Genomic DNA, 51,170 nt, shown 5'->3' with positions numbered 1-51,170 from the left:
GCCGTATGTTCCCCCTCACCCCAACCCTCTCCCTCAAGGGAGAGGGGGTCCTCCGTGCAGGCATTATTTTATGGGGATCCCCCAACCCGATGGGAGAGGGAATTGTTCACTGCGCGTATCAATTTGTGGAGCCTCATCAGTGCGCCTGGATAGATGAAAAGGCTCGGCATGTGATTTATTCCCGGTCTTTTTTTAACCTGGCAAGACTGACAAATAACCTGGCAGATGCAGGCAAACGCTTTTTTCACGCGCCTGTCAGGATAAGACTCACAACACAATAAACACAACAAGATGAGGTCTACGATGAGAAGCAATTCTTCATTTTCTGCCCGTAGAACGGCACTGGCTCTGGCCGTTGCGCTCTGCTGTGCCTGGCAATCTCCCGTTTTCGCTCACGGCAGTGAAGCGCATATGGTCCCAATGGACAAAACGCTGGCAGATTTTGGCGCAGAGGTACAATGGGATGATTACGCACAGATGTTCACCATTGCGAAAGACGGTGCGTTCGTAAAGGTTAAGCCAGGCGCTAACACCGCCATCGTTAACGGCAAACCCCTTGCGCTGTCGGTACCGGTGGTGATGAAAGACAATAAAGCCTTTATCTCGGACACCTTTATCAACGACGTCTTCCAGTCCGGCCTCGACCAGACATTCCAGGTTGAGAAACGCCCCCATCCGCTAAATGCGTTAACGGCGGATGAGATTAAGCAAGCCGTGGCGATCGTCAAAGCCTCAAAGGATTTTAAACCGAACACCCGCTTCACCCAGATTGCCCTGGCCGAGCCCGAGAAAGCCAAAGTGTGGGACTTTGTGCTGAACGGCACGGCGCTGGAGGCCCCGCGTCAGGCGAATATAACCATGCTGGATGGCAAACACGTCATCGAAAGTCGTGTGGATCTGAAGGATAAGAAAATCCTGCGCTGGGAGGCCGTGAAGGACGCGCACGGCATGGTGCTGCTGGATGATTTCACCACCGTGCAGCAAATTATCAACGAGAGCCCGGAATTTGCTGAGGTGCTGAAAAAACGCGGCATCAGCGATACGAAGAACGTGATCACGACCCCGCTGACCGTCGGCTATTTTGACGGCAAAGACGGCCTGAAGCAGGAAGACCGTCTGCTGAAGGTGGTGAGCTATCTGGATGTGGGCGACGGTAACTACTGGGCACACCCGATTGAGAATCTGGTGGCGGTGGTTGATCTCGAACAGAAGAAGATCCAGAAAATTGAAGAAGGCGCGGTTGTTCCGGTGCCCATGACTCCGCGTCCATATGATGGCCGTGACCGCATCGAAACACCGAAAAAACCGCTTGAGATCATCGAACCGGAAGGCAAGAACTACACCATTACCGGCGACATGGTGCACTGGCAGAACTGGGATTTCCACCTGAGCCTGGACTCCCGCGTTGGGCCGATGATCTCGACCGTCACGTACAACGACAACGGTAAGAAACGCCAGGTCATGTATCAGGGCTCCCTGGGCGGGATGATCGTCCCTTACGGCGATCCGGATGTGGGCTGGTACTTTAAAGCCTATCTCGATTCGGGCGACTACGGCATGGGCACCCTGACCTCCCCGCTGGTGCGCGGCAAAGATGCGCCGTCCAACGCCGTGATGCTCAATGAAACCATCCCGGATTACACCGGTACGCCGATGGAGATCCCACGTGCCATCGCCATTTTCGAGCGCTACGCCGGGCCTGAATATAAGCACCAGGAGATGGGCAAACCAAACGTCAGCACCGAACGCCGCGAGCTGGTGGTGCGCTGGGTAAGCACCGTTGGCAACTACGATTACATCTTCGACTGGGTATTCCACGAAAACGGCACCATCGGCATTGATGCCGGAGCCACCGGGATTGAAGCCGTGAAAGGCGTGCAGGCCAAAACGATGCATGACGCCAGCGCCAAAGACGACACCCGATACGGCACCTTAATCGATCACAACATCGTCGGTACCACCCACCAGCACATCTATAACTTCCGTCTCGATATGGATGTGGATGGCATCAACAACAAACTGGTGGCGATGGATCCGCAGGTGAAACCGAACACGGCTGGCGGCCCGCGTACCAGTACCATGCAGGTCAATCAGTACGATATCGATACCGAACAGCAGGCGGCGCAGAAATTCGATCCGGGTACCATTCGCCTGCTGAGCAACACCCGCAAAGAGAACCGTATGGGGAACCCGGTCTCGTACCAGATCATCCCTTACGCGGGCGGCACGCACCCGGTAGCCACGGGCGCGAAGTTTGCACCGGACGAGTGGATCTACCATCGCCTGAGCTTTATGGATAAACAGCTGTGGGTGACGCGTTACCATCCTGACGAAATGTACCCGGAAGGGAAATTCCCGAACCGCTCCACGCACGATACGGGGCTGGGTCAGTACAGCAAAGACAATGAGTCACTCACTAATCAGGACGATGTGGTCTGGATGACCACCGGAACCACGCACGTTGCCCGCGCGGAAGAGTGGCCCATCATGCCAACGGAATGGGTGCATACATTGCTTAAGCCGTGGAACTTCTTTGACGAAACGCCAACGCTTGGCAGAAAAAAAGACGAACAGAAATAATCACCGACCGGGCGTAATGCCCGGTTTTTTATTCATTTATTTGCCGAATCTCTCAGCCTGATTATAGTTATTTAACCACTCATTCTAATGACATCTTTTCAAACATTTTCAGCCAGGACACGACGTTTAATCACCGTAACGTAGTACTTTCTCTGAGAGGTTTTAGATGAAATTGAATTTGATTGTCAGAAGTCTTGCTCTGGCTGGGCTTCTCGTTTCCGTCAGTCCCTCTTATTCCGCCGAAGCCCCAAAGGACGCGACCGCGGCGACGCAACAGGCGAATAATGCCCTTTTCAACCAACTCCCTTTCTCCGATAACACCGACTTCACCAATGCACATAAAGGGTTTATTGCCCCACTGCCGCAGGAGATTATCAAAGGGGAGCAAGGGAATGTTATCTGGGATCCGCAACAGTACGCCTTTATTAAAGAGGGTGATAAAGCACCGGATTCCGTTAATCCCAGTTTATGGCGTCAATCTCAGCTGATTAATATCAGTGGTCTGTTCGAAGTGACCGACGGGGTATATCAGATCCGCAACCTCGATCTGTCGAATATGACGATTATCGAAGGTAAAGAAGGAATTACCGTGGTCGATCCGCTGGTATCAGCAGAAACCGCAAAAGTCGGCATGGATCTGTATTACAAAAACCGGGGTAAAAAGCCGGTGGTCGCCATCATTTATACCCACAGCCATGTGGATCATTACGGCGGCGTTCGCGGCGTGGTGGATGAAGCTGACGTGAAATCCGGGAAAGTGAAAGTCTATGCCCCGTCCGGGTTTATGGAAGCCGCGGTGGCTGAAAATATCATGGCGGGCAACGTCATGAGCCGTCGCGCCAGTTACATGTATGGCAACCTGCTGAAACCCGATGCCAAAGGACAGGTGGGTGCAGGGCTGGGTACCACGACCTCTGCCGGTACCGTTACCCTGATCGCACCGACCAACATCATTGAGAAAGATGGCCAGAAAGAGGTTATCGACGGGCTGACCTATGATTTTATGCTGGCACCGGGCTCAGAAGCGCCTTCAGAGATGCTCTGGTATATCGAAGAGAAAAAGGTCATTGAATCTGCCGAGGATGTCACTCACACGCTGCATAATACCTATTCGCTGCGCGGCGCAAAAATCCGTGAGCCGCTGCCCTGGTCGAAGTATATCAATCAGGCAATTGTCCGCTGGGGTGACAAAGCAGAGATCATCATGGCACAGCACCACTGGCCAACCTGGGGCAACGATAATGTGGTCAAGCTGCTGAAGAGCCAGCGCGATCTTTACCGTTACATTAACGATCAGACGCTGCGCATGGCGAACGAAGGTCTGACGCGCGATGAAATTGCCGCGAATTTCACCCTCCCTGACTCGCTGGCCCATACCTGGGCTAACCGGGGCTACTATGGTTCAGTCAGTCACGACGTAAAAGCCACCTATGTCCTTTATCTGGGCTGGTTTGACGGCAACCCGGCAACGCTTGATGAGCTTCCTCCTGTTGATGCCGCGAAGAAATTCGTGGAGTACATGGGGGGCGCTGACGCCATTCTGAGTAAAGCTAAAACCGACTACGACCAGGGCAACTACCGCTGGGTGGCACAGGTGGTCAGTAAAGTGGTCTTTGCCGATCCGAACAACCAGGCCGCGCGTAACCTGGAAGCGGATGCGCTGGAGCAGCTCGGCTACCAGGCTGAATCCGGGCCGTGGCGTAACTTCTACCTCACCGGTGCGCAGGAGCTGCGTAACGGCGTCGTGAAAGGCCCAACGCCAAACACGGCAAGCCCTGATACCGTTCGGGCGATGACGCCGGAAATGTTCTTCGACTATCTGGCTGTGCATATTAATGGTCAAAAAGCCGGGGACGCAAAATCGGTATTTAATATCGATCTGGGCAGCGATGGCGGTAAATATAAGCTTGAGCTGGAAAACGGCGTGTTGAATCACACGGCCAATGCCGAAGCGAAAGACGCCGATGCGACGCTCACGCTGAACCGGGACACGCTTAACAAGATCATCCTCAAGGAGATCACGCTGAAACAGGCGCAGGACAGTGGCGATGTCAAAATCAGCGGTGACAGTGCCAAACTTGATGCCATGCTTGGCTACATGGATAAGTTTGATTTCTGGTTTAATATTGTGACGCCGTAACGTCGCGGATTTACGGGCGGTTTATCCGCCCGCTTTTATTTCTCTTTCTCCCTGGACGGGGTAAACATCATAAATGGAAAAAAGAAAAAACCTCCCCCCCGAACGAGCCACCTGGCCTACACGTCAGGCCATGGTGCATCACGGGCTGGCGATGAACCTGCCCTGGCTGGCCTTTGTAAACGTCAGCTTTGCCCTGATGATCCTGCTGCGCCACATCCTGCTGGAAAACAGCGCGGTGCTGTACCCCGGTTCACAACACCTGACCCGGATTGTCGATGCCTCAATGCTGGGCATTATTATACTGTCCGCTGCATTAATTCTGATGGCCTGGCGCCGTATCGCCGGGATAAGCGTAGTGCTGTTTGTCTGCAGTGCCTTCTGGTCGATGTGCAGTTACTGGTTCATTACCGCCCTGCACCTTCCCCACGTCTGGCCGCTGTGCGTGATTTTATTGCTCTCCGGTTTGACGGCGCTCTATTTTTACCCGGAGGGATTACTCTCGTTTGTGCTCCCGCTCTGGCTCACCTTGCCGGTCGCCAGCTGGGTGCTGAATGATGGCCTTAATCTTCGCTTTGTCACCATCTGGAGCGTATTCACGCTGATTATGCTTTGCGGGCGGTTTATCCTGTTAAGCTGGTTTGACGAGGCCTGGCGGCGGAATCAGCAAAACCAGCTGTTAATCTCCAGGCTCGATGCGCTGGCGCACCAGGATCCCCTCACCAAAACCGCCAATCGCCGGATGATGGAAGTGGTGCTGGAGAATGCCGTTGAGCAGAATAAAGCCTTCTCGCTGATCATGCTGGATATCGATTATTTCAAGCTTTATAACGATACCTATGGACATCAGGCCGGTGACGACTGTCTGACACGCGTGGCGCAGGTGCTAAAGCAGGCCGTGCGCACCCCGGACGATGTGGTGTCACGCTACGGCGGAGAAGAATTTGTGGTGATCCTGTTTAATTGCCCGGAGAACGTTGCACAGCAGGTTGCCCGCCGCATTCAGGACGGCCTACGCGCGGCGGCGATACCGCACGGTGCGTCCAAAGTGAGTGAGCATGTGACTGTCAGCATGGGGATTGCTGGAATTGCACCGGGCCTGGCGGGCCCGGAACTGATCGCCCGCGCCGATGCGGCGCTGTACCGCGCGAAAGAGGCCGGGCGGGATCGGTGGTCGTTGTAAAACTAGCCCGCCAGGGCCTGATGCCCTCACCCTGACCCTCTCCCACGGGAGAGGGAACAAACACTAAAAAGGCAACCTCCCGGTTGCCTTTTGCTTTTATTAATAGCGCACGCACACCGATTTGGTTTCACACCAGCCGTCCAGCCAGTCCGGGCCGAAGTCGCGTCCGGTGCCGGACTGCTTCATGCCGCCGAACGGCAGGTTGGCGTCAATCAGCGTATGGCTGTTCACCCAGACGGTGCCCGCCTGCAATCTGTCGGTATACTCCAGCGCCTTACTGATATTCTGCGTCCAGACGCTGGCGGTCAGGCCATATTCGGTATCGTTGGCAAGGGTTAGCGCCTCTTCGCCATCGGCTACGCGTACCAGGTTGACCACCGGGCCGAATACCTCTTCGCGGGTCAGCCGGAGTCCCGGATCCGGGTTGACCACCAGCGTCGGCGAGATGTAATACCCTTTGCCGTCCGGGCCACGGTTACCGGTGATCAGCTCCGCATTGCGCGATTTCGCTTCATCCAGGAAGGTTTGCACCTTGTCGCAGTGAGCGCGGGACACCAGCGGGTTGATAAACGCCTCCGGCGACATGCCCGGCCCCACGCTCAGGGATTTCACCGCCTGCTCAAACCCGCTGACCAGCGTGTCAAAAAGCGGCGCTTCTATATAGATACGCGAGCTCGCGGCGCAGACCTGGCCCTGATTAAGGAAGCTGCCGGTCATCAGCCCCTCAATCACCCACGCCGGGTCGGCGTCTTTCAGCACGATAGCCGGGTTTTTGCCGCCCAGCTCCAGCGTCACGCCGGTCAGCGTCTCCGCCGCCGCGCGGGCAATCTGTTTCCCCGTCGCCGTGGAGCCGGTGAAGCTCACTTTGGCAATATGCGGATGCGAGGTCAGCGCGGCACCGCACACCGCGCCGCTTCCGGTCACCACGTTAAACACACCGTCAGGGATACCGGCTTCGCTCGCCAGTTCCGCCACCCGCAGCATGGTCAACGGCGTGGTTTCTGACGGCTTAATGACGATAGAGCAACCCGCTGCCAGCGCAGGCATCACCTTCCACATGCCGATCATCAGCGGGAAGTTCCACGGCACAATCCCGGCCACCACGCCCACCGGCTCTTTACGCGTCCACGCCTGATAGCGTGCGCCTTGCGGCAAGGGAATGGAGAGATCGAGCGTTTTGCCGGTTATTTTGGTGGTCAGCCCGGCGGTATAGCGCATCCAGTTCAGGGTGCAACCCACTTCAAAGAGACGGGAAATATTGATGGATTTCCCCTGCTCCAGCGTTTCAAGCTGGGCCAGCTCCTCGCTGTGCTGCTCCACCAGGTCGGCAAAGCGCAGCAGGATGCGCTCACGCTCTGCCGGTAATTTCCCGGCCCAGGTGCGGGCGACAAAGGCTCGCCAGCCGGACATCACCGCGCGGTCGACATCATCGACGCTGGCATCTGCCGTAGAGGCGATAACCTCCCCGGTGGCCGGGTTATAAATATTCAACCGTTTTTCACTCTCCGACGCGGCCTGCCGCCCCTCAATCCACAGCCCGTGATGTCGGTCCAGAAACTGCTGTACGCCTGGCTGGATGGCGACCTGTGATTCAGACATAGGGTACTCCTTCGTTATTATTCGCAGGGTGTTACTGCAGTCTAAGAGGCCTTTCGCATTCCCGCTTTTGTCTGTGTGACATTCGCTTTGCCACCTGTGACAGGTGCCGCAATTCGTGATAATTCCGCCTTATAACGCTGTTACCGGTGAGTGTTCTTTCCTATAGTCAGCCTCATGACTCTGACAAAACGCAACACAAATGCAACAATGCGAATACATTGATGGCGCAGCGAGATAAACGATGGCATGTGTAAGCGAACAGGAACGGTATCAGCAGTGGCTGGCGCAAATTAACCATGTCTGCGGGCGCTTTAACGCGCGTCCTTTAGAGGGGGAATTCTTCGGCGAGCTGGAAACCAGCTACGCCCGAAGCCTGAAGTTAAGCACCGTCACCGCAGGCGGGGTTAATTTGTTCCGCTCCCGTCAGGAGATCGCTCAGAGCAATGATGCCTGGTTTTATACCGTGTTCCAGCTTGAAGGCAGCGCGCAGATTGAGCAGGACGATCGCCGCGCGGTGCTGAACGCCGGCGACATTACGCTTCTTGATGCCGCGCGTCCCTGCTCCATCAACTGGCAGCAAAAATCCCGTCAGATTTCCCTGCTGGTTCCCCGTCAGATTATTGAGCAACAGTGTCGTTTTCAGGAGGTAAGCTGCGCCCTCGCGCTCTCCCGCTCGTTGCCAACCGTACAGCTAAGCCATCGCCTGCTGCTGGAGAGTATGGGAAATGCCAACCTGAGTGACCGGGAGAGCGAAGCCGCGCTGGAAGCGATGATCTGCCTGCTCCGCCCGGCGTTTCAGCAGCGCGATGCGGTGCAGCCGCGTAAGGAGCGCCAGTTCAGGAACGTTCTGTCGCTGATTGATGACCACATTCAGTCGGAATCCCTGCGTCCGGAATGGATTGCCGCAGAGAGCGGCATGTCGGTGCGCAGCCTGTACCGCATGTTTGCCGATAAGGGGCTGGTGGTAGCGCAGTACATCAAAAATCGTCGGCTGGATCTGTGTGCGCAGGTGTTGCGCTCCGCCAGCGACGAGGAAAAGCTGGCGGGAATTGGCTATAGCTGGGGGTTTGCCGACCATAGCCATTTTTCAACGGCGTTTAAGCAGCGTTTTGGCGTCTCACCGGGCGAGTACCGCAAGCGCTTTCGCTGATTACTTCTTCAGCCATTTTCCGTTAATGCCCTTCACGTATTCTCCCGGCTGCGCGCGGGCCACCAGCTTTTGCCCGGCCATCTTCGCCACTTCATCAACCGGCAGGTTATTGCTGTCCGCCAGCTTCTGGTAGCTTTCCGTACGCGCCGCGTTGATGCGGCTCACCAGCGCCAGCGTTTCGGGGTCTTGTTTCACCGGGGCAAGATACCCACTCAGGGTTTCCCCGACCCGCCCCTGCGCCCGGGCCTCGTTTAAGGTCAGGGTTGCCGCCTGCACGTTCATGCCCAGCGCCAGTAACATCAGAGCTAATCGTTTCATGGCGTCCTCAGAACAGATCGCTGCGCGATTTCAGCAGGGTTTCAACGTCTTTATCGACTTTAATGTGGATCTCATGTTCGATTTTGACGTTCATATTGATGGTAATCGGCTCCTTCGGCGCAGCGACTTCAATGCGCGGCGTACAGCCGGTCAAGAGCGCGGCAACGGCGACGGTGAGTACACCAGCCCTCATTTTCATTGTTGTTCCTCACTTTCCTTGCCAGTCGAACTGCGGATACCAGGTAGCGCCGCGTGTTGCTCAAACCAGGTTTGTAGATTGTCTCCAAAGCGCAGGCTACGCCAGAGAGTAAAGACGTTCTCGTCATGGGTGTAGTTAAGATTCACGGAGCTGCTTTTGCCATCAACCCGACTGGTGCCTTTGAGGGTCGCCTGCATGGTTAATTCACCCAGATTATCTAAATTGAGTCTTGTCCACGACTGTGAAATTTCCATATAGCGGAGCCAGTTAATCGCTGCTCCTGCAACCATATTATCGTTGACGATGGCATCAGCGGTGTCTTTATCAATACGCAGCGTCATCGGCCCCGGATTGGTTAGCCAGCCATCTTTAATGATCCATTTTTCATTGTCCAGCCAGAACGGTAGCGCCCCGCTTACCGGGCCAGACAGGGCAAACTGCTTCGGATTAATGGCGCTGATCAGCTCGCTGGAGGAGATGTTGTCCACGCGCAGCAGCGCCGGGTCATGCTGCGGCATTCTGAGCTGCTGCATGGTGATTTTCCCGCCGAGGGTCTCCACCTTGACGTTGGTCAGCAGCAGCGGGTTTTCCTCGCTCCACGGATAGTCACCCTGCAGGTCTGCGGTAATGTTGCGCGCGGTCACCAGGTTTTCCACTTCGCCAATACGCAGCGTAACGGGGCCGCGCGTACCCAGCGACCAGGTGCCCTCGCTAAAACGGAACGGCAGCACAAAATCCACACCGTTGATCTGGTTGTCTGGCATCCAGGCGCTACCGGATTTCAGTACACCGTGGCCGCCAGCTTCAAAGCCCTGATCGGCAGCGGCAGAGAAGGCCACCTGCGCATAGAGCTCACCGTCGCGCAGCGTCATTTTCCAGTCTGGCGGGATCAGTGGCTGGAACACGGTAAGGGATTGTTTTGGCCACCAGGCCTGACCGCGAAGGCGTTCCCCGTCCCAGCGACCGTTAACCTGCACCGGGCCGATGGCCTCGGCATGCAGATCGCCTTTAAACTGGAATATCGTCGGGTCTGTTCCGTCAACGCTGAAGGTCAGCACCGACGGGGGCAACACGCTGCCGCCCGCAAAACGGGTCTCTCCGGCATTGAGCGACAGCGCACCGCTAAATGTCGGCGTGACAGGGTCACGAACCCAGCGTACCGGTTTATCCAGCACCAGACGCGGTTTACTGACTTCCATGGTGCCGTACTGCAGCTTGTCAAAGCCGGTTGAGAGCGCGGTCAGCTCGATGAGTTTGTCGCGCCATTCGCCTTTTCCGGCCACATCCCAGCGCGCGTTCATTGGCGTAAAGCCACCTTTGCCCCAGTAACGCCACTGCCAGAGGCCGTTATCGGGTAAAAAGTCGTTGGCCTGACCGTCCAGGTGGAGTTCAAAATCCCCCATCTCGTTCTCATGGGCGCGCAGAATCGCCTGCAGACGACCATCCACGCCCTTTTGCGTGAGCTTCACGCCCGCCAGCGGCCAGCGAATTTCGTCGATATCCAGCGAATCAATAATGCGCCCGCGCGAACGCAGCAGCGCGCCCGGCTCAAAGGCAAGCTGCGGATCGTTCAGGCTGCCGGTCAGTCTGGCCGGGAGTCTGGCGTAAAGCACCAGATCGTCCTGTTTGGCCTCGCCGCTCAGGTGAAGCGGCATGTCGCTGTTTTCCAGGCTGAGCCTGCCCGGCCCAAGATTCAGCACGGCGTTACCCTTCCCGGCATCGCCCTGAGTCAGAACATTGAGGCGTCCGGTAAAGGTGGCTTTTTCCAGCCCCTGCTGCCAGTTATCCACCCGGAGACCCACGCGGCCGCTCATCGGCATGCCGGACAGGTTCCAGTTCCAGCGCCCGTCGCTGATATTCAGCTGTTGTGCCGTGATCTGCCACGGTAAATCGAGCAGCGGATCGGGGTTGTCCCGCGCCATCACCAGCAGTTGCCCCTGATTCTCCTCCCAGTCCAGATCGGCATCGACCAGCGAGGTGAGCTGTGGCACGTTAAAAGTCGCGACCGCATGGCCTTTCACCGGCACGCCATCCGGCACCAGCGGCAGGGTAAACTCACCCACCAGTTTTACGGGCGGCACCTGGCCGGGGAGTTGTACATCAAGCTGACTGACCGAGAGAGTCTGGCCGCGTAGCTGCCCTTTGAAAGTGACCTGCTCACCGTTGTAGGTCACCGCCTGTACCGCAGGCGTCAGTGAGGCATGCAGTTCCCCTTCCCACTGTTGCCAGGGAGACAGGGTAAGACGGCGGATAGTGAGCCAGGTATTAGGCAGCACCGACTGCCACTGTGCCAGGGTTTTTGGCGCAACGGTTGAGGGGGCAGACTGGGGAATTTTACTGAGGCACACCGTGTTAAGTTCAAGCGCACCAATATCCAGATTCCAGCGGCTGGGGTGCGACAGCGTGGCGTTTTCAACCCTGGCAATCTCGCAATCCTCAACCAGATAGCGCAGATTGGGGATCACCAGCGCGTGACGGGTCAGTTTGGGGCTTTCCTCAAAGGCGATACGTGTACCGACAGGCAACCAGATACCGGCGAGGGTCGGTACCCACTGGGCGAGCGTCATCAGCAGCGTCAGCGGCAATAAAATCAACAGCAATAAGAGCGCAATCGCGGCTTTGTATTTACCCTTCATGGGCAGTTAATATCCTGATTTAGCGAGAGAATTAAGCCGACAGTGCCGATCATTGTCGCATGTTTAGCAAGTGAGTTGAAGTAAATGCCCGATATAAGGATAGATGCACTGCCCCGCTGGGGGAAATTTTTCATTTTGCGCAACCTGAAGAAGTCAAATGAGATTCAAGAGGTTACGCATCAGGCGAGACAAAATTTCAGAGTAAATGAACCCTGTTAGTAGCGGTTACGTGGCAGAGCCAGCAAATACAGGAGCGAGAAAATCAGCGAACCCCAGTAGACCGAGTCATACCGATAAGGATCAAAATCGATACGTAAAAATCCGTGCACAAACTCATAACCATTCGCAAAGATGTTTATTTGTACTGCGGCCATGCCGATCACGAACAACGTATAAACAATGAACAGAGGGTATTTACCAAGTCCATTCACCTTCAGCTTCCCCACATACAGCAACAGGAAAACGACTATTGATACAATGAAATAGCATAAGGCAGGCCAAATGGGTGGGGTTAATGACAACTCAAATTCTTGCGACATAATCAATTCCCTTCTGCTATCTGATACATCTGCCAACCTGTCACACTGCAACGGGTTATTGCTGTTTTAGAAGCCTGTTGCCATCCTTTATCCATAAGACCCGATCGTGTGCAGTGCCAAACTCCATGTATTTGTCCTTTGGTTGTCCCTGGCTACATTTACCCCAGTAACGTCCGGGAGTAAGAATATCATGGAGTTAGCAACCTCACATGTTCTAAAATAATTGATAGAACTTATTGATTTAAATAATATTTTAGAAATTGTAAGATTATTTTAATCATGCTAACGTGGATGTAAAATCACTGGAGAAAGTCTTATGAAACTCGCGGTATATAGCACAAAGCAGTACGACAAAAAGTATCTGCAACATGTTAACGAGGCTTACGGGTTCGATCTTGAATTTTTCGACTTTCTGCTGACCGAAAAAACCGCTAAAACGGCGCACGGCTGTGAAGGCGTCTGCATCTTCGTGAACGATGACGGTAGTCGTCCGGTACTGGAAGAGCTGAAAAAGCACGGCGTAAAGTATATCGCCCTGCGATGCGCTGGCTTCAATAACGTCGATCTTGATGCGGCGAAAGAGCTGGGGCTGAAGGTGGTTCGCGTTCCGGCCTACTCCCCGGAAGCGGTCGCGGAACATGCTGTGGGTATGATGATGTCCCTGAACCGTCGTATTCACCGCGCTTATCAGCGTACCCGCGATGCGAACTTCTCGCTGGAAGGACTGACCGGCTTTACCATGTACGGTAAAACCGCAGGCGTGATCGGTACCGGTAAAATCGGCGTGGCCGCCCTGCGCATTCTGAAAGGCTTTGGTATGCGCCTGCTGGCGTTTGACCCGTACCCAAGCGCCGCCGCGCTGGAGCTGGGCGTGGAATATGTCGATCTCCCGACCCTGTTCTCCCAGTCTGACGTGATCTCCCTGCACTGCCCGCTCACACCGGAAAACTACCACCTGTTAAATCAGACCGCGTTTGAGCAGATGAAAGACGGCGTGATGATCATCAACACCAGCCGCGGCGGGTTAATTGACTCTCAGGCGGCAATTGAAGCACTGAAAACCCAGAAAATTGGCGCGCTGGGGATGGACGTGTATGAGAACGAACGCGATCTGTTCTTTGAAGACAAGTCTAACGACGTCATTCAGGACGACGTGTTCCGTCGCCTGTCAGCCTGCCATAACGTGTTGTTTACCGGGCACCAGGCGTTCCTGACCGCTGAGGCGCTGATCAGCATTTCCGAAACCACGCTGGGGAATTTACAGCAGCTGGAAAACGGCGAAGCGTGTCCTAACGAGATAGTCTAAGCCTGGCATGCCGGGTGGCGGTTGCGCCCGGCACATACGCTACGCCCCGTCCGGGGCGTTATCGGTCTGCCAGGTCCGGTTCGGGAAACGCCACCAGAGCAGGACCGCCGCCAGGGCAATAACGCTCAGCACACTGAAGGCCGTCGCAAAAGAGTAGTGTCCGGCGATCGTCCCGGTTAAGGCAGGGCTCATCGATGCGCCAACCCCCTGCATCAGCATGACCACGCTCTGCCCGGCATTAACGTGCCCGCTCCCACGCAAAAGCACCACGATAAATGACGGCACCACCACGCCCAGGATCCCGGCGGCAAGACCATCAAGAATTTGTACCGGGATCATCATAAACGGTGCATCGGTAGACGCAGCCAGCGCCGCGCGTACCGGCATGATTAACAGCGCCAGCATAATTAAACGCCAGTAACCATCGCGTTCGATTCTCCTGGAGGCCAGGATAGCCACCGGGATCATCACCGCCTGCGAAATAATCACCGTCGCCGCAGCAAACACGCCGGGATTAACGCTGGCCGGTGCGGCAGCGACCCGCATGCTGAGCATCGGCAACAGGGCCGCATTCGCCAGATGGAACAGCAGCAGCGTCAGCCCGGTCACGAACAGGGCTCTGTTTTTCATCAGTACGGCGAAACCCGGCACCGGCTGATGTTCTGACGCGTTCAGGCCGCGCGCCGCCTCGTTGTCGATATCCTTGTTGCGTATCGCCAGCAGCGAACAGAGCGTTAACAGCGTTGTACAGGTCATCAGCAGGAAGATGCCCCCAATGCCCCAGTACCACGCAATGCACCCGGCGATCAGTGCCGTGAGGAAATTTCCACCGTGATTGAACGCCTCATTTTTGCCCATCTGCGCGCTAAACCCGCTCTGCCCCGTCAGCCCCAGAGTGATCCCGGTGATAAGCTGCCCCACGAACGCCGCGCAGATCCCGGTGACAATTTGCGAGAGCGCGACAACGCCACTCTGCTGGCTAAACCAGAGCAGCAGCGTACTCAGGGTGATCAGTAAACAGAGCAGCGCCAGAACGGAACGTTTGTTTTTGGTGGTGTCGGTGATGAACCCCGCCGGCAGCGTGGCCAGAAGTCCTGCCAGACCTCCGGCGGTCATCAGCAAGCCGATGTCATCCGGCGTCCAGTGCCGCTGCGTCAGGAAGATACCGAGAAAAGGACCGAGACCGTCACGGACGTCAGCGATAAAAAAACTCGTCAGGCACAACGCCCGCAGTGAACGAAGAGACATACTTCCTGCCTTTTGTCGGGATGGCTGGCTCGGTTAGCGGCGGCCTGAATCTCAAGTTCGCCCGGAAATCAAAACGTTGAGCCGAGTTTATCAGCCAGACGTCAGAGCGAAAACTACGCGATTTGATTATAGGCACGCCGGGTAACGCTGCGCTTACCCGGCCTACCGGATCAGCAGGCCCAGGCAAGCAGCATGTACCCTTAATAAATTACGTGGTTGGTTTTTAGATTTAAATCTGCAATCGCCGCCGGTTTGCCGAGTAAATATCCCTGGACTTCGTCACACTTATTTTTCTTCAGGAACGACAATTGTTCTACGGTTTCGACACCTTCTGCGGTGACCTCCATGGAATAGGCTTTACCCAGATCGATGATCTTCTCGACCACCGACTGGTTCTGTGTCGAATCCCCTAAAGAAAAAATAAAGCTTTTATCGAGCTTTAAGCCATCAAACTGGAACTTCCGCAGATAGCTCAGAGAGGCATAGCCGGTACCGAAATCATCAATCAGAATACGCACCCCCATTTTTTTCAGGGCCATCATGGTCTGCAACGTTTTCTCTGGATTAGAGAGCGTGACATTTTCAGTCACCTCTATTTCCAGCCGGGTAGGCTCAAGCCCGGTTTCATCAAGAATAGCTTTTATTCTTTCGGCGAGATCGCTTGCCTGGAATTCAATGGCTGAAATATTGACTGAAACCGAAAGCCCCGGCAGTTTTTCATGCGTCTCTGTACAGGCCTTACGAATGACCCAGTTGCTGAGGTTGATGATGAGCCCCGTTTCTTCAGCGAGTGGAATAAACTGATCGGGCATCATGTTTCCGCGTTCAGGATGCTGCCAGCGAACCAGGGCTTCTACGGCGTCGATGCGTGAATGTCTGAGGTTATAACGCGGCTGATAAACCAGATAGAGCTGGTCTTCCCGAATTGCGGTCTTCAGCGCTAATTCCAGCTTTCTGCGCTCGGTCAGCTTTTCCGACATATCCTGACGATAATAGACCCATCGGTTTCGACCGGATTGTTTAGCCTGATAAAGCGCAATATCAGCATAGCGTAAAAGGTCGTTTGCACTGGTACTGTCCTGGGGAGCCAGAGCAATGCCCATGCTGACGCCGATGGTCACATCATTGCCATCAATGGTGAACGGGCGGTTGAGTTCTTGCACGATGCGATAACACACCTCTTCTATGTGGTCCAGGTGCCGGGTGTTGTCGAGAAGCAGCATAAATTCGTCCCCGCCCTGTCGGGCGACAAAATCACCGCGACGAACACATTGTTTAAGCCGTAAGGCAACCTCGCCAAGCAGGGCATCGCCCGTTGAGTGGCCGAAAATATCATTCACGGGTTTAAACTTGTCCAAATCAAGGCAAATCATGGCAAAGGGAGAATTGTGGATATCCTCTTTAGCCAACTGTCCTGTGAGGAACTCCTTAATATGATACCGGTTGGGAAGGCCCGTTAATTCGTCATGGCGTGACAGGAATTCAACACGTTTGGTGGCTTCCACTTCCAGAGAAACATCCGATGCCGCCCCCCGTAAAACCACCGTGCCATCAGGCTGAGCAGAAAATTTTGCCAGAAGTGTGCAGTACGAAGTTGACCGTTGAGCGTTAGTGTACGGGCAGTTCTTAAATTCAAAGCGCCCCGATAACTCACGCCGCCTGACGCATGTATTTAATAAACCGTTTGTCGAAGGAAAAAGCGCATCCAGCTTGCGTCCCAGCCACTGACTCTCGTCATAGCCCGTGACAGTCGTAAAACGCCCTGATAGCCAGGTGATCGTTAACGATAAATCCGTTTCCCAGAACCAGTCACTGGTGGTTTCACTGACATCCCTGAAGCGTTTTTCACTGGTAATCAGATTTAACCGAGCCTGCTCAAGGAGAAAGATATTTTCGTCATGAATTTTTGCCTTATGCAAAATATGACGCATCAGGATCGCCGTCAGCGCGAGGGTCAGAAGAACAGACAGAATGAGCAAGGGTAAAAAATAAATGATCAATGCCTGGCCAGGGTTTTCTGTGTCCCAGATAATGTGGACTGGGCCATTCTGGGTACGTAACGTTAATGCTGTCAGACTGTCTGTCTCAGCAAGGGCGTCAGAAGAGACCGCGCGGACGTTTTCGATCCCTGCATCGTGCCCAATCGCAACCAGTTTCTTAGCCGTTAAGGTGTCGATAAACAACATGGTTGATGGCTTACCGGGCAACGACTGCACGCTGGTATCATCTCCCGTCGTTATCCATGCCGCAGAAACTATGGCGGGGACGGAATGGATAAGCGTGAGCATGGAGACCGGCAGTCCATTTTTACTGCCCGTCTCACTGAGTAAATGGTCTATGGTGGATTGATCTAACCAGCGTTCCAGCTCTTCGTGCTTCAGTTTCCCGTCAAGCACGCTGTAACGGGTGGTTCCCTCCGGGGACAGCACAAACACGCCTTCGTAGCCAAAGTTATCATACAGAGACTTGCCCAGATTCTGCTTATCCCATGCCCAGTTCAGGTCAGTTTTTTGATGAAGATGTTTGTAAGCATCTCCCCACTCAGCATTATCTTTCAAATGGCTGCGCATGTTTTCCTGGCGGGCGTCTAATGCTTGCCTTAACAAAAACTCGTCATGTTTATCGCTGATTTTATTAACATTGTTTTTAATGATCAGCAATGACACTATCGCTGCGATGAAAATACCTATCAACAAGGTAACAATATAGGTAAACGTTTTATTTATCAGTCCTTTAGAATGCTCGCTATCCGTAAAGCCAGGGGTCTTCTGAGGTATGGTCATTCTTCGCCTTCTTAACTGCTATTACGTCATTTTTGTGCTATCCACAGTTATCGGCAAAAAAACACAAATTTTTATAGCGAAGCCTCCTTAAGCAAAACATTGTTTATTTTTTTAACCCAGATCAAATTATTCCGCATTAACGCGCATAAAAAACCGGGCTGTCCGCCCGGTTCTGTTTTCAGCTAATAATGAATTACAGGTCTAAACCCATTATATTCTGTTAAGCAGAATATTAAGCATGCGGCGTAATGGTTCCGCTGCCCCCCATAATAGTTGATCCCCAACGGTCAATACCGAATAAACAGGTTCATTATTTAGCGCCATTTTTTTATAACGCCCTACGCCAACCTTAAGCGTGCCGCTAATATGTGCGGGAGTAAGCAGGCTGACGCTGGCCTCTTTATTATTAGGGACGTATTTTACCCAGGGATGAGCGTCGCTTACCATTTTAGCAAATTCAGCTTCATCCACTTCGCGTTTGAGTTTCATTGTAATGGCCGCACTATGGCACCTGATTACACCAACACGAATGCACAGACCATTAACCGGGATGGTGCCTTTTTTCAGGCCAAGGATTTTATTTGTTTCTGCTTCACCCTTCCACTCTTCGCGGCTATTGCCATCCCCCAGGTCGCTATCAATCCAGGGAATGATGCTCCCCATCAGCGGCGCGCCAAAATTCTCAACAGGCAAGTCACTGCTGTTAATCAGTTCGCTGACTTTATTGACCAGAGGAAGCACCGAGCCTGGGTTTTCCAGCTCATCGGGGGTTAAATTTCGGGTGACAAATGCACTTTGGGCGATCAACTCGCGGACATGCTTTGCACCCGCCCCCGAAGCTGATTGATAGGTCATCACGCTCATCCATTCAATGAGATCGGCCTTGATCAAACCGGCGAGCCCCATCAGGCTTAAGGTGATTGAACAGTTTCCGCCTACAAAAAGTTTACCTCCCTTTTTGATGGAATCATCGATATTTTCACGGTTCACAGGATCCAGGATGATACAGGCTCTTTCGTCCATTCGCAGCGCTGATGCGGCATCGATCCAGTAACCTTCCCAACCATGATCAATTAATGATTGATACATCGATTTTGTATATTCACCGCCCTGGCAGGTAATGATGATATCCATTTCCGCCAGCGCATCCAGTGAATACGCATCTTTAAGTACCGAACGGACACCATTAATGACAGGCCCAGGTGCCCCAACAGAAGACGTACTAAAAAAACTGGCTGCAATATCATTAAAATCATTTTCTTCGACCATACGTTGCAGCAATACTGACCCAACCATACCGCGCCAACCAACAATGCCAACCTGCTTCACGGGTTTACCTCAATGACGTTACAAAAGTGTTAAGAGAGGTAAAGTTTATAACCCGTTAAATCCCGCGCGTCATTCTTTATTTTACTCGTTTTTGCAATAATAAGAATGTTTAATAAGGGGTTAGCGAAACTGATGAATATTGTGTTTGTGTTCAAGTCAAAAAAAATAGATATCTTTAATTAGGCTGTTTAAAACGATTTTATGCCCCTCGGAAACATAAAGTCATAGTTATCAGCGAAGCCGATCCCCACACCGATGCGCCGTTTGCAACGCCACCTTTCCTCAACGCATAAAAAACCCGCCGGTTGGCGGGTCGGTTAGTCTTTAAAGATCAGAGATTTTTTTCTTCAACTCTTCAAGCCTGCTGTTATCTTCCTCAGTGAAAATTGTTGCATCATACAACATCTGATTATCAGTACCGTCCACTCTTACGAGTGTCACAGTCAAAACAGCGTCTTTTGGGGCATAAAGTACACCCCATTCAGAATTCTTAGGGGGGGCAATGGCCCATGTGGCTTCTTCATTTGGCTTAAGCCCCTCAGGAATATCATAGAAAAAATTACTTACCAGCCATGGTACTGAGTATCCCTCGCTTGCCATCACTCCGTGCAGGTACGCTCTGGAGATAACGGTATCAGTATTATTTTTAACAACCAGTCTAATTACGGGTTGTGGCTTACCGTCTTGCTCAGGCTCCATGGTAAATCTGGATGATAAAACCTGGATTTTCATCAACTCTTTTTTAGCCACGTCGGCGTCAGCTTTTTTCTGTTCCAGCGCTTTGATTTCCTGAGTCATCTTTTCTTTTAACTTCATCTCTCTCTCAGCAGTGACTTGCTGTGCGTAAGAGATTATTTCTTCACCCGTCTTACCAGACAGGCTTTCGCGCATCTTTTTGCTTATCTCTTCGTTATCATTATTTGAAGTGGAACGCATCAGGTCAGCCATATTGATGTTACTGAATGCCACAACCTTTAAGGCGCTATCGAATTCCTCCCGTTTATTTTCCGGAAGTGAATCTCTGACTTTGGCTATCGAGGATTTCATTGCAGCATCAGTTGAAGAATCAATTTTGGGTTTATCGCACCCGACGAGTAAGCAAGAAAGTAATAACACACCAACAATTTTCTTCATGTTCCTGTTCCATCAGTAAAAAATTAAGATTAATCCTACCAGAGTTTGACCACACGACAAAATCTACTTGTGCATGTTATTGGAAATTTGTTGCATACCAGACGAAATCCTCAGCTTTAGCTGCTTCGCCAGTGCGGAGCAAAATTAGAGGCGTTTTCGAGAAGAAAAATTGGACAAAAAAACCGGGCTTCCGCCCGGTCCTGTTTAAGCCAAAATTGACGCTACTCGCTCAGCCCGCGATTCTCCAGCATCGGCTCAATCTTCGGATCGTGCCCGCGCCAGTTTCGGTACAGTTCAGCTAAATCCGTGCTGTTCCCGCGCGACAGAATCGCCTCACGGAATTTTTGCCCATTCTCGCGGGTTAAACCGCCCTGCTCGACAAACCACTGATAGCCATCGTCCGCCAGCATTTGCGTCCACAGGTAGGCGTAATAACCTGCCGCATAGCCGCCGCCGAAAATATGCGCGAAGTAGCTGCTGCGATAACGTGGCGGTACGGCGGGCAGATCCAGCCCCTCTTTTTCCAACGCTGCTTTTTCAAATTCCTCTACGCTCGAAACGGCCTCACGAATGCCGTGCCAGTTCATGTCCAGCAGCGCGGCGCTGAGCGTTTCCGTCATGTCATAGCCTTTATTGAAATGCGTTGCGTTGAGCATGCTTTCGCGCAGCGCGTCCGGCATCGGTTCGCCGGTCTCGTAATGGCGGGCATAGTGGGTAAATACCTGCGGGTGGCTGGCCCAGTGCTCATTGATTTGCGACGGGAACTCAACAAAATCACGCGGGGTATTGGTCCCGGACAGCGTGGCGTAGCGCTGACTGGCAAACAGGCCGTGCAGCGTATGACCAAATTCGTGGAACAGGGTTATTACATCATCCCAGGAGAGCAGCGCGGCGCCTCCGTGGCTGGGTTTTTGATAGTTACACACGTTGTAGATAACCGGACGGGAGGCAAATTCATATGATTGCTCGACGAAATTCCCCATCCACGCTCCGCCCTGTTTCGAATCGCGGGCGAAGAAATCGCCGTAGAACAGCGCCATGCCTTCTCCGGTGTGGTCGAAAATTTCCCACACGCGGACGTCCGGGTGATACACCGGAATATCGAAGCGCTCGACGAAGCGGATGCCAAACAGCTGGCTGGCCGTCCAGAATACGCCATCATGCAGTACGTTATTGAGCGCAAAATACGGCTTAATTTGCGACTCATCCAGGGCATATTTCGCCTGACGCACACGCTCGGCATAAAAGGCCCAGTCCCAGGCCTGCACGGTGAAGCCGCCCTGCTCATCATCAATGACTTTCTGGATATCGGCTTGTTCCTGCACCGCACGGGTGCGCGCCGCAGGGACAATTCCACGCATAAAGGTCAGTGCGGCCTCCGGCGTTTTTGCCATCTGGTCGGCGATGCTCCAGCTCGCAAAGTCGTCAAAGCCCAAAAGCTGCGCCTGGCGCGCACGCAATGCCGTGAGACGAAGGATCAACTCGCGGGTATCATTTTCATCGCCTTTCTGCGTACGCAGCCAGCCTGCGTTGAACAGGTTTTCACGGGTCTGTCGATTGCGAAGCAGTGAAAGCGCAGGTTGTTGGGTGGTGTTCAGGAGGGGGATTAGCCAGCGATCCTTCAGCCCTTTATCGGCGGCGGCCTGAGCAGCCGTGGCGATCTCCTCTGCGCTTAACCCCTCAAGCTGGTGAACATAATCCACCACCAGCCCGCCCGCCTTATCTGCGGCCAGCAGTCGCTGGTTGAACTGGCTGATCAGTGAGGCGACTTGTGTGTTCAGGTCTTTCAGTTCAGCTTTTTCAGCGTCGTTCAGTCGCGCCCCGGCCAGCACGAAGCGCTGGTGCGTCACCTCGACCAATCTGCGGGACTCAGCATCCAGCGCCTCACGATCCTGCCAGACGCTCTCCACGCGGGAAAATAACGTGTCGTTGAGCCAGATATCATTGGCCAGCGCGGCCAGCTCGGTTGAGAGCTGTTCTTCCAGCTCCTGTAGGCGGGCATTGGTGTGCGCCGACGTCATGGCAAAGAAAATACTGCTGACGCGCGCGAGCATGGCACCGCTTTTCTCCAGCGCCAGTACCGTATTATCAAAATCGGGTGCTGCCTTTTGCGCGACGATGGCATCAATATCTGCCCGCTTCTGGCGTATGGCCTCATCAAATGCCGGGCGATAGTGGCTGTCGTTGATTTCATCAAAACGCGGGGCCTGATAAGGCAGCAGGCTAATGTCAAAAAAAGGGTTACGGGTTGACATCTTTTACTCCTGATAACGGTTAACTTTCCCAGAGTAGGCCAGGCCGCCATTGACCGCAATGCGGTCATACAAATGATGCCTTAACGCACCCTCTCAGGGCGTGCTATGTTAGTACAACACAAAAAGCGTTGAGGAACAGTGAGATGATTATTTTAGTTACCGGGGCAACGGCAGGTTTTGGTGAATGCATCACGCGTCGCTTCGTCGCCAACGGCCACAAGGTGATTGCCACCGGTCGCCGTCAGGAGCGTCTGCAGGAGCTGAAAGAAGAGTTGGGTGACAATATCCTGACCGCGCAGCTTGATGTACGCAACCGCGCCGCCATTGAAGAGATGATTGCCAACCTCCCCGCGCAGTGGCGTGCCATTGACGTGCTGGTCAACAACGCCGGTCTGGCGCTGGGTATGGAGCCCGCGCACAAAGCCAGCGTGGAAGACTGGGAAAACATGATCGACACCAACAACAAAGGGCTGGTGTATATGACCCGCGCCGTGCTGCCAGGCATGGTGGAGCGCAATCGCGGCCACATTATCAATATCGGCTCGACCGCCGGAAGCTGGCCGTATGCGGGCGGCAACGTCTATGGTGCGACAAAAGCGTTCGTGCGTCAGTTCAGCCTGAACCTGCGTACCGATCTGCACGGCACCGCCATTCGCGTCACGGATATCGAGCCGGGCCTGGTGGGCGGTACCGAGTTCTCCAACGTGCGTTTCAAAGGCGATGACGCGAAAGCAGATAAAACCTACGAAAAAGCCAACGCGCTGACGCCGGAAGATGTCACCGAAGCGGTCTGGTGGGTCGCGACGCTGCCAAACCACGTCAATATCAACACCGTAGAGATGATGCCTGTCAGCCAGAGCTTTGCCGGACTTAACGTTCATCGTGGCTGACTCTGCCCTTCCCGGCCTGCGGGCCGGGTCTGTATCAGGGTATAAAAGAATGGTAGTATGTTCAGGCTAACTCTCTGAGAAATGACAACTCATGGCCGCTGAATCGCAACTCAATCCCACCCAGCCCGTTAACCAGCAAATCTATCGCATATTACGTCGTGATATTGTGCATTGCCTGATCCCGCCTGGTACCCCGCTTTCAGAAAAAGAGGTATCCGTGCGTTTTGACGTTTCCCGTCAGCCCGTACGTGAGGCGTTTATCAAGCTTGCTGAAAACGGCCTGATTCAGATCCGCCCGCAGCGCGGCAGCTATGTGAATAAAATATCGCTTTCTCAGGTCCGTAACGGCTGTTTTGTCCGTCAGGCCATTGAGTGCGCGGTGGCCCGGCGTGCGGCCACGCTGATGAATGACAACCAGTGTTACTGGCTGGAGCAAAACCTGCATCAGCAGCGTATTGCCATCGACCGCAAACAGCTTAACGACTTCTTTCAGCTCGATGATGAGTTTCACCAGAAGCTGGCGCAAATTGCCGATTGTCAGCTGGCCTGGGATACCATTGAAAACATTAAAGCCACGATCGACCGTGTGCGTTATATGAGTCTTGACCACGTCTCGCCACCGGAAATGTTGCTTCGACAGCATTATGATATTTTCAGCGCGCTGGAAAAACGCGACCCTGACGGTGTGGAAAAAGCGATGACCGTCCATCTGCAGGAGATCAGCGAATCCGTGCAGCTTATTCGGCAGGAAAACAGCGAGTGGTTTAGCGAAGATTAAATTCGCCGCACCCTTTCGGCGCGGCGGAGAGATTAGCGTACAACCAGGACCGGAATAGTGGCGTAGCGCAGGATAGATTCCGCATTTGAACCCAGCAGATGCGTGGTGATAGTCGGGTTTTTTGAACCGATAACAATCACGTCATATTCCCCTTCTTTGCTCATCCTGATAATTTCATCGCGCACGTTGCCGAAACGCACCTCACAATCAATGTCCTCCGGGGAGAGATCGAAGAGACGCGTTAACTCCTTCATCTTTTTGCTGGATTCCGCGGTCATATACTCTTCAAACTTCCTGATATCTGCATTGAATCCGCGCAGTAACGAACGGCTGCTGTTGGGCAGAATGTTGACCAGGGTTATCGATGCACCTTCAGCCTTCGCCAGGTTGGCCGCGTGCCGCACCGCCTTATCGCTTAAATTCATTTCAAACACATCAACAGGCATCAAGATTTTCTTATACATAAGCCTGACTCCTTATTTCCAGGAAACGTTATTTACTGCATCCAGAGTGCCATCAGGAATATAAACCAGACTTAAACGCTCACTGGTTGAAATTATCAATTAAAGAAAATAACTGTCCGCTTTGTAAATTACCGTCGTGAACCGTCATCGCCCTGCCGAAATGAAGAAAAAAGTGTGAGTTTGATCAAAAACAAAAAAATGATGTCCAGAGAGGCGTATTTATAGTGCCCCGTGGACGGCACAACCTGAAATAGCGCCGTAACGGATGTGTTAGCGAGGAGAAAATACCATGATGACTTACGACCGTAACCGTAATGCAATTACCACCGGCAGCCGCGTAATGATTAACGGCACCGGGCATACCGGGGTAATTAAAGCGATCCACAGCGAGGGACTGGATGCCGCGCAGGTACGTCGCAGCAAAACGGTGGAAGTGGAAGGATGTGAAGGTAAGTTCGAACCGATTGAACTGATTCGCCTGGGTATGCACTAACCGGTGCGACATCATGCCGCCGCGAACGGCGGCATGACTGAATTACAGCTGTGCCGCGTACTGCGCAACTGTGGCTTTCGCGCCCTTTTGCAGAAGGGTCTGATACGCCGTCATGACCGCCTCCACAAAGCACGTGTCGTGCGGCAGTTCCTTACCGAAGATGGCTTCAATGCCCAGCAGGGCTTTCACCCGACTTTCCCCTTCCGCGCTCCCGTTGACCGCGGCCTGAATCACCGCCAGCTGAGGATCGCTCACGTCGATGGTGTTCCCCTGTTCATCCACCCCGCCGACATAGCGCATCCAGCCCGCCACACCCAGCGCCAGCAGTGGGAAAGGTTTCTGATGCACCAGGTGCCAGCGCACGGAATCGAGCATACGCTGCGGAAGTTTCTGGCTGCCGTCCATCGCGATTTGCCAGGTCCGGTGGCGCAGGGCCGGGTTGCTGTAGCGCGCTATCAGTAGATCGGCATAGTGGCCTAAATCAACCCCTTTTACTTTCAGCGTCGGCGCCTGCTCTTTCAGCATCAGCGCGTGGGCGGCACGACGGTAGTGTTCATCTTCCATACAGTCGTTAATGTGCTGATAACCCGCCAGATAGCCAAGGTAGGCCAGGAAAGAATGGCTGCCGTTGAGCATCCGCAGCTTCATCTCTTCAAACGGAATAACGTCGGCCACCAGCTCCGCCCCCGCCTTTTCCCACTGCGGACGTCCGGCGACAAAGTTATCTTCAATCACCCACTGACGGAACGGCTCGCAGGCCACGCCCGCCGGATCGCGTACGCCGGTCAGCTGTTCGATTTTATCCAGCGTTTCCGGCGTCACCGCAGGCACAATACGATCCACCATGGTTGACGGGAAGGTGACGTTGGCCTCAATCCACGCGGCCAGCTCCGCGTCGACCGCGCGGGCATAGGCACAGGTGACATTGCGCATAACGTGGCCGTTCTCCGGCATGTTGTCACAGGACATAACGCTAAAGGCAGGCAGCCCCGCCGCTTTGCGTCGCGCCAGCGCTTCAACCACCACACCCGGCGCAGATTTAGGCTGATGCGGGTTTTGCAGGTCGGCCGCAATCAATGGATGATCGAGCATCAGTTTGCCCGTGGCCGGTGAGTGGCAGTAGCCTTTTTCGGTGATGGTGAGCGACACAATCGACACCTGCGGCTCACACATCGCCGCCAGTACGGCCTCCAGCCCGTCAACCTTCGCGTGCAGCGCATTTTTGACCACACCGACGACCCGTGATGTCCATGCGTCCGCCGACATTTCGGCCACGGTATAGAGGTTATCCTGCGCGTTCAGATCGGCAATCTGCTGTTCGCCACCAATCAGGTTCACTTCTGTGTAACCCCAGTCGCTGCCGTGTTCAGCGGCCAGAATATCGGCGTACACCGCCTGGTGTGCACGGTGGAACGCGCCAAACCCTAAATGAACAATGCGTGCCTGGAGGCTGCCGCGATCGTACTGAGGCAGCGTCGCTTTCGCCTGTAATAATCGGTTTTCCATGGTTGAGACTCGTTTAATTAATGAAGCTGAGTTCTGCGACCGCACGTTGGCGCGCGGCCGCGCATGTTGACTACACCAGCCAGAATGGCAGTAACCCCCTGGTGCCTTGCCCACCACCATACGGGTTATGTTCAGCGGAACATTGATTTACATTAACTTTGCGCTAACTGGTGTGATATCAAAATTAAGTTGTGTGACATCTTTCAAAAAGATATATACCAACGTCACACAAGATTACGCGCCGGTTCTGCGCCTGAACGGCCAGCGGGCTCACGGCACAGCCTGTCGTAGGAATACCCCGTCAAATCTTCCACCACACGGCGTGCTTCGGCGGAAACCAGCTGGGGAGAACCGTTTGCTTTCAGGCGGTCCAGTTCATCCACGAAGATCTTGTGCGTACGCTTGTTCAGATGGAACGTTAATGCCTGCCACAACGCCAGGATGAGTAAGCCCGCAGTACCGATGAACATCAACATTGCGATGGTATGAATGGCCTCCTCCGGCTGTGTCTGGCTGCCCTTCACAAAGCCGCCATTCTGTAACAGCAGCCCCACAATAAAGGTGGCGATAGCCACGGTCGTTTTGCGGGAGAAGGTCATCACCGCCGCGAACAACCCCTCGCGACGCTGGCGGCTAACCATCTCGTCAATATCGGGGATGAACGGGAAAACGTTCCACGGCGTAAACTCCAGCACACAGCGACCGACCTGATATAACCCGGCCAGAACAACCAGCGTCGCGACGGTATTAAGTGCCGGAATTTGATACACAGCGAAAAAGCCGCCCAGGCAGAGCATCATCAGCGAGTAGGCAAACACATACAGCTTCGACGGCCCGAATTTAATGATCCCCACTCCCGCAATCAGCGTGACAGGCAGGCCGACGATACTCATCGACAGCAGTGTGCCGGCAAGCGACGAAGAGACATTCAGGCAGTAAACACAGAAGAAGACAAACACGGTGTTGTAGACATCTTTCCCGGTAAACGACAGCAGGTAGATGGCAAGGTGTTTTCTGAAGGCCCGGATTTTCAGCGTTGAACCATACTCTTTAAAGAGGCGACCAAAGGCAGCCAGCTTTTGCGTCAGCGTTCGGGGCGTCGTGCTTGTTTCAAGCTCGGCCAGCATCTCCGGGGTTAACTCGCGTTCCCAGGTCACCTTCCACGAGATAAAGACGCACACCATAAACAGGACGGCAAAAATAACGCCGTTAATCAGATAAGCATGGGCGCTGTTTTCCCCAAAATAGCCAATCAGCAGCCCCGGAATGAACGTCGCCAGGAAGGTACCGGACGCAGAAAGGAACATGCGACAGGTAGAAAGTTTGGTGCGCTGGTTAAAGTCTTTTGTCATTTCCGATGGCAGCGTTTCCCAGGGGATCAATACCATCGCGGCGATAATTTCAAACGCCAGATAGACCGCGAGATAAAAACCGTAGGTCATGCCATCAAGCCACAGTAACGCATAGACCAGCATTAACGGCGCGCCGATCAGCAAAAAGAAGCGTCGACGACCAAATTTTTTACCAAAATAATTTTTGTAAAAATGATCGGTGAAACTTCCCATAAACAGACTGACAATGGCATCGACAATACGCGCGATGGCGACAATGGAGGCTGCCTCAACCGGCGATAGCCCAACGAATGTCGTATAGAAAAATAACAGCCAGGCGCCGATCACGGTAAATGCACCGCCACCCATAATATCCGTTAGTCCGTAGCCGATACTAACCGGAATGGTAATTTTTTTAGCCGCACGAGACATATTTCATCCCCACTTGATGAAGCGAATTTAAAATTTGAAATAATTCTTAGCGTTGTCGTGGCAAATATTTTTAATCATCCGCGTGAGAATATCGTTATTATCAGGGACTTCTCCCCGCTCCACCCAACCGCCGATCATATTGCACAGAATGCGGCGAAAATAATCGTGGCGGGTATAGGAGACCAGGCTGCGGGAGTCGGTCAGCATGCCGACAAAATTCATTAACAGCCCCTGATCTGCCAGGCTGTTGAGCTGGTTTTCCATCCCGCGACGGGTGTCGTTAAACCACCAGCCGGAGCCGAATTGCATCGGTGATTTCACTCCCAGTTCTGCACTCTGAAAATTGGCGATCGTCGTCGCGACAATATCGTTGTAGCTGGGGTTGAGATTATACAGGATGGTTTTCGGCAGCGCGTCTGCAAGGGCCATGGCATCCAGCAGCTGATTAATATTCGCAGCAAGATTGACCTGATCCGTCAGTGAATCAAACCCGGTATTTATGCCCAGGGCACGGTACATGCGGGTATTATTATTGCGTATCGCACCGAAGTGTATCTGCATGGCCCAGTCATGCTGTCGGTAATAACGCGCCAGCATGATAAAAATAGCACTGTCAAGAATCGCGCTATCCCGCGCGTTGAGATGTTCACCCTGCCGTTTACGGACAAATATCGATTCCACGATACTGTCATCCGCAGCCTGATAATGGATCTCCACAGGGCCATGATCCGAAATACGGCACCCCATGTCGTGGAACCAGGCAATACGCTCACCGAGCGCAGCAGCGAAATCGCTAAAGGCGTGAATGGACCGCCCCGTCAGCTCCGCTAATCGATCGGTAAAGTCGGCGAACTGATGCGCATTCGGCGTAAAAACGTCATCCGGGCGGAACGTCGGTAATACCTTGACGTTGAATGTTGCGTCATCGCGCAATAACTGATGGTAACGCAGGTCGTCCAGCGGTGCATCTGTGGTACAAATGACCTCCACCTTTGAGCGTTTAATCAGTTCGCGGGGCGTAAAATCAGGCTGTTGTAATAAACGATTACAGCGCTCCATTATTTCACGCCAGTTATGGCTGCCCAGCGGTTCATCACAGGAAAAATAGTGATGCAGTTCTAAATGCGTCCAGTGATAGAGCGGATTGCCATAACTGGCGTCGACCGTTTCAGCCCACGCCGCAAATTTTTCTTCCGCGGTGGCGCTGCCCGTAATGTATTTTTCATCTATACCGTTGGCGCGCATAGCGCGCCATTTGTAGTGATCGCCTGCAAGCCAAAGCTCGGTAATATTCTCCAGCGGTTTATTTTCGAAAATATCTTTCGCAACCAGATGACAGTGATAGTCAATTATCGGCAATTCTTTCGCGACGTCGCGATATAACGCAACGCCCCTGGCGTTGCTAATCATAAAGTTATCATTAATGAAACTCATAGCAGCGCTCCATATTTGCGTGACTCACCAGCCTTATTGTCCAGTACCTGTGGTTCAGCCGCGTCTTGTGCCGCGCTCAAATCACGGTCGCGCACTTCCGGCATGAAAATGGCTGAAACCAGACCAATCACGGAATAGGCAATCAGCATCGCGACAATCGGCCACCAGGAGCCGGTCATGTTGCAGAAGATCCCCGCCAGCACCGGACCAAAGCCCACTGCCACCAGACCGCCCGCCTCTTTGGAGATGGCCATGCGGGTAAAGCGATTACGCGAGCCAAACATCTCCGCCATGGTGATGTTTTCCAGCGCGAACAGCCCCAGCACCGCGAAGTTATGAATGACAATAATCGAGAGCATAATGACGCCCGGCGCATAGCTTTTATCGACGATAATCGACAGCATCGGGTACGCCAGAATGATGGCGGAAACGTTGAGGAGGATATACGGCAGACGGCGACCGACTTTGTCCGACAGCCAGCCCAGCAGCGGGATAGAGATAAACCCGAGGATTGAACTTATCATCAGCGCATCGGTGGGGATCGCTTTATCAAACAGCAACGTCTGTACCAGATACCCGGCAAGGAACGTCTGGATCAGACCGGAGTTACCCGCCTGACCAAAACGCAGCCCGGTGGCCAGCCAGAAGGATTTGCTTTTCACCATCGCCCCAAGGGAGGTATCCGGCTTCGCCACCCGTACGGCAGCTTCAGCGTCGTTCACTTTTTCGAAGACCGGGCTCTCTTTCAGGTTCATACGCAGCCAGATGGCAAAGATCATCACGACGACGCTGGCCAGGAACGGCACGCGCCAGCCCCATGCCACCAGTTCTTCACGATCGAGAGCAAAGAACATCACCGCCCAGATCGCCGTGGCACTCAAGGTTCCGCAGTTGGTCCCCATCGCCACCAGCGAGGAGATGATCCCGCGTTTGCCCTTTGGCGCATACTCGGCCAGCATGGTTCCCGCACCGGAGATTTCTGCCCCGGCACCCAGCCCCTGAATAATGCGCAGCGTCACCAGCAGAACCGGCGCAAAAATGCCAATCTGGCCGTAGGTCGGCAACACGCCAATCAGGGTGGTACAGATCCCCATCATGGTGATGGTAATAAACAGCACCTTTTTACGACCGATCCGGTCGCCCATTCTGCCGAAGATAAAGGCGCCGACGATGCGCGCAATATAGCCTGCGCCGTAGGTCCCCATCGCCAGGATCAGCGCCATGGCCGCGGACTGTTCCGGGAAAAAGATCTCATGGAAGACCAGCGCGGCCCCCAGCGAGTAGAGCTGAAAATCCATAAACTCCAGCGCGGTTCCCAGCCAGCCGGATACGGCAGCTTTCACCAGATCTGAAGTCGTTCTTTGAGGTTGTGCTTGAGTCATAATGGCTATCTCTGCAAGGTAAGATGCGTACCACTCAGAGCCTGTCTGCGCAGGCTCTTAACCGCGTAAATTATTATTGGTCGAAGGTGAGCAAGACTTTGCAGCACTGCCGCTGGTCTTTCTCAAACAGTTCGATGGCGTCTGTCACGTGGTGGTAGTCAAAGGTGTGGGTAATCAGTTTTTCAGGATCGATCAGCCCCTTTTCCAGCCAGTCGATCACGACCGGGAATTTGTTGGCATTCAGGCGCGAGGAGAATATCGACAGCTCTTTGCCGGTGATCCCCTGCTGAACAATCTGGCTCGGATCGCTGGAAAAGCCCATCAGCACGATACGTGCCGCCGGGGAAGCCAGGGTTATCGCTTCCTGCAGAATCGACGGATGACAGGCGGCATCAATGATTAACGTCGGTTTGATGCCTTTTTCTTCCAGCGCCTTATGCAAATCAAGATTACCGTTGTTCAGGACCCAGTCCGCGCCGCTGCGTTGCGCCATCGCCAGCCGTTCATCAATGCGGTCGACGACAATCACCTGCCTGACGTTGTAGACACCTTTCAGCGCCTGCACGGTAACCAGCCCCATCGGGCCCGCGCCATACACCAGGGCGATATCCTGGTCCGTCGGTTTTGCCTGCCCGGTGACGTTGGCAGCAATGGTAAAGGGCTCGACCATCACGGCGTGTTTATCGGGAATGGCATCCGGGATGGGCCACGCATTTTTCGCCGGTACCACGGCGTATTCCGCAAAACCGCCGTCGCGATGCACGCCGAGCACGACCAGGGAGGTACACACGTTCGGTTTACCCACCGAGCACGGATAGCAGTGCCCGCAGCTGATCACCGGATCAACGGAAACCCGCTGCCCCAGGCGTCCGGGGTCAACGCCCTCGCCCGTGGCGTCAATCACACCAAAAAATTCGTGGCCGATAACGCGCGGATATTTCGCGAAGGGGTTATGTCCGCGGTAGATATGGCTGTCGGAGCCGCAGATCCCGGCAAGTTTAATGCTGACGCGCACTTCCCCTGCCCCCGGTTGCGGGAGTGGACGCTCTTCAATTACCAGCTGGTTGGGCTGTTGGATCACTACGCTTTTCATCGTTCGCTCCTCGTTTACCAGTTCCACAGCGTGCCGTCTTCAAGACGAGCCACAGGCAGGTAGGCCGGATCGTACGGGTATTTCGCGGCCAGCTTTTCGTCGAACTCAATACCCAGACCCGGCTTGTCGCCCGGGTGCATATAACCGTTGTCGAAGCGCCAGTTGTGTGGGAAGACTTCAAGCATCTGTTCGGAATAGCCCATATATTCCTGCACGCCGAAATTTGGCACCCACAGGTCGAAGTGCAGCGCGGCAGCATGGCAAATCGGCGACAGATCGGACGGGCCGTGTGACCCCGTCCGCACCTGGTAGAGCGAGGCAAAGTCTGCAATACGACGCATGCCGGTGATCCCGCCTGCATGGGTAATGGTGGCGCGAATGTAGTCGATAAGCTGCTCTTCAATCAGCTGTTTGCAATCCCAGATGCTGTTAAAGACTTCACCCACAGCAATCGGCGTGACGGTGTGCTGGCGGATCAGGCGGAAGCACGCCTGGTTTTCAGCAGGCGTAGGATCTTCCATCCAGAACATGCGGAATTCTTCGATGCTCTTACCGAAACGCGCCGCTTCAATCGGCGTCAGGCGGTGGTGCATGTCATGCAGCAGATGTTCGTTGAAGCCAAATTTACTGCGCACCGCGTCGAACAGCTTCGGCGTGAAGTCGAGGTATTTCTCGGTGGACCACAGCTGCTCTTCCGGCCAGTCCCCTTTGGTGGCAGGCTCATACGCCAGCCCTTTTCCTTTGGACATGCCGTAGGTGGTTTTCATTCCCGGCACGCCGCACTGGACGCGGATCGCCTTAAAGCCCATCTCTTTATGACGGGCGTAATCTTCCAGCACGTCGTCAATGGTATGCCCGGTGGTGTGGCAGTAGACCATTACCCCTTCACGGGAGGCGCCTCCCAGCAGCTGGTAAAGCGGCATATTGGCGGCTTTGGCTTTGATATCCCACAGCGCCATATCCACGGCAGAGATTGCCGACATGGTGACCGGGCCGCGACGCCAGTACGCGCCTTTATAGAAAAACTGCCAGATATCTTCGATGCGGTGCGCATCGCGGCCAATCAGTTGCGGGCAGAGGTGGTCTTTCAGGTAAGAGGCGACGGAGAGTTCGCGTCCGTTTAGTGTGGCATCGCCAAGACCGACGATGCCTTCATCGGTCGTAATTTTAAGGGTGACAAAGTTACGCCCCGGGCAGGTGACAAATACTTCAGCCCCGACAATCTTCATAATTCCGTTCCTTACATCGCATGTTGTGATGCAGGAAATTTACGCAACTGAGCTACTACCATACAAGTATAATGATCAAAATATCCGCGAGCGATCACAAAATCAGGGCGCTCAGGCGCGCCCCCAGCCCGCCACGATGATCAGCATGCCGCACAGGGCAATCAGGGCCCCGGCCCAATCGTAGGCGCTGAGTTTTACCCCATCGACCACGCGTAACCATAGCAGCGCGGTGCAGACATAAACCCCGCCGTAGGCGGCATAGACGCGACCACTGGCCGCCGGATGGAGCGTTAACAGCCAGACAAACAGCGCCAGCGCGATGCCCGCCGGGATCAGCAGTAACACGGTTGCCCCTTTCTTCAGCCAGAGCCAGGGAAGGAAGCAGCCGATAATTTCACAGAGCGCGGTGGCAAAAAATAACAGCGTTGTTTTGATCATATTTCATTTCAGGTGAGGATTTATTTAACCATCATACCTGATGATACGGTTTACTTTTCCATACCCGCGCCGCGGGTATGCCGTCATTTCTGTTTGGTGTAGAATCTGAACAGGGTAACGTGATTATCTGCACCGATTCAAAAAGGAAACGCTATGAGTACATTAAGCAAACGCCTTTGTCTGACCGCCGCACTGGCGCTGTCAACGCTCGCCTTCGCTGCTACGGCTACTGCCGAAACCAGCAAACTCATTATTGAGTCTGGCGATAGCGCGCAGAGCCGCCAGAATGCCGCAATGGACAAAGAACAATGGAATGACACCCGCAGCCTTCGTCAGAAGGTGAACAAGCGTGCTGAGAAAGAGTGGGACAAAGAAGATGTCGCCTTTGACGCACGTGATAAGTGTCAGCAAAGCGCGAACGTTAATGCCTACTGGGAGCCAAACACCCTGCGCTGCCTGGATCGTCGCACGGGTCGTACGGTAGCACCGTAATGCCGGGTCTTGAGGTTAAACTGCGTCCGCTGGAGCGCGAAGATTTGCGCTTCGTCCACCAGCTCGACAACAACGCCAGCGTGATGCGCTACTGGTTTGAAGAGCCGTACGAGGCGTTTGTCGAGCTGTCCGATCTGTACGATAAACACATCCACGATCAAAGCGAACGCCGCTTTGTGGTGGAGTGTGAAGGCGAAAAAGCCGGGCTGGTTGAGCTGGTGGAGATCAACCACGTGCATCGCCGGGCGGAATTCCAGATCATTATCTCCCCGGAACATCAGGGTAAAGGCCTGGCCTCACGGGCGGCGAAGCTGGCGATGGACTACGGATTCAACGTTCTGAATCTGTATAAGCTCTATCTCATCGTCGATAAAGAGAACGAAAAAGCGATCCATATCTACCGTAAGCTGGGCTTTATGGTGGAAGGCGAGCTAATCCACGAGTTCTTTATCAACGGGGAATACCGCAACACCATTCGCATGTGCATTTTCCAGCACCAGCATCTGGCCGGACACAAACCGTCTGGTGCCAGCCTGCTGAAACCTACCGCGCAGTAACCTGCGCGGCTTTACTCTCAGTAGTATTCAATGGTGTTTTTTATGCTGTACTTGCGCTCAACCGCGGGTTTCACGCTGTCGTCGGTGATGGTCAGGTCGCAGCTCACCGGGTTATTGTGCCGGTCGTAATCGCAGCTCTGCTTCACATTCCCCAGCGGTTTGTCATTCAGTAAACTCACGGCCGAGTAATCCATTCTTTTGCGCAGATCCTTCGAGGGTGTCGACTGTACGGATAAGTGCTGATCCCCGGAAACGGTGGTTTTACCGAGCGGGTAGCCGTCCGCGTCATAGCGATATTTCACTTCCATATCTTTACTGTGTGCCGCGACCACAAATCCATTGTCATCGGTATCCCACGTCACACCGGCTGACGGCAGCTCGGCCAGCTGGCATTTGCCCTGCAGTTTCACTTTTCGCTGCTGGGTTTCTGCATCGATGTAGTAGTTGGCATCCAGCACCAGCGCGACGCCGGTATTCGCTTCAAGATCGTGCAGCTCAAGCGTATCAAAGCACCCTTCTGTCGACATCGTCCCGGTCACCCGTTTGGAGACCTCGCCCTTGTCGTTAAACAGCGTCTGGGTAAAGTCTTTGACCGGGCCGCGCAGCGGGTCAAAATCAAACTCATTCGAAAAACTCGCCATCTCAGGCGTGAACGACAGCGGCGCGGAATTGTTGTCGCACCCCACCAGTGTCGCGGCCAGTAGCGTTATCGCTGCGTATTTCTTCACATCATTTACCGATTCAGGGAGATTATTCCCAATCATATTAGCAAATACAGTTGTTTACACGAACCCTGCTAAAATTAATCTACACACAGAGAAAAGGAGCTACAGATGAAACGGTTACCCTGGATTACCGCCCTGCTGTTAATGAGTGCCTCTACCGCCGCGCTGGCGGCACCGGATTCCTGCGAACGTGTAAAAAGCGACATTCAGCAGAAAATCATCAACAACGGCGTGCCGGAATCTGGCTTTACGCTGAACATCGTACCCAACGATCAGGCCGATCGTCCGGATGCGCAGGTTGTTGGGCATTGTGCCAATGATACCTTCAAAATTTTGTACACTCGCACAGGCAGCGGGGCTGCTGCTGGCGCGCAGGAGAGTCCGCAAGGCGAACCGCAGTGATTTTTAACCACTTTCCTTGCACCAATCCCCCTTGAATTGATGAGGATTAATATTTAATACCTCCAAATAAGTAACACTCACCCCATCATTAGCCCGGTTGTAATCACGGGCGAAAATAATAGTCAATTAAAATGATGGGGTGAGCCATGTCCGATGTCGAACATCACGGTGGAATTAGCCGCCGAACACTCGTTAAGTCCACCGCGATAGGTTCTCTGGCGCTTGCCGCCGGTGGTATCTCGTTGCCGTTTGGATTGAAAAGCGCCGCTGCTGCGGTGCAAAACGCCGTACAGCCTGCTGAAGATAAAGTGGTCTGGGGAGCCTGCTCGGTCAACTGCGGCAGCCGCTGCGCGCTGCGTCTGCATGTCCGTGACGACGAAGTTTATTGGGTGGAAACGGATAATACCGGGGAGGATATCTACGGCAATCATCAGGTGCGCGCCTGTCTTCGCGGACGCTCCATCCGCCGTCGCATTAATCACCCTGACCGCCTTAACTACCCGATGAAGCGCGTGGGCAAACGCGGTGAAGGTAAATTTGAGCGCATCTCCTGGGATGAAGCGCTGGATACCCTGACCCGCAGCCTGAAAAATGTTGTGGAAAAATACGGCAACGAAGCGGTGTACATTAACTACTCCTCCGGCATTGTCGGCGGCAATATCACCCGCTCTTCCCCTTACGCCTCGCTGGTGGCGCGCCTGATGAACTGTTACGGCGGCTTCCTGAGCCACTATGGCACCTACAGTACCGCGCAAATTTCCTGCGCGATGCCGTACACCTACGGCAGCAATGATGGCAACAGCACCTCCGACATTGAAAACACTAAACTGGTGGTAATGTTCGGCAATAATCCGGCGGAAACGCGTATGAGCGGCGGCGGGATCACCTACTACCTCGAACAGGCGCGTGAACGCTCAAATGCGCGGATGATCGTCATCGACCCGCGTTATACCGACACCGCTGCCGGACGTGAAGATGAATGGATCCCGATTCGCCCGGGTACCGATGCCGCGCTGGTAGCCGGACTTGCATGGGTATTAATCAACGAAAATCTGGTTGACCAGCCGTTCCTCGATAAATACTGCGTTGGCTATGACGAAAAAACGCTGCCGGAAGGCGCGCCTGCTAATGGGCACTACAAAGCGTATATTCTCGGCCAGGGCGACGATAATACGCCAAAAACCCCGGAGTGGGCCTCGCGCATTACAGGTATTCCTGCGGATCGCATCGTCAAGCTGGCGCGCGAGATTGGCTCGGCAAAACCCGCCTATATTTGCCAGGGCTGGGGACCGCAGCGCCAGGCTAACGGTGAACTGACGTCGCGCGCCATCGCCATGCTGCCGATCTTAACCGGCAACGTGGGTATCAACGGCGGTAACAGCGGCGCGCGCGAATCGACCTATACCATCACCATCGAACGGATGCCGCTGCCGGAAAACCCGGTAAAAACGCAGATCTCCTGCTTTAGCTGGACAGATGCCATCGCCCGCGGCCCGGAAATGACCGCCCTGCGCGACGGTGTGCGTGGCAAGGATAAGCTGGATGTGCCGATCAAGTTCATCTGGAACTATGCCGGTAATACCATCATCAACCAGCACTCCGACATCAACAAAACCCACGATATTCTGCAGGACGAAAGCAAGTGCGAAACCATCGTGGTGATCGACAACTTTATGACTTCTTCGGCGAAATACGCCGACATCCTGCTGCCGGACCTCATGACCGTCGAGCAGGAAGACATCATCCCGAACGATTATGCGGGCAATATGGGCTATCTGATTTTCCTGCAGCCCGTCACCGCGCCGAAGTTTGAGCGTAAGCCCATCTACTGGATCATGAGCGAAGTGGCGAAACGCCTCGGGCCGGACATCCATCAGAAATTCACCGAAGGCCGGACACAGTCGCAGTGGCTGCAGTATCTGTACGCCAAAATGCTGGCGAAAGATCCGCAGCTTCCGTCCTATGACGAACTGAAAAAAATGGGCATTTATAAGCGCAAAGATCCCAACGGACACTTCGTGGCGTATAAAAAATTCCGCGATGATCCGGATGCCCATCCGCTCAAAACCCCGTCAGGCAAGATTGAAATTTACTCCAGCAAGCTGGCAGAGATTGCCGCCACCTGGGAGCTGGAAAAAGATGAAACCATCAGCCCACTGCCGGTGTACGCCTCAACGTTTGACGGCTGGGATGCCCCGGAACGTAAAACATACCCGCTGCAGCTGTTTGGCTTCCACTTCAAGGCGCGCACCCACTCCAGCTACGGCAACGTGGATGTGCTTAAAGCCGCCTGTCGTCAGGAGGTATGGCTCAATCCGGTTGATGCGGCACAACGCGGTATTCAAAACGGCGATATGGTGCGCGTGTTTAACGACCGCGGCGAAGTGCGCATTGCCGCGAAAGTCACCCCGCGCATCATGCCCGGCGTCAGCGCGATGGGCCAGGGGGCCTGGCACGACGCCAACATGAACGGCGATCGGATCGACCACGGCTCATGCATCAACACGTTGACCACCCATCGCCCGTCACCGCTGGCGAAAGGCAACCCGCAGCACACCAATCTGGTGCAGATCGAGAAGGCGTAAGGAGTAACCGATGACAACCCAGTATGGATTTTTTATTGACTCCAGCCGTTGCACCGGGTGCAAAACCTGCGAGCTGGCCTGCAAGGATTACAAAGACCTGACCCCGGACGTCAGCTTCCGCCGGATCTACGAATACGCGGGCGGCGACTGGCAGGAGGATAACGGCGTCTGGCATCAGAACGTCTTTGCCTATTACCTGTCGATTGCCTGTAACCACTGTGAAGATCCGGCCTGCACCAAAGTGTGCCCGAGCGGGGCAATGCACAAGCGTGACGACGGGTTTGTGGTAGTGAATGAAGACGTCTGCATTGGCTGCCGCTACTGCCATATGGCCTGTCCTTACGGTGCGCCGCAGTACAACGCCGCCAAAGGCCACATGACCAAGTGCGACGGCTGCCACGACCGCGTCGCAGAGGGCAAAAAGCCGATTTGCGTGGAGTCCTGTCCGCTGCGCGCGCTGGACTTCGGCCCGATTGGCGAGCTGCGTAAAAAACACGGCCAGCTTGCAGCTGTCGCGCCACTGCCGTCCGCGCACTTCACCAAGCCAAGCATTGTGATTAAACCTAACGCCAACAGCCGCCCGACGGGAGATACCACCGGCTATCTGGCAAACCCGAAGGAGGTGTGAGATGGGAAGTGGATGGCATGAATGGCCGCTGGTGATCTTCACCGTTTTTGGGCAGTGCGTGGCCGGGGCTTTGCTCGTCAGCGGTCTGGCATGGATGAGGGAGAGTGACGAGGCGGTCAAAGCCCGCATCGTGCGCAGCATGTTCTTTTTATGGCTGGTCATGGGCGTTGGCTTTATCGCATCGGTGATGCACCTGGGCTCCCCGCTCAGGGCGTTTAACTCCCTGAACCGTGTTGGCGCGTCGGCGCTCAGCAACGAGATCGCGGCAGGCTCGGTCTTCTTTGCCGTCGGTGGCTTCTGGTGGCTGGTGTCGGTTATCGGTAAAATGCCGCCCGCGTTGGGTAAAGTATGGATGGTGGTGAGCCAGATCCTGGGGATTGTGTTTGTCTGGGCCATGACCCGCGTGTATCAGATCGATACGGTTCCGACCTGGTACACCGGCTACACCACGCTGGCCTTTTTCCTGACGATGGTGCTGGGCGGCCCGCTGTTTGCCACCCTGCTGCTTCGCGCCGCTGGCACCGCCTTCAGAGGCACGTTTGCCGCATCGGTGAGCGTACTGGCGCTGCTGCTGAGCGTGGCGGTGATTGTGCTGCAGAGTAACGAACTGGCGACGCTACACAGCTCCGTACAACAGGCCAGCGCCCTGCTGCCGGACTATGGCGCATGGCAAGTTGGCCGTATCATACTGGTCGCCGCCGGATTAGGCTGCTGGCTGTGCCCGCTCATCCGGCGCCAGGAGCCGAAAACCCTCGCGCTCTTTGCAGGCCTGGTGCTGGTTGTCGTGGGTGAACTGATCGGCCGCGGTCTGTTCTATGGTCTGCACATGACGGTAGGTATGGCAATTGCCGGTTAACACAGGCGCGCGGGTTCGCCCGCGCGAGCAAGGAAGGTTGTAATGAAAGATGTCTCACAGCGTGAAGCGTTCGCGTTCAGCGCCCGGGTACTGGGCGCATTGTTTTATTATTCACCCGACAGCGAGCACGTTGCGCCGCTGGTCAACGCCCTGACCGCTGGCGACTGGGTTACGGACTGGCCGCTGCCGCAGGCGGCGCTGCAGCCCATCGCCGACACCTTTACGGTATCTGCCGATGAGCCCGTCACCGACGCCTGGCAACGGCTGTTTATTGGCCCCTATGCGCTGCCCGCACCGCCGTGGGGTTCCGTATGGCTGGATCGTGAATCCGTGCTGTTTGGGGATTCAACCCTCGCCCTGCGTCAGTGGATGCGGGAAAACCAGATTGCCTTTGAGATGCAGCAGAACGAACCGGAAGATCATTTTGGTACGTTGCTGCTGCTGGCCGCGTGGCTCACTGAGAACGGACGCGAGACGGAACGCGACCAGCTTCTGGCGTGGCACCTGCTGCCGTGGAGCACCCGTTTTCTCTCCGTGTTTGTTGAAAACGCCGGGCACCCGTTCTATACCGCACTGGGAAAACTCGCGCAGCTGACGCTTGCGGACTGGCAATCTACCTTACTGATCCCGGTCGCAAAAAAACCGCTCTACCGTTAACCGCGCTGGCTTGCTCACGGATGCTGAGCAAGCCAGGCTCGCCAGCCACCGAATCGCGTAATCTCCTGTGCTCCCTCTAATCCAGCCTCCTCGCAGATAAACCCGGTCAGCCAGCGCCCGTCCTGGAGTTCGATTTTCCCCAGGCCCAGCGGTGCAGGGATCCCGGCCAGAAACGATCCCACTTCGCTGTGCGGAAGTGCCCAAACTTCGACGGCTATTGCGGAACCCTGTTCTCTTGCCCGCACCATGCCCGGTCGTTTGCCGTCTGCCAGGGCAAAGAGCCGATAATGCGGGGCACTGGTGGTGGCTTCTACATACGTCGCCCCGCGCTGGCGCAGTTGATGATTCAGCGCCAGCCCGTCCAGGTGCGCCCCGCACACCACCAGGTGCAGGCGATCATCGGTGGCGGTTGAAGCGGGTGCGTCCTCTTGTATCTCGCGCTCTCCGGGCAGAGGTAATTTTTGGTGACGTTGTAACGCATCGGCCAGACTGAGCAGGTACTGGTCGGTAAACGCGCGGCCAAACAGCGTTATGCCGGAAGGCAAGCCGTTGGCCATAAACCCTGCCGGGACCGCCACGGCAGCGTAATCAAGCAGGTTCATAAAGTTGGTGTAAAGCCCAAGCTCAGAGTTGCGTTTGACCGGTTCCTCCGCCAGCTCGGCCAGACTCACCGGGCGCGGATAAGTGGGGGTTAACACGCACTCAAGCCCCGCCAGTATGGCATCGCACTCGCTTTTATAGGCCTGAAGCTGGTACTGCGCTTCAAACGCCGCTACCGCACTCATGGCAGGCGCTTTTTGCAGCACATTGCGGATCACCGGCAGCACCGCGTCCGGCTGTTGCTCAATCAACGCGCCCGCCACGTGGTAGCGCTCGGCCACCCACGGGCCGTCATAGAGCAGTTTTGCTGCCGCCAGGAACGGCGAAAAGTCGATGGTCACCGGCACGCCGCCAAGGGCGATCAGCCTCTCCTTTGCGGTGTGATACAGCGCCTCGCTCTCTGCGCAGCCGAGAAACTCCAGCGAGTCCGGCACGCCAAAGCGAAAACCGGCTGCCGGTACGCCAAATGCCTGCGCTCCGTTCCAGGACGGGTTAGCACGGCTGTAGTCATCGTGCGCGTCTTTCGTCGCCGTCAGCGCCAGCAGTTGGCTGGCCTCCGCTGCCGTGCTGGTGAAGAACGTTACGCAGTCCAGCGTGCGGCAGGCGGGCACCACACCCGCTGTCGAGATCAGCCCTTTGGTCGCCTTCAGCCCGACCAGATTATTGAGAGAGGCCGGAACGCGCCCGCTCCCGGCGGTATCGGTGCCCAGGGCAAAGCTCGCCAGCCCCAGCGCCACAGCCAGCGACGAGCCCGCGCTTGAGCCACCGGACGGATACTCCGGATGCACACTGTTGCGACACGCACCAAATGGTGAGCGCGTGCCGTTTAAGCCGGTCGCGAACTGGTCGAGATTGGTTTTCCCCAGCGGGACCGCCCCCAGCGCAATCAGCTGCGACACTATCGTCGCATCCTGCTCTGCCCGGTACGCAAAGGCCGGACAGGCGGCGGTGGTCTCAATACCCGCCAGATCGATATTGTCTTTAATGGCAAACGGCACGCCATAGAGCGGCAACGATGCCGGATCCACGCCGTCCAGCGCGGCCAGATACGGCTCCAGCTCGTCGGGCGTGAGAAGATAAATAAAGGCGTTAAATTCCGGGTTCAGCGCCAGCGCGCGCTCGCGCAGGGCAAGGATAACCGCGCGAGGACGGATCTGACCGGAACGGTATGCCTGCGCCAGAACATCAAGGCGTAAATCAAAAAGGTGCTTCATGCTGTTTTCTCCAGGACCACCACACACTGACCCGCGCGCACCGATGAACCCGGCTGCACGCGCACCTGGCTGACCACCCCGTCCTGGGTTGCGACCAGCGGGATCTCCATCTTCATGGACTCCAGCACCACCAGCACATCGCCTTCGCGCACGGTGTTGCCGACTTCAACGTTTACCTGCCACAGGTTGCCCGACACCGGGCTGTCAATCCCGGCCTGTCCGGGTGCCAGCGGCGCGTCTTCGCCATCCGTTACCAGCACCTCGCTGCTGTCAAAATGGGCCTGACCGTTGGCGGCCCAGCGCTCACGCTCGGCGTCAAACGCGGCCTGCTGATGCGCGCGGAATGCCTCAATCTCCGGCGCCTCGTCGGCCAGGAATTGTTGATACTCCGCCAGCTTCAGCGTGGTGTGTTCGATGCGCAGCGGATAACGCCCCAGCGGGAAATCCCGGCGGATGGTGAGCAACTCTTCGGCAGAGACCGGATAAAAGCGGATCTGGTCGAAGAAGCGCAGTAGCCAGGGCTTGCCGTCAAAATCCTCCACGGCGTGATAGCGATTCCACATCTGTAGCGTGCGTCCGACAAACTGATACCCGCCCGGCCCCTCCATGCCGTAGACGCAAAGGTAGGCCCCGCCAATACCCACCGAGTTTTCCGCCGTCCAGGTGCGTGCCGGGTTGTATTTGGTGGTCACCAGACGATGACGAGGATCGAGCGGTGTCGCGACCGGCGCGCCCAGGTAGACATCTCCCAGCCCCATCACCAGATAGCGGGCGTCGAACACCGTTTTATAGACCTCATCGATATTCGCCAGATCGTTGATACGACGGATAAACTCCAGGTTGCTCGGACACCATGGCGCATCCCGGCGCACGGTGGTCATGTATTTGTCGATGGCCTTCTGGCACGCGGGATCGTCCCAGGAGAGCGGCAGCCAGACCACGCGCGACGGCACGTCCAGCGACGCCTGCCCGCATACGTCCTGCCACAGCCCGACCACCGTCTCCAGCAGCGCTTCCAGACTCAGCGTTTCCGGCTGATAGTGAATCTGCAGGGAGCGGATCCCCGGCGTGAGGTCGATAATCCCCGTCAGGGCGCGCGTTTCCAGCGCCTGCATCAGCGCGTGGGCGCGAAAACGCAACACCAGATCCAGTTCGGGGTCGCCTATCTCCAGCAGCAGATGGGTATCGCCGGATAACCTCGCCACCAGCCGTTTATCGTCCTCTCCCACCTCCAGCACCACCGGCGAGCTCAGCCCGACAGGTTGCCACGGCATGACCTGCGGCGTCAGGCTGGCGATTTGCGCCGCCTGCCCCTGCGCCAGCCGTCGGGCGGTGGAAACGTCCACCGGCATAAAGCGCACTTTATCGCCCGCTTTCAGCTGGCCAACCGCGTGTAAATCCGCCTCAATGACGGTGACCGGGCAGACAAATCCCCCCAGACTTGGGCCGTCGGGGCCGAGGATCACCGGCATATCGCCGGTGAAATCCACCGCGCCAATGGCGTACGGGTTGTCGTGGATGTTCGACGGGTGCAGCCCCGCTTCGCCGCCGCTGTCGCGTACCCATTCCGGTTTCGGGCCGATCAGACGCACGCCCGTGCGGCTGGAGTTAAAATGTACCTCCCACTCGGTGGCAAAAAAGGTCGCCATATAACCCGGCGTAAAATACTCCGGCGCACCATGCGGACCGTAAATCACCCGCAGCTCACGCACCCCATCCAGGCTGGTGCGCAGGGCCTGCGGCAGCTCCCCGTCCGCGACAGGTTCGGTCAATGGGGACAGATGCAGCACGTCACCTGTGCGCAGTGCCCGTCCGGCGTGACCGCCAAACTGCCCGAGGGTGAAGGTGCTTTTGCTGCCCAGATAATCCGGTACCTCAAACCCGCCGCGCAGGCAGAGATAGCTGCGCACGCCGTCACCCTGAATATCGCCCATACGCAGCGTGCTTCCCGCCCGGACGCGGAAAACGCGGTTGTTTGCCAGCGGCACGCCGTCCAGCGTCAGCGCGATGGCTGCGCCGGTCACCGCCAGCTGCGCGTCGCAGTTGAATTTCAGCGTCGGGCCGCTGAGGGTGATCTCCAGCGCGGCGGCCCCCTCCTCATTGCCCAGCAGACGGTTGCCGAGACGCAGCGCCAGGCTGTCCACCGGCCCGGAGGGCGGCACCCCGACGGCCCAGTAGCCCGTCCGCCCCGGATAATCCTGCACCGTGGTTTGCGTCCCGGCGCTGAGCACCTCAAGGGTGAAGGCCTGATAGTCCAGCGTCTCTAAACAGCGGGTCCACGGCTCGCCGAGGGCGAACGGCGGGAAGGTTAAAATCTGCTGCAAATAGCTGCGGTTGGTTTCCACGCCGTAGAGACGCGTCTCTCCCAGCGCGGTGTGCAGGACGCGGATCGCCGCCTCGCGCGTGGGCTGCCAGGCGATGATTTTGGCCAGCATCGGGTCAAAAAACGGCGGTACGTCGCAGCCGGACTCCACCCAGCTGTCGATGCGCAATGTGCGACGGTCGTTTTCCGGGAACACCACTTCGGTGAGTAGCCCTGGCGACGGCTGGAACTGACGGCCCGGATCTTCGGCGTAGACCCGCGCCTGAATGGCGTGTCCTTGTGGTTGCAGGCTGGCGCGCAGCTCCGCCAGCGGCGGCAGCGTTCCGGCCGCCAGGTCAATCATCCAGCGAACCAGGTCAACACCCCACACCTGCTCGGTGACGCCGTGCTCTACCTGCAGACGGGTGTTCACTTCAAGGAAGTAAAAGCGGGCCGTGTCGCTGTCGTAGACAAACTCCACGGTACCCGCGCTGCGGTAGTGGAGCGCCTGGCCGAGTTTTATCGCCGCCTCGCACAGCGCTGTCTCCATGCCGTCCGGCAGGTTAGGCGCGGGCGTCTCTTCCAGCACCTTCTGGTTACGCCGCTGTACCGAGCAGTCGCGCACGCCGAGGGCAATCACCTCGCCTTTGCCGTCACCAAACAGCTGGACTTCCAGGTGACGCGCCCGCTCAATGTATTTTTCGATAAACACGCCCGCGTCGCTAAAGTTATTCTTGCCCAGGCGCACCACGGCATCGAAGGCGTCGCGCAGCTCTTCCGCTTGATAACAGACCCGCATGCCGATCCCGCCGCCACCCGCGGTGCTTTTCAGCATTACCGGGTAGCCCACTTCCGCCGCAGCGTGAACGGCCTCATCGACGTTAGCCAGCAGTCCGGTGCCTTCGAGCATCGGCACGCCGTGCGTTTTCGCCAGCGCGCGGGCAGTATGTTTCAGGCCAAACAGGCGCAACTGTTCCGGCGTAGGGCCGACAAACGCAATGCCTGCGGCTTCGCAGGCTTCGGCAAATGCGGCGTTTTCCGACAGAAAACCGTAGCCCGGATGAATGGCCTGCGCACCGCTGGCTCTGGCGGCCGCGATGATCTTTTCGCTCACCAGATAGGTGTTCGCCGCCGGGCCCTCGCCCAGGCTCAGCGCCTCATCCGCTTCCCGGATATGCAGGCTGCTGAGATCGGCTTCGGAGTAGACCGCCACGCCGCGGATCTTCATGGCGCGCAGGGTGCGCAGAATGCGGCAGGCAATCGCCCCGCGGTTTGCAATCAGGAGTGTCGTCAACATAGGTCAGACTCAATCGTGGCGGGTCGTCCCGCCGAAAATCGGCTCACCCATGGTCGTCCATGGGGAAAAAGCGGTTACGGCAGAATGCGTCCGGCGCGGACTGCAAACAGGCGATAAATGGCCTGGCGCAGGCGCTGCCAGCGGGTGGATGTCAGTTCCATACCAGCACCTCTGCTGGCGTCGGGTTCCAGCCGTTGCACGGGTTGTTAAGCTGAGGACAGTTGGAGATCAGCACGATGACGTTGCACTCGGCGCGCAGCTCGACATATTTCCCCGGCGCGGAGATACCGTCCTCAAAGGTCAGCCCGCCCTGCGGAGTCACCGGCACGTTCATGAAGAAGTTAATGTTGGCGGCAATATCGCGCTTTTGCAGGCGGCCATCGTGCAGGCAGGCGCAGAGAAAGTTATCCCGGCAGCTGTGCATATGGCGTTTATCGAGAGCATAACGCACGGTGTTGCTCTCCTGCGCGCAGGCGCCGCCGAGGGTATCGTGACGCCCGCAGGTATCTGCCACGATGGTCAGCAGCGGGTTACCGAGGTTGGAGTACAGCACGCTGCCATGGGTGAGATAAGCGTTGTTCTGGCGGCGCAGCGTGCGCTGTGCGTCGTAGCGCTCACGCGGGTTGTCCGCATTGTAAAACAGCGTGTCCACCGCCTGGTTGCCCTCCAGGTCGAGCAGGCGTAGCGTCTGGCCTTTCTTCACTTCAAACAGATACGGTTCCCCCGCCGGAATAACGTGGCGGAAGCTGGCGTGCTGGGGATGTTTTTCGCTGGCAACGGTCATACACGGCTCCTTACAGGGCGAAACGTTGAGTGTTAGTGATGGCGCGTTCGTTTTCCGGGCGCGTCAGGAGGGCGTTAATCGCCCCCTCTTCATCCTCCGCCTGCCGCCAGCTCAGCTGTACCGGGCGCGGGGCGTACTCCCGGGAGGGATCCATCGGGTGCGGTAGCGCGGTCATGACAATCAGCGTGTCCATCGGCGCGAACAGCTCAACGTAGCTGCCCGGCTGCGAATGTCCGCTGTGGAAGCGGAACTGGCCGTTGTCCTCCACGGTGACCTTGCTGAAGAAATTAACCACCATCAGCAGATCTTCCAGGTTGAGATCCCACTTGCCCATCTCCACCAGCAGGTTGTCCGTACCGTTACGGTAGAAACCGTTGCGCAGCTCCTGATAACGCCCCTGACCGTATTTTTCCGCCACTTCGGCAGCATTCAGCACGCCGCCAAACGGGTCGTGCCAGCCGCAGGTGTCGGCGGTAATGCCCGCCAGTACGCGGCCCATGTCGGAGTAAAAGCAGTGTCCGGCGGTGAGGCGCGCGGTGTGCTGGCCTTTCAGCGTGTCGGGCAGGTTCAGCCGCTCGCTTTTTTCGTGCGGGTTGAGCATCAGCAGGCTGACGTTGGCACCGCCTTGCGTATCTGTCATGCGCAGGATCTGCCCGCGCTTCAGGACAAACGAGAGGTGTCCCCCGTCGGGAAGGTTCTCTTCACGTAAAATCGTCATGGTATTCACTGTTACCCCCTTAAGGCATAAACGTTGTCGGGCGTGGTTCCGCTCAGGGCGGAGAGCCGCGTCTCGTTGAGCGGAATGTCGTAGGTAATGCGCGCGCCGTAGGCATTCGGTGCCTGCGGGTCGAGGCGCACTTTGTCGAACACCAGTAGCCGGGTGCCGAGGTTGAAGCCTTCAGACAGATCGTGGGTGACCATAAAGACGGTCATGCGGGTTTCGCCCCACAGCTGCAGCAACAGGGCGTGCATGTCTTTTCTAATCCCCGGATCCAGCGCGCCAAACGGCTCATCGAGCAGCAGCACGCGCGGCTGCATGATGAATGCCTGAGCAATGGCCAGGCGCTGCTGCATGCCGCCAGAGAGCTGGGCGGGATATTTATCCAGCGCGTGCCCGAGGCCGACTTTTTCCAGCATCTCCGCCGACCGTTCACGCACGGCGCGCTTTTTGGCCCCAAACAGCCGCCCGAACAGCGGCGATTGCGGCAGTTCAAGACCGATGGCGACGTTATCCAGCACGCTGAGGTGCGGGAAAACGGAGTAGCGCTGAAACACCACGCCGCGGCTGCTGTCCGGCTCGGCGCGCAGCGGTTTGCCATCGAGGGTGATCACTCCCCGGCTGGGCGCTTCCTGACCAAGCAGCAGACGCAGGAAGGTAGATTTTCCGCAGCCGGACGCCCCCACCATTGAGCAGAACTCGCCCTCTTTCACCTGCAGGTTCAGGCGTTCCAGCACCACATGGTCGCCGTACTCCTGCCAGATATTGTTGATGGTGATAAAGCTCATGCCTTCCCTCCTTCCGCCCAGGGAAAACAGGTTTTATGCAACTGACGCAGGGCGAGATCCATCAGCCACGCCAGCAGGGTGATCCACAGGACGTACGGGATAATCACATCCATCGCCATGTAGCGCCGTACGAGGAAAATGCGGTATCCCAGCCCGGCGGTAGAGGAGATAGCCTCCGCCGAGATAAGAAACAGCCATGCCGACCCGAGCAGCAGGCGCAGCGAGGTCAGCAGCCTGGAGAGCAGCTGCGGAAGCACCACGCGCAGCACCAGCGTCCAGCTACTGGCCCCCAGCGTCTGGGCTTTGATGAGGATCTCCGGTGGGATTTCACAGGCGCGGTGCTCCAGATCGCGCGCCAGCATCGGGGTGATGCCGATGACAATCAGCATCACCTTCGACAGCTCATCCAGCCCGAAAACGATAAACAGCACCGGGAGTATTGCCAGCGGCGGGATCATCGACAGCACCGTCATCAGCGGCGAGAGCGATGCACGCCACAGCGGAAACACGCCCGAGGTAACGCCAATGCACAGGCCGATCAGTGAGGCGATCGCCAGCCCCGCCAGCAGACGCGCGAGGCTCACCAGGGTATCGACCCAGAACAGGTATTCACCGCTGCGTTTATCCGGGGTCAACGCCATCCGGGATAGCGCGTCCAGCATTTGCTGCAGGCCGGGCAGCAGCTTGTCCTGCGGGTTGGCCTCCAGCCTGACCGCCGAGCCAAAAAAGTAGGCGGCCAGCAGCAGGACAAAAGGCAGCATCACGAGCATCAGCCGCATGCCGGGTGTGGGATGGCGATTAATTTGTCGCATGGAGACTCCGTCCGTTATCACAGCGTGCCGGCAGCGGCCATTTTCACGAAGCTGTCGTCAAAGCGCAGTTTCACGTTGCTGGCATCGCCCACCGTGACATTGCCCGGGAAGCGCATACCGATAAAATCGGCGCTCTGCGCGCCCTCGCCCAGCAGCCCTTTGTCGAAGGAGAACGACGCCACGCGCTGCATGGTTTTCGCCAGATCCGGTGACGTGACAAACGCCATGTTGTCCTGCGGGGTATAGAACAGATGGGTGGTTTTGAGCTGCGCCTGATACCCGGCGAGATCGGTCCCGGAGGCAGCGGCCATCGCATTCAGCGCGCTGGCATCCTGCGCTTTCATCAGCCCCATCATCTCGTACCAGGCGCCGGTGAGCGCTTTGCCCAGCGCCGGGTTGTCTTTCAGGGTCTCGGTGTTGACCACCATCATGTCGATAAGCTCACCCGGTACCTGCGAGGAGCTGAACACTTCGGTGGTGTTTGGCGTGCCTTTGATGACGGAGAGTTGCGGGTTCCACGCCACCGCAGCCTGCACACTGGCGGTCCCGAACGCAGAGACGATATCTGCGTCCGAGGTATTCACCACGGTGACGTCTTTCTCTGCGAGCCCGGCTTTTTCCAGACCGCGCACCAGCAGATAGTGGGACACGGAGAGCTCAGGCAGGTAGACCTTCATCCCTTTCAGATCTTTCAGGTTTTTGCCCTTACCTTTCATCACTACTCCGTCGTTGCCTTCCGAGTAGCTACCGAGGATCAGCGCTGTGGTGTCTACCCCGCCTGCGGCCGGTATGGTCAGCGCATCCATATTGGTCATGGTGCAGCCGTCAAACTGCCCTGCGGTGTACTGGTTGATGGATTCGATATAGTCGTTGAGCTGCACGACATTGATTTTGATGCCGTATTTGCTGGCCCATTTATCGATGATTTTGCTACTGCTGATGGTGCCCCAGGGCATCCACCCGGCGTAGATGGTCCAGCAGACGTTGAACTCTTTTTTCACAGCGGCGAACGTGGGGAGACTGACCAGCATTGCCAGCGACAGTACAAGAGAGCGGAGTAATGGCGTTTTTTTCATGCTTGACCTCTGAGTGGCACAAAATTAGGGGGCAGCGCGACACCGTCTGGTGCTGCTGTCTCCCGGGCTTTTGTCCCGCCGTGTAACCTCTCAGAGGTCGCCAGCTCTTGGACCAGCCATTCACCGTGGTGAACCGGAACCCTAGCCAGCTATTGTTCAAATTGTGGTGTGCTGCCCTTTCACGGTTGATTAAGCAAGGGGTGTGCCAGGATGGTTTTGCTTTGTTTTTTAGTAGGTTGTGGATTGCTGCGGGTTGGGTTTCACTGTTTTGGTGAGCGGCTTTGGGGGATGTGCACTGCGGTGGGGCGTTCTGGGGAAATTTTAAATATAATGGTTACACATTTGGGGGCGATTTCTTCTCAAGAATTTTAAGTTTGGACAAGTATGCAACGTCTAAGATAGTAATGGAGTTTCCTCCTATATCGAATAGGCTGTCATTCATCACTTTAAGCGAGGTTCAAATCTCAAAAATTAAAACAATCATTTGAAATACGCTCTTATGAGAGTTAGTATTTATTTCACGGGACACTTCGAAATTGTTAGGGCTGTTAAGAGAAGTTAGCTTTCAATCCCTCAAAAACATTTCCCCACAATTCCATGCACAAGCATCTTTTTTGCTTATTATTTAGGGAGTGACATATGAGCGTTACAGTTTTTTCACTGGAATCTCAGATAGAAAAGATTTATGACAGAAGAACCAAGAAATACTTTGAGGAGGTATACAAGAGTTATGCCAATAATTGCTATCGCTCATCAACAGTAATGCTCTGGTCAGTGGTTGTATGTGATATAATATTTAAATTGCAAGAGT

The 51,170-nt window shown here is 55.6% G+C and carries 43 protein-coding genes and 1 riboswitch (1 of these 44 running past the window's edge); of the genes, 17 read left to right on the top strand and 26 right to left on the bottom strand.

The window, feature by feature from the left end; all coding sequences use genetic code 11:
• The 4 genes from AK59_RS1000000125240 to AK59_RS0111765 all read left to right on the top strand — a co-directional run.
• Window positions 1-281: hypothetical protein (locus AK59_RS1000000125240; protein WP_231501495.1), on the top strand; the 281-nt coding region annotated here is incomplete at its 5' end.
• A 22-nt stretch (window positions 282-303) separates the two neighbouring features.
• Complete coding sequence (tynA, locus tag AK59_RS0111775) at window positions 304-2,580, top strand: primary-amine oxidase (RefSeq protein WP_029882839.1); 2,277 nt, start codon at window positions 304-306, stop codon at window positions 2,578-2,580.
• A 166-nt stretch (window positions 2,581-2,746) separates the two neighbouring features.
• Entirely contained in the window at window positions 2,747-4,720 is a 1,974-nt protein-coding gene (locus tag AK59_RS0111770) for an alkyl/aryl-sulfatase (protein WP_029882838.1), read from the top strand.
• 73 nt (window positions 4,721-4,793) lie between these two features.
• A complete protein-coding gene (locus AK59_RS0111765; protein ID WP_029882837.1) occupies window positions 4,794-5,900 on the top strand; it encodes a GGDEF domain-containing protein in 1,107 nt (368 codons plus the stop codon).
• Between the two features lie 99 nt (window positions 5,901-5,999).
• On the opposite strand, the gene AK59_RS0111760 is transcribed toward AK59_RS0111765, so the two are convergent.
• Window positions 6,000-7,499: an aldehyde dehydrogenase family protein gene (locus AK59_RS0111760; protein WP_029882836.1), complete on the bottom strand. Its 1,500-nt coding sequence runs from the start codon at window positions 7,497-7,499 to the stop codon at window positions 6,000-6,002.
• Between the two features lie 241 nt (window positions 7,500-7,740).
• Between AK59_RS0111760 and feaR the strand changes: the two genes are divergently transcribed.
• Window positions 7,741-8,649, top strand: a complete 909-nt coding sequence (gene feaR / locus AK59_RS0111755; protein WP_029882835.1) for a transcriptional regulator FeaR — start codon at window positions 7,741-7,743, stop codon at window positions 8,647-8,649.
• Here the strand turns inward: feaR and AK59_RS0111750 are convergent, their stop codons facing one another.
• The 4 genes from AK59_RS0111750 to AK59_RS0111735 form a co-directional block, all read right to left on the bottom strand.
• Entirely contained in the window at window positions 8,650-8,967 is a 318-nt protein-coding gene (locus tag AK59_RS0111750) for a YdbL family protein (RefSeq protein ID WP_028028066.1), read from the bottom strand.
• Between the two features lie 7 nt (window positions 8,968-8,974).
• Complete coding sequence (locus AK59_RS0111745) at window positions 8,975-9,166, bottom strand: YnbE family lipoprotein (protein WP_020688201.1); 192 nt, start codon at window positions 9,164-9,166, stop codon at window positions 8,975-8,977.
• Window positions 9,163-11,802, bottom strand: a complete 2,640-nt coding sequence (locus tag AK59_RS0111740) for a YdbH family protein (protein ID WP_029882834.1) — start codon at window positions 11,800-11,802, stop codon at window positions 9,163-9,165. Before AK59_RS0111740 ends, AK59_RS0111745 begins: the two co-directional genes overlap by 4 nt.
• Before the next feature lie 215 nt (window positions 11,803-12,017).
• On the bottom strand, window positions 12,018-12,341 hold the full coding sequence (locus tag AK59_RS0111735; RefSeq protein ID WP_020688203.1) for a hypothetical protein: 324 nt from the start codon (window positions 12,339-12,341) through the stop codon (window positions 12,018-12,020).
• A gap of 316 nt (window positions 12,342-12,657) precedes the next feature.
• On the opposite strand from AK59_RS0111735, the gene AK59_RS0111730 reads away from it, so the two are divergent.
• On the top strand, window positions 12,658-13,647 hold the full coding sequence (locus AK59_RS0111730; RefSeq protein ID WP_013096773.1) for a 2-hydroxyacid dehydrogenase: 990 nt from the start codon (window positions 12,658-12,660) through the stop codon (window positions 13,645-13,647).
• Between the two features lie 39 nt (window positions 13,648-13,686).
• On the opposite strand, the gene AK59_RS0111725 is transcribed toward AK59_RS0111730, so the two are convergent.
• The 5 genes from AK59_RS0111725 to dcp form a co-directional block, all read right to left on the bottom strand.
• On the bottom strand, window positions 13,687-14,895 hold the full coding sequence (locus AK59_RS0111725; protein ID WP_029882833.1) for an MFS transporter: 1,209 nt from the start codon (window positions 14,893-14,895) through the stop codon (window positions 13,687-13,689).
• A 200-nt stretch (window positions 14,896-15,095) separates the two neighbouring features.
• Complete coding sequence (locus tag AK59_RS0111720; protein WP_029882832.1) at window positions 15,096-17,678, bottom strand: bifunctional diguanylate cyclase/phosphodiesterase; 2,583 nt, start codon at window positions 17,676-17,678, stop codon at window positions 15,096-15,098.
• Window positions 17,679-17,888: 210 nt separating this feature from the next.
• On the bottom strand, window positions 17,889-19,007 hold the full coding sequence (asd, locus tag AK59_RS0111715) for an aspartate-semialdehyde dehydrogenase (RefSeq protein WP_029882831.1): 1,119 nt from the start codon (window positions 19,005-19,007) through the stop codon (window positions 17,889-17,891).
• A gap of 324 nt (window positions 19,008-19,331) precedes the next feature.
• Window positions 19,332-20,141: a DUF6694 family lipoprotein gene (locus AK59_RS0111710; RefSeq protein WP_029882830.1), complete on the bottom strand. Its 810-nt coding sequence runs from the start codon at window positions 20,139-20,141 to the stop codon at window positions 19,332-19,334.
• Between the two features lie 221 nt (window positions 20,142-20,362).
• Entirely contained in the window at window positions 20,363-22,396 is a 2,034-nt protein-coding gene (gene dcp, locus AK59_RS0111705; RefSeq protein ID WP_029882829.1) for a peptidyl-dipeptidase Dcp, read from the bottom strand.
• 143 nt (window positions 22,397-22,539) lie between these two features.
• Between dcp and ydfG the strand changes: the two genes are divergently transcribed.
• A complete protein-coding gene (ydfG, locus tag AK59_RS0111700) occupies window positions 22,540-23,286 on the top strand; it encodes a bifunctional NADP-dependent 3-hydroxy acid dehydrogenase/3-hydroxypropionate dehydrogenase YdfG (RefSeq protein ID WP_029882828.1) in 747 nt (248 codons plus the stop codon).
• Between the two features lie 91 nt (window positions 23,287-23,377).
• The gene (locus AK59_RS0111695; protein ID WP_013096780.1) at window positions 23,378-24,064 is read left to right on the top strand and encodes a GntR family transcriptional regulator; all 687 of its coding nucleotides are present in this window, start codon (window positions 23,378-23,380) and stop codon (window positions 24,062-24,064) included.
• A 32-nt stretch (window positions 24,065-24,096) separates the two neighbouring features.
• On the opposite strand, the gene AK59_RS0111690 is transcribed toward AK59_RS0111695, so the two are convergent.
• Window positions 24,097-24,528, bottom strand: a complete 432-nt coding sequence (locus AK59_RS0111690; RefSeq protein ID WP_029882827.1) for a universal stress protein — start codon at window positions 24,526-24,528, stop codon at window positions 24,097-24,099.
• Between the two features lie 289 nt (window positions 24,529-24,817).
• Between AK59_RS0111690 and ydfZ the strand changes: the two genes are divergently transcribed.
• Complete coding sequence (ydfZ, locus tag AK59_RS0111685; RefSeq protein ID WP_013096785.1) at window positions 24,818-25,021, top strand: putative selenium delivery protein YdfZ; 204 nt, start codon at window positions 24,818-24,820, stop codon at window positions 25,019-25,021.
• Window positions 25,022-25,063: 42 nt separating this feature from the next.
• On the opposite strand, the gene AK59_RS0111680 is transcribed toward ydfZ, so the two are convergent.
• The 7 genes from AK59_RS0111680 to AK59_RS0111650 form a co-directional block, all read right to left on the bottom strand.
• Complete coding sequence (locus AK59_RS0111680) at window positions 25,064-26,527, bottom strand: mannitol dehydrogenase family protein (protein WP_029882826.1); 1,464 nt, start codon at window positions 26,525-26,527, stop codon at window positions 25,064-25,066.
• Between the two features lie 224 nt (window positions 26,528-26,751).
• Window positions 26,752-28,290, bottom strand: a complete 1,539-nt coding sequence (locus tag AK59_RS0111675) for an MFS transporter (RefSeq protein WP_029882825.1) — start codon at window positions 28,288-28,290, stop codon at window positions 26,752-26,754.
• 27 nt (window positions 28,291-28,317) lie between these two features.
• Window positions 28,318-29,724, bottom strand: coding sequence for a glucuronate isomerase (gene uxaC, locus AK59_RS0111670; RefSeq protein WP_029882824.1), 1,407 nt, complete (start codon window positions 29,722-29,724; stop codon window positions 28,318-28,320).
• Window positions 29,721-31,106 carry an MFS transporter gene (locus AK59_RS0111665; protein ID WP_029882823.1) on the bottom strand — a complete coding sequence of 462 codons (1,386 nt, stop codon included), beginning with the start codon at window positions 31,104-31,106 and terminating at the stop codon, window positions 29,721-29,723. Before AK59_RS0111665 ends, uxaC begins: the two co-directional genes overlap by 4 nt.
• 73 nt (window positions 31,107-31,179) lie before the next feature.
• Window positions 31,180-32,199, bottom strand: coding sequence for a Zn-dependent oxidoreductase (locus AK59_RS0111660; protein WP_029882822.1), 1,020 nt, complete (start codon window positions 32,197-32,199; stop codon window positions 31,180-31,182).
• A 14-nt stretch (window positions 32,200-32,213) separates the two neighbouring features.
• Window positions 32,214-33,428: a starvation-sensing protein RspA gene (gene rspA / locus AK59_RS0111655; protein ID WP_013096791.1), complete on the bottom strand. Its 1,215-nt coding sequence runs from the start codon at window positions 33,426-33,428 to the stop codon at window positions 32,214-32,216.
• A gap of 111 nt (window positions 33,429-33,539) precedes the next feature.
• Window positions 33,540-33,866, bottom strand: coding sequence for a YnfA family protein (locus tag AK59_RS0111650; protein ID WP_029882821.1), 327 nt, complete (start codon window positions 33,864-33,866; stop codon window positions 33,540-33,542).
• 153 nt (window positions 33,867-34,019) lie between these two features.
• On the opposite strand from AK59_RS0111650, the gene AK59_RS0111645 reads away from it, so the two are divergent.
• Together AK59_RS0111645 and speG are read left to right on the top strand one after the other, a co-directional pair.
• Window positions 34,020-34,358, top strand: coding sequence for a DUF1283 family protein (locus AK59_RS0111645; protein ID WP_013096793.1), 339 nt, complete (start codon window positions 34,020-34,022; stop codon window positions 34,356-34,358).
• Window positions 34,358-34,915, top strand: coding sequence for a spermidine N1-acetyltransferase (gene speG / locus AK59_RS0111640; RefSeq protein WP_013096794.1), 558 nt, complete (start codon window positions 34,358-34,360; stop codon window positions 34,913-34,915). The genes AK59_RS0111645 and speG overlap by 1 nt, the downstream gene beginning before the upstream one ends.
• A gap of 17 nt (window positions 34,916-34,932) precedes the next feature.
• Here speG and AK59_RS0111635 read toward each other — a convergent pair whose 3' ends face one another.
• Window positions 34,933-35,643: a YnfC family lipoprotein gene (locus tag AK59_RS0111635; protein WP_029882820.1), complete on the bottom strand. Its 711-nt coding sequence runs from the start codon at window positions 35,641-35,643 to the stop codon at window positions 34,933-34,935.
• Between the two features lie 105 nt (window positions 35,644-35,748).
• Here AK59_RS0111635 and AK59_RS0111630 point away from each other — a divergent pair, with 105 nt between their 5' ends.
• The 5 genes from AK59_RS0111630 to dmsD all read left to right on the top strand — a co-directional run bounded on the left by AK59_RS0111630 (window position 35,749) and on the right by dmsD (window position 40,768).
• Complete coding sequence (locus AK59_RS0111630; RefSeq protein ID WP_013096796.1) at window positions 35,749-36,042, top strand: DUF1161 domain-containing protein; 294 nt, start codon at window positions 35,749-35,751, stop codon at window positions 36,040-36,042.
• Between the two features lie 146 nt (window positions 36,043-36,188).
• Window positions 36,189-38,627 carry a selenate/tellurate reductase subunit YnfE gene (gene ynfE, locus AK59_RS0111625; RefSeq protein ID WP_023622235.1) on the top strand — a complete coding sequence of 813 codons (2,439 nt, stop codon included), beginning with the start codon at window positions 36,189-36,191 and terminating at the stop codon, window positions 38,625-38,627.
• 10 nt (window positions 38,628-38,637) lie between these two features.
• Window positions 38,638-39,255 (top strand): DMSO/selenate family reductase complex B subunit, encoded by a 618-nt coding sequence (locus AK59_RS0111620; RefSeq protein WP_029882819.1) that lies wholly within the window; start codon window positions 38,638-38,640, stop codon window positions 39,253-39,255.
• 1 nt (window position 39,256) lies between these two features.
• Window positions 39,257-40,111, top strand: a complete 855-nt coding sequence (locus tag AK59_RS0111615) for a dimethyl sulfoxide reductase anchor subunit family protein (protein WP_029882818.1) — start codon at window positions 39,257-39,259, stop codon at window positions 40,109-40,111.
• A 42-nt stretch (window positions 40,112-40,153) separates the two neighbouring features.
• Window positions 40,154-40,768 carry a Tat proofreading chaperone DmsD gene (gene dmsD, locus AK59_RS0111610; protein WP_029882817.1) on the top strand — a complete coding sequence of 205 codons (615 nt, stop codon included), beginning with the start codon at window positions 40,154-40,156 and terminating at the stop codon, window positions 40,766-40,768.
• Between the two features lie 14 nt (window positions 40,769-40,782).
• Here dmsD and atzF read toward each other — a convergent pair whose 3' ends face one another.
• The 7 genes from atzF to AK59_RS0111570 all read right to left on the bottom strand — a co-directional run bounded on the left by atzF (window position 40,783) and on the right by AK59_RS0111570 (window position 50,359).
• Window positions 40,783-42,582 (bottom strand): allophanate hydrolase, encoded by a 1,800-nt coding sequence (gene atzF / locus AK59_RS0111605; RefSeq protein ID WP_029882816.1) that lies wholly within the window; start codon window positions 42,580-42,582, stop codon window positions 40,783-40,785.
• Window positions 42,579-46,181, bottom strand: a complete 3,603-nt coding sequence (gene uca, locus AK59_RS0111600; protein ID WP_029882815.1) for an urea carboxylase — start codon at window positions 46,179-46,181, stop codon at window positions 42,579-42,581. The genes atzF and uca overlap by 4 nt, the downstream gene beginning before the upstream one ends.
• A gap of 151 nt (window positions 46,182-46,332) precedes the next feature.
• A complete protein-coding gene (locus tag AK59_RS0111590) occupies window positions 46,333-46,965 on the bottom strand; it encodes an urea amidolyase associated protein UAAP2 (protein WP_013096803.1) in 633 nt (210 codons plus the stop codon).
• Between the two features lie 10 nt (window positions 46,966-46,975).
• Complete coding sequence (locus AK59_RS0111585; protein WP_029882814.1) at window positions 46,976-47,683, bottom strand: urea amidolyase associated protein UAAP1; 708 nt, start codon at window positions 47,681-47,683, stop codon at window positions 46,976-46,978.
• Between the two features lie 11 nt (window positions 47,684-47,694).
• Window positions 47,695-48,471, bottom strand: coding sequence for an ABC transporter ATP-binding protein (locus tag AK59_RS0111580; protein ID WP_029882813.1), 777 nt, complete (start codon window positions 48,469-48,471; stop codon window positions 47,695-47,697).
• Complete coding sequence (locus AK59_RS0111575; RefSeq protein ID WP_013096806.1) at window positions 48,468-49,283, bottom strand: ABC transporter permease; 816 nt, start codon at window positions 49,281-49,283, stop codon at window positions 48,468-48,470. Before AK59_RS0111575 ends, AK59_RS0111580 begins: the two co-directional genes overlap by 4 nt.
• A gap of 17 nt (window positions 49,284-49,300) precedes the next feature.
• Window positions 49,301-50,359 carry a putative urea ABC transporter substrate-binding protein gene (locus tag AK59_RS0111570; RefSeq protein WP_029882812.1) on the bottom strand — a complete coding sequence of 353 codons (1,059 nt, stop codon included), beginning with the start codon at window positions 50,357-50,359 and terminating at the stop codon, window positions 49,301-49,303.
• 57 nt (window positions 50,360-50,416) lie between these two features.
• Window positions 50,417-50,515, bottom strand: a riboswitch (guanidine-I (ykkC/yxkD leader).
• A gap of 483 nt (window positions 50,516-50,998) precedes the next feature.
• On the opposite strand from AK59_RS0111570, the gene AK59_RS0111565 reads away from it, so the two are divergent.
• Window positions 50,999-51,170 carry the 5' end (the start) of a hypothetical protein gene (locus AK59_RS0111565; protein ID WP_029882811.1) on the top strand. Its footprint extends 1,196 nt past the window's final position, so 172 of the gene's 1,368 nt are visible here — the first part of the coding sequence; it begins with the start codon at window positions 50,999-51,001; the stop codon falls past the right edge of the window.

The sequence above is a fragment of the Enterobacter sp. T1-1 genome, from assembly GCF_000710795.1.
Classification (GTDB): Bacteria; Pseudomonadota; Gammaproteobacteria; order Enterobacterales; family Enterobacteriaceae; genus Enterobacter; species Enterobacter cloacae.
Note: the sequence above shows the minus strand (reverse complement) of the source record. Positions and strands in the feature narration are given on the sequence as shown.

Bases quoted from the DNA above. Each gene is read 5' to 3' on its own strand.
- AK59_RS0111725 (WP_029882833.1), bottom strand. From the start codon at position 14,895: ATGTCTCTTCGTTCACTGCGGGCGTTGTGCCTGACGAGTTTTTTTATC.
- speG (WP_013096794.1), top strand. From the start codon at position 34,358: ATGCCGGGTCTTGAGGTTAAACTGCGTCCGCTGGAGCGCGAAGATTTG.
- AK59_RS0111570 (WP_029882812.1), bottom strand. From the start codon at position 50,359: ATGAAAAAAACGCCATTACTCCGCTCTCTTGTACTGTCGCTGGCAATG.
- ydfG (WP_029882828.1), top strand. From the start codon at position 22,540: ATGATTATTTTAGTTACCGGGGCAACGGCAGGTTTTGGTGAATGCATC.
- AK59_RS0111650 (WP_029882821.1), bottom strand. From the start codon at position 33,866: ATGATCAAAACAACGCTGTTATTTTTTGCCACCGCGCTCTGTGAAATT.
- tynA (WP_029882839.1), top strand. From the start codon at position 304: ATGAGAAGCAATTCTTCATTTTCTGCCCGTAGAACGGCACTGGCTCTG.
- rspA (WP_013096791.1), bottom strand. From the start codon at position 33,428: ATGAAGATTGTCGGGGCTGAAGTATTTGTCACCTGCCCGGGGCGTAAC.
- dmsD (WP_029882817.1), top strand. From the start codon at position 40,154: ATGAAAGATGTCTCACAGCGTGAAGCGTTCGCGTTCAGCGCCCGGGTA.
- AK59_RS0111765 (WP_029882837.1), top strand. From the start codon at position 4,794: ATGGAAAAAAGAAAAAACCTCCCCCCCGAACGAGCCACCTGGCCTACA.
- AK59_RS0111750 (WP_028028066.1), bottom strand. From the start codon at position 8,967: ATGAAACGATTAGCTCTGATGTTACTGGCGCTGGGCATGAACGTGCAG.
- AK59_RS0111630 (WP_013096796.1), top strand. From the start codon at position 35,749: ATGAAACGGTTACCCTGGATTACCGCCCTGCTGTTAATGAGTGCCTCT.
- AK59_RS0111585 (WP_029882814.1), bottom strand. From the start codon at position 47,683: ATGACGATTTTACGTGAAGAGAACCTTCCCGACGGGGGACACCTCTCG.
- AK59_RS0111680 (WP_029882826.1), bottom strand. From the start codon at position 26,527: ATGGAAAACCGATTATTACAGGCGAAAGCGACGCTGCCTCAGTACGAT.
- AK59_RS0111720 (WP_029882832.1), bottom strand. From the start codon at position 17,678: ATGACCATACCTCAGAAGACCCCTGGCTTTACGGATAGCGAGCATTCT.
- AK59_RS0111575 (WP_013096806.1), bottom strand. From the start codon at position 49,283: ATGCGACAAATTAATCGCCATCCCACACCCGGCATGCGGCTGATGCTC.
- feaR (WP_029882835.1), top strand. From the start codon at position 7,741: ATGGCATGTGTAAGCGAACAGGAACGGTATCAGCAGTGGCTGGCGCAA.
- AK59_RS0111620 (WP_029882819.1), top strand. From the start codon at position 38,638: ATGACAACCCAGTATGGATTTTTTATTGACTCCAGCCGTTGCACCGGG.
- AK59_RS0111770 (WP_029882838.1), top strand. From the start codon at position 2,747: ATGAAATTGAATTTGATTGTCAGAAGTCTTGCTCTGGCTGGGCTTCTC.
- AK59_RS0111745 (WP_020688201.1), bottom strand. From the start codon at position 9,166: ATGAAAATGAGGGCTGGTGTACTCACCGTCGCCGTTGCCGCGCTCTTG.
- AK59_RS0111690 (WP_029882827.1), bottom strand. From the start codon at position 24,528: ATGTATAAGAAAATCTTGATGCCTGTTGATGTGTTTGAAATGAATTTA.
- AK59_RS0111590 (WP_013096803.1), bottom strand. From the start codon at position 46,965: ATGACCGTTGCCAGCGAAAAACATCCCCAGCACGCCAGCTTCCGCCAC.
- AK59_RS0111615 (WP_029882818.1), top strand. From the start codon at position 39,257: ATGGGAAGTGGATGGCATGAATGGCCGCTGGTGATCTTCACCGTTTTT.
- atzF (WP_029882816.1), bottom strand. From the start codon at position 42,582: ATGAAGCACCTTTTTGATTTACGCCTTGATGTTCTGGCGCAGGCATAC.
- AK59_RS0111675 (WP_029882825.1), bottom strand. From the start codon at position 28,290: ATGTCTCGTGCGGCTAAAAAAATTACCATTCCGGTTAGTATCGGCTAC.
- AK59_RS0111760 (WP_029882836.1), bottom strand. From the start codon at position 7,499: ATGTCTGAATCACAGGTCGCCATCCAGCCAGGCGTACAGCAGTTTCTG.
- ynfE (WP_023622235.1), top strand. From the start codon at position 36,189: ATGTCCGATGTCGAACATCACGGTGGAATTAGCCGCCGAACACTCGTT.
- ydfZ (WP_013096785.1), top strand. From the start codon at position 24,818: ATGATGACTTACGACCGTAACCGTAATGCAATTACCACCGGCAGCCGC.
- AK59_RS0111730 (WP_013096773.1), top strand. From the start codon at position 12,658: ATGAAACTCGCGGTATATAGCACAAAGCAGTACGACAAAAAGTATCTG.
- uca (WP_029882815.1), bottom strand. From the start codon at position 46,181: ATGTTGACGACACTCCTGATTGCAAACCGCGGGGCGATTGCCTGCCGC.
- uxaC (WP_029882824.1), bottom strand. From the start codon at position 29,724: ATGAGTTTCATTAATGATAACTTTATGATTAGCAACGCCAGGGGCGTT.
- AK59_RS0111660 (WP_029882822.1), bottom strand. From the start codon at position 32,199: ATGAAAAGCGTAGTGATCCAACAGCCCAACCAGCTGGTAATTGAAGAG.
- AK59_RS0111710 (WP_029882830.1), bottom strand. From the start codon at position 20,141: ATGAAGAAAATTGTTGGTGTGTTATTACTTTCTTGCTTACTCGTCGGG.
- AK59_RS0111665 (WP_029882823.1), bottom strand. From the start codon at position 31,106: ATGACTCAAGCACAACCTCAAAGAACGACTTCAGATCTGGTGAAAGCT.
- AK59_RS0111735 (WP_020688203.1), bottom strand. From the start codon at position 12,341: ATGTCGCAAGAATTTGAGTTGTCATTAACCCCACCCATTTGGCCTGCC.
- AK59_RS0111645 (WP_013096793.1), top strand. From the start codon at position 34,020: ATGAGTACATTAAGCAAACGCCTTTGTCTGACCGCCGCACTGGCGCTG.
- AK59_RS0111580 (WP_029882813.1), bottom strand. From the start codon at position 48,471: ATGAGCTTTATCACCATCAACAATATCTGGCAGGAGTACGGCGACCAT.
- dcp (WP_029882829.1), bottom strand. From the start codon at position 22,396: ATGTCAACCCGTAACCCTTTTTTTGACATTAGCCTGCTGCCTTATCAG.
- AK59_RS0111695 (WP_013096780.1), top strand. From the start codon at position 23,378: ATGGCCGCTGAATCGCAACTCAATCCCACCCAGCCCGTTAACCAGCAA.
- AK59_RS0111740 (WP_029882834.1), bottom strand. From the start codon at position 11,802: ATGAAGGGTAAATACAAAGCCGCGATTGCGCTCTTATTGCTGTTGATT.